We start from the raw sequence: 57,671 nt of genomic DNA, 5'->3' as shown, positions 1-57,671 counted from the left end.
ATCGAAAGCGCCCATCCGGAAGTTTTGTATTCTACGGAGTGAGTGTTTTTTTTGAATTGTGGGTATCCTTTTTTTCCTGGTTTCTTAGCTTTGCAATTAGAAAAGAAACGTTGAATAGCAAAAATGGCACGCTCAGCCGAAGCTTGACGCGCCATTGAGTTAAGTTTTCCGGCCCATTCAAACTCTTTCGCCATGATGGCGCATTGTTTGTATAAATCCGATAGCTTAACTCTGGAATTGTCGATCCAATATCTGAGAGCTTTGTTTCGGACAAACTGAGCTGTGCGGATCATTTCGTCTACGATCCGGTATTGCTGTAGCTTGCCTTTTAACTTGAACTCTAGTACAATCATGGAATTATTCTATGACGCTTATGGGCAATTGTAGCTATAAACTTGATTGGAAAGTAATCTTTAGACTTTGAATTCAAGCCGTCCTATAAGGACGGGGTTGTAGACCCAATCTTTTGGTAAGCTTTATTTCTCAAAAATCTGGAATCAGATATCCATATTTTAAAATACGGAATTTTAAATTATTAAGCCGACTGAGTTTCCAGCCAATCAAAAATCAGGTCTAACTGTTCCAGGGTAACTAACCCGTACTGCCACAGAACCATTGGCAGTTGGCCGGCATCTTGTTCGTCGTGTCTCAGAGCAACGGCGATCGCAGAATTCGATATCGCCAACTCTCCCCGCAAATAATCGATTAGTTGAGCCTTTCCCATGACCTTCACCGCCAGTTTTATGCGCTATTGTAAAGATACGTATCTAATTGGGATGCGTCTGATGTTTAATAGCCCCAATTGTAGGTGGAGAATAAAGACTCTCCTGTGATGGAAGCCGCACAAAACTTGTGATAAATTTCATAGAAACGAGCGATCGCAGTCACAAGAGCTTATAGCCTCAAAAATCGGGCTGTGCGATCGATCGTTTGCTAGACCTCAATTCAATTAAAATTGCTAAAGTCCTAGCAGAAGCTGAACTCCAGCTCCTGTGCCACTGTCGCTGGGTTTGATAGGAACGGGATTTCCTTGGCGCTGGGCGTCGGAAGGAGTAGTGATAAATTCCAATTCTGAACCGATTTTGAGCCGAAATGTATCCCCCAAGCTGCGCTCCCGAATAGCAGCATTAGCCGCCGTTTCTCGTTCACCAATCAAATTTTGGTAGTCCGAGTCTACACTTCTGTCCTCCACACTTCTGAGGGAATCCCCTGATAAAGTCGTTTCTGAATTTTGGGGCGCTGGTTGCAGCCTTTGTTGGGCGATAACCGCCGGGGTCAAACCGATAAAAATTGAGCTGAGTCCGAGAGCAGTGCCAAGAGTAGCAATAACTGCGTTCATAGTTAACCATCCGCTAGTTGCATCCTACTATACTTATTGTACCCAGCCGGAATTAACTTGCACTCTATCAAAAGTAACTGGTTATGAAGATATTAATTAAAGTTACCGCGAAAACTTGTAACTGGCGATCGCGCTCCGACTCTCAGAAACCAGTTTGAGACTTCGCGGCAACTGAGGGCGATCGAAGTTCAACTACCAGATTTGTAAAAAAAATCGGTTTCTGGAGAAGCGAGTGCGATCGCCAACTACCCAATCTCAAATGTAAAATCTCCAATAGTATCACCGCCTACATTCCGTCCAGGAGTGATACTCGATTAATCTCGATCGCCCTGACCAAGCACGCGATCGCGCTAAGATGACGGTGGCAGTCGTTAAAAATTAAGTTAGTAGCGGCAGATTCAGAGTTTTTAACAGCACTTTGCCAGATAAAACGATCTCAACGTTAAAATCTGCGCTCATCAGGTTGTACTTTACCGAAACTTTGTGGGTTCGTAATATTTCTGCTTCATCATGCCAATCAGACATCTGAGCGACCATATTTTAAAAATGTCGCGCCAAGTGCCAATTCGCCTCGTGCTTGTAGTACCTTTTGCCATCCAGACTTTCGCTGCGGTGGGGCTGACTGGGTGGCTGTCCCTGCGCCACGGGCGCATAGCTGTCAACGATGTTGCCGCGCAACTGCGGGCCGAAGTCACATCGCGCATCCAGCAACACATTTATAGTTATATCGAAAGGCCGCACCAAATCAATCAACTCAATCTCGATGCCATCCGTATCGGCATTTTGAACGTTCAGGATGAAGTTAGTTTGCGTAGCTACTTCTCCAAACAACTCCAAACCTTTGATAAAATTAGCTATATTCAATTTGGCTCAGAACAAAAAAGTTTTCTAGGAGTAGAACGCCTCGACGATGGCAAATTACAATTTTTAAAGTCAAACAAATCTACAGGCTATAACTTACAAACCTATGCTGTCTCAGATTTTGGAGAACCAACCAAACTCTTAAAGGTTACTCCCAGCTACGACCCCCGCGTCAGACCTTGGTACACTGCTCCGGCGTCGGCTCGCAAACCGACTTGGAGTAAAATTTATAGTTATTTTGATACTCCTAAACTAGCGATTACGGCCGCGCAACCTGTTTACAACAAGGATAAAAAACTGATTGGCATTTTAGGTTCTGACTTGAAACTTTCCCAGCTCAATCAATTTTTGGAAAGTTTAAAAATTGGTAAATCAGGAGAGACTTTTATTGTAGAAAGTTCGGGAGAATTGGTCGCAAATTCTACTCCCGAACCGCCGTTTGTTGTCAGCAACGGCGTTGCGAAACGGATTGCAGCAGCCAGCAGCAATAATGTTCTGATTCGATCGACTGCCCGCTATTTGACACAACGCTTCGGGAATTTGAGCAAGATTGATGGTATTTACCAGTTAGATTTTGCGATCGACGGGAAACGACAATTTCTACAGGTGACACCGCTCTCAGACAGCAAGGGCCTCGACTGGTTGATTGTGGTGGCGGTTCCCGAAGCCGATTTTATGGAAGCGATTAACGCCAACACTCGCTACACAATTTTGCTGTGTTTCGGTGCTTTGGTGCTGGCGACGGCTCTAGGATGTGTGACTTCGAGGTGGATTGTCATGCCAATTCAGCGTCTGAGCAAGGCTGCGGAGGCTTTGTCGCGGGGAGAATGGGACTCAATGGCGGTAGATCCCCGCTTGATGGCGTCTGTAGAGCGGGAGGATGAGGTGGGTGTTTTGGCTCGCTCTTTTAATACGATGGCAGATCAATTGGAAGAGTCGTTTACTACTCTCGAAGAGCGGGTGGAAGCTGCGATTGCTGATAAAACTCAATTAATTCGCTCTCTGAAACTCTCTCAGGAAAAACTCGCTTTTCACCTCTATCAAACTCCTTTGGGGGCGATCGAATGGAATCTCAATTTTGAAGTTGCCGACTGGAATTTGTCAGCAGAAAGAATTTTTGGATTCAATCGCTTGGAAGCAATCGGACGGCACGGAGTCGATCTCATAGTTCCTGAAAGTGCTAAGGAGTATGTCAGGCAACTATCTATAACTTTGCTCACTAATCAAGGAGGAATTAGTAGCATTAATGAGAACATTAGAAAGGACGGGCAAATTATTCTTTGTGAGTGGTACAATACGACTTTGGTTGATGCTGACGGCTGTATAATTGGGGTTGCATCGCTGGTTCAAGACGTGACGGAGTTTCACCGTGCTGTGGATCAGTTGCGCGCCAGTGAGGAACGGTTTCGCCAGTTGGCAGAAAATATTCATGAGGTATTTTGGATTAGAGAACCGAATCAACAGCAGATAATTTATGTGAGCCCTGCTTGCGAGAAAATATGGAATTTAAGCTATCGGAGTTTGCTGTCACATCCGGACGCTTTTTGGGATGCTATTCACCGAGACGATCGCGATCGCGTTGAGGCTGCCTTTGAAAAACAGGTGCGGGGGGATTATGATGAGGAGTATCGGGTAGTGCGATCCGACGGTTCAGTTTGCTGGGTGCGCGATCGGGCTTTTCCAGTCCGCAACGAAACAGGAGAAATTTACCGTATAGTCGGCATTGCCGAAGACATTACCCAACGCAAACTAGCAGAAGAATTCCAACAAGTCGCTCAAACCGCTCAAGCAGCCAGCCAAGCCAAAAGCTCATTCTTAGCCAATATGAGCCACGAATTGCGAACTCCCCTCAACGCCATTATCGGTTACAGTGAGATGCTCAAAGAAGACGCCGAGGATTTGGGCTGCGAAGATTTTATCCCAGACTTGCACAAAATTCAAACTGCCGGCAAACACTTGCTATCTTTAATTAGCGACATTCTCGATATTTCTAAGATTGAAGCGGGGCGGATGGAACTTTATTTAGAAACTTTCAATCCGGTTAATTTAATTGACGAGGTAGTTTCTACAGCCGAACCATTGGTAGAGAAAAATTTTAATAAATTTGAAGTTAATTGTGCTAAGGACTTGGGAATGATGTATGCTGACATTACCAAAACTCGTCAAATATTGCTCAACCTGCTGAGCAATGCAGCAAAATTTACGGAAGGCGGGACTATTACCTTGTCCGTTGAAAGAGTTAAGCATGACAGCTTAACAACTCAAGAAATAGCAGAACCTTCCGATTTAATAATTTTCCGCGTAGGTGATACGGGGATTGGGATTCCCCCCGAACAAATGCAGCATTTATTTCAAGCTTTTATGCAGGGTGACGCCTCAACTACGCGCAAGTACGGCGGCACGGGTTTGGGATTGACTATTAGCCGTCACTTTTGTTTGATGATGGGCGGTGATATGCAAGTTCAAAGCCAGTTAGGTGTCGGTTCGATTTTTACTGTGTGCTTGCCGACGCAAGTAGAATTATTAAAAGGTACGTAGTTGCGCTTTAGCGCTCTTTATCTATAGAAAATAGCGCTGAAGCGCAACAACATACCTAAAGCAGGATAAGTATTATTTTAGTTGATTTGCCGTTTCTGCCGCCCCAAAAGTTGAGCTGCTAATACGCCGCCGACAAAGCCAAAGAAATGCGCTTGCCAGGAAACTCCAGGCTGCGAGGGCAAAACTCCCCAAATTAAACCGCCGTAGAAGAAACCGACAATTAAAGATACCATAATAGACGTAAAGCTGCGTTCAAAATAGCCCCGCAACAGCAAAAATCCGAAGTAACCAAAGATTAATCCGCTGGCACCAATGTGCACGGAATTGGGCGCGCCTGTCAGCCAAACTCCCAATCCGCTGATGAGTACAGTAACGGCACTTACGATAAAAAAGTCGCTTATTTCTTGCAACATTATCAGCCAACCAAATGTCAGAAACGGGAGGGTATTGGCGGCTAAGTGAGCAAAACTGCCGTGCAGAAAAGGCATGAATAGGATGCCTTGAAGTCCGTCGATGCTGCGGGGGCGGACTCCGTAGGAATTCAGCGCGCCTCCAAATATGAATACATCGAGAATCTCAATAATCCAGATCAGGGAGACGAAGCCGCCGAGAATGGCGGCGTGGCTTTGCAATTCGCGGGTGATAGATTTGGTTTCTGGGTTGCTCATGGGTGGGGAGGGCGGTGATACCGGTTATTTATAATTGTAGGAGTTTCTGGGCGATCGCACGCAGCGACACTGGGCGCTGGGTTTCAGGGTTTTTTGCAGCGCCGTGCTTATTTGAAACTATTATAACTTTGATTGAAAATTCCGCATTTTCACGCATGGAATTATTCACCTCGATGCGTCATTATCGTAGAGGAAGTACAAAAGGAGAGTTAACTGAAGGTTAAACCTTGAAGGTTTAAGGCAGAGTTTTTACCCCATAGATAAATCCTTGGGCTGGCAATGAGGACACTTTTGCGATCGCACACCGTCTCTCAAAAACAATCAGGAACTACTTTTCTCGGATTAAGTCATTAATTCAAGAAGTTTCATCCGGTAAAGCAAAACGAGCTGCTGTAGGTACTTATTGTAGACAAAATCTCGTACAAGCTCTACAAAGAGTTCTTGGCACCTCGTTGTAAAAGAGGAACAGAGAAATATGAACGTATTTGAGAATACACAGTCCGATCGAATTCTGCCAATTTGGGTATGGCATGGCAAAGAAGAAATCCCTGTTAGTGTCGCTACAAATCCTCAACCTTACGGCCAAAAGCCGCGCTTTGACTTGTTGAATCCGCTGAAACAGTGGCTTGACAATAGTGCAATTAAAAGTCAAAAGTTAGCTCGGTTTCTGTGCAAGTTTATTCCCAGCCAGTGCCCGTTTGAGCGGGAAGTCAAAATTTGCGATCGCACTTTATTTCACATTCCGCCGCTGTGCAAGTTAAATCCGCTTTACGAGCAAGTGGTTGGGCTGCGCTTTCGTGCTTTGTGTTATTTGGCTGACGAGTGCGGCGAGGATGTGACTATCTATTGTTAATTCTGCAAAAGCCTGAATTTCTAACTCTCTTGTTCACCCTCCCTTCTCCTTGTTGGGGAGGGTTTTTTGGGTTTTGGGGATTAGTTGAAATATGGGCGATTTGCGATAGACATGGGATGTATACCGCAATACGCCTGGGTTAAAACTGTTTACTCCGAGGAGTTCCCCCTAAATCCCCCTTAAGAATGGGGACTTTGAGAAGATTCCGGTTCCCCCCTTAAGAAGCTCTGCGTTATAAGGATTTTTCTTAACATTTGAGAGCGAGCGCGAGCGAGGCTATCAAACCCTGATTCCTCGATTGCCAATTCTCAATAAACGCAAGCTGCTTTCAATAAATAAAGTTGTTAAATTGTCAAGGCTTGTGTCACAACTTCTCCTGAAATTTTTGCTGTACAAAGCTTTCAAGATTGTCAAGAAAGATGTTTATAAAGCATAGCTTCTTAAGGGGAGCTAGGGGGGGATCTAAGTTTAATACTTAAACAGCAGTCTGTCGATGGGTTTGAACTTAAGTTGCCACCAATGTAACCCACGAGGGAACTCTTTACTTGTCACTTTTGGGATCTTCGGGCCCAGGGGGTACTTCTCCCTTTTGTTGGGCTTCCAATAAAGCCGTTTCCACGAGAAAGGCTATCAGGTTAGCCGTGGATCGGCCTTGTTTGTCAGCCCATCGATCCAAAGCTTCATATACGTAATCAGGAAACGTAACGTGAACGCGCTTGCTCAATGTAAATATTTGTTGGTTTACTAACGCTTTTAATGGTACAAGCTTACGCTCCCGATCGTGTTGTTGCCCTGTTCTTCAAAATGATTGACACATATTTGGGCTTATTATGTTACAATTCCTCTAATCCCATCAATACACAGTCAAAAGCCAGTCCCCCGCCATGGAAAGCAAGGACTGGCTATGGCTCCCATTAACAAGGAGATACAACTATTATGCCGTATGAGAAACGTCTCAGACCGTGGATCGTGGTTCGCTTGCTTCCGAACCTGCAAAGGGTCGTTATCGGTCGCTTTCGCAGTTGGTCTGATGCAGAGGGTCATTTGCGTGTGCTCAAACAACTGCTTCCGGCTGCGAGATTGACTTTAGTTTTCGATCCGATCGACTAATTTCGGTTGCGAGTTATTGAAGTGCGATCGCCAGCTTGTTATTGAAGGGCGATCGCAGATGTTGGAATCTTATCGAGAACAGGCAAGATGCCTCTTCCACAAAAAATGGTTTTTGTTGTGGGGTGGGCATCCTGCCCGCCCGCAATTTAGGGCAATGTTAAACTAGATGCAAGATATCAATTGAGTTGGGGAAAAAACCGTGACGGCTATTCTACAAGTAACAGAACAGCAAACAGCACAAGACTACTTCACTCCCGAAGAATATCTCGCCCTGGAAGAAGCAGCAGAGTACAAAAGTGAGTATCGCGATGGAGTAATTATTCCCATGACAGGCGGAACTACAAATCACAATCAAATCGCTGGCAATATTTATATTGCATTAAGTCTTGGGCTCAAAAAACAGGACTATCGAGTTTTCTTCGGTGACGTGCGTTTGTGGCTGCCGAAAAAGCGATTTTATACTTATCCCGATGTGATGGTAATTCCGGGTAAACCTGAGTATTACAATAATCGCCAGGATACGGTGATGAATCCGCAAGTAATTGTGGAAGTTTTATCGAAATCTACGAAAGCTTACGATCGCAGTGATAAATTTAAGTTTTATCAAACGCTGCCGGCATTTCAAGAGTATATTCTGATTGACCAATCTCAGGTTTATGTAGAACAGTATTGCAAGTTGGCTAACAAGCGGTGGTCGTACCATCAGTACGATGAGGAAGATGCGGCGCTAGTTTTTAATTTCTTTCAAGTTGAAGTGCCACTGGCTGATGTCTATGAGAAGGTGGATTTTGCGGCGGAAGATGAGCCCGAAAATGAGCCAGAAGAAAGTGAGGTGGAATAAGGGCGATCGCTTTCTTATTTATTCAAGCACTTTAGTCAAATTGGCTGAGAGTTAACTCTATTTTTGTTTGGGTGTCGGTTGGTGTTGACATTGTTTTGTTACCAAATAGCGATCGACTAATTTTATTGTAGCAATTTACCCTATCATCTATAGAGCAAAAAATCCATTCCATTATTTATTTGCGATCGTATTTTTGCCGATACATTTCAATCGCTGCTTTCAGCTTAGAGTTAAGTGCTGGTGGATTTTCTATCGCTGATGTAACAATTTCCCAATTTGGTTCTGAAAGAACGATCGGCTCTGGTTTAAGTGGCATTTCTTGGGCTAGATTTAGAGCAACTTCGAGCAGATATTCGCTCAGACTAAGACCCCACAGGGTAGCTACTTTTTCTAACAGTTCTTTTTGTTCCCGATCGATAGTTATCTCAAGGGTGCTTGTTTGGGGAGTTTGTGTAGGGGTTGACATATTTTTTCAATGAGAGCAAGGTTGGCTCATTTGATATTATAGCAATTTTTCAGATGGGCGATCGCACGCTTGCTGGAAAAGGGCGATCGCTCTGACAAGAGTGTTAAACTGAATCTAGCGGTCGTGTTAAGCAAGGAAAAAATAGTCGTGACACCTATCCAAGCAAAAATTGTTGACAAACTGAAAAATTTGTCGGAAATCGAACTGCAAGAAATCCTCAACTTTGCTGATTTCCTGTTATGGCAACGGAGAAAGCAGGAAGTAGCTTCGCCGCCCGATGAAATTGGCAACAGCGAACCAGCAAATATGGATAAAGAGTGCGAGGTTCATTATGTTGGTGGAGTCTTAGTCGTCAAAGCATCATTAATAAAAACTGAAGAGGTAATTAATTGGGATACAATTATTTACGATATGCGCGAAGAAAGAATCGGGAAGTTTATCTAAAATGAACGTTTTATTTGATACATCCGTTGACTTGTAGGGGCGGGTTCACCAACCATCTCTGACAAAAACTAACAATCTCAAAAACCCGCCCCATCCCCATGATAAATACCAAAAAACAATGGGTGCGGCGCGATCGACAATCTCGAAACTAAATCGCAAATCTCACGGCAACGCACCATACCATATCCCCATTTCTGAGGTTTAACCGAGCGCGAAAATATCCGCTTTCGAGCAAGGTTCGTTTCGGCAGATTGTTGAGACGGTTTTAATTTCAGTCTCGACTTACATGAATGCAACGAAGATATCCACCATTCTCAAAACTGTACTCAAATTTATAAAAGCTAGAATTAAGAGCCTTATATTTAACTCCTTCCTTTTGACCATTAGCCCATTCAACGAAGTTATTCTCTACCCCTCGTCCGCCTGAAAAAGAGAATGTGAATGCTATTTTTGCAATAAGCTTATCTCTACTAATTCGATCAGAAGCAAAAGTGTAGAAATTATTGTAAGTCGCACCAGCTCCACCACTTGTCTCTAGGAGAAGTTCATAGCGTCCGGGCTTAAGCCAGATACCTTGAACTGTTGACTCACAATTTACTACTTGTCTCTCAATTGGCCTAGCTACTGCTCCAGTTACAGCATGAATAACCATGCAACTAGCGAGCGTAAAAATTTCTAATCTCTTCATTCTTCAACTTCTATCTATAATCATGATTTTCTACCATTGGCGTGATTGGCTTTGGCAGCAAAGGAACAGCAGGAAGACGCTTCACCGTTCCGTTGCGGGAAAGTTGGGTTGCGTCAACGAACCTTATCTGTTTATTCAATATCTTCTGCAACTTTCCATTTAGAAATAAACTGTTGTCCTTCTTCCGTTAATTCGTACCACATCGTTTCTGTACCTCTTGCTGACTTTCTAATTGGTCTTTTGTCAGGTAGAGGAAGTAGTAGTTTATCTCGAATCAAAAACATCAATAGAATATCTGTATTTTTGTCATAGGGAAGGTCAATTGATTCAGCATCAGAATGATCAACAAAATACTGTAAAATCCTACGCTCGTAATCACCATACCTGCTGTTTACGATAGAAAGATTATGCTTGTACATCTTGATTGATTTTCTGTCAATGTCACGGTCGGCTCTTCTATGACAGTTAGGACACAGGGCTATAAGGTTATCAAATTCGTGTTTTTGGCAAGTTTCCCAAGGAACGATATGGTGTAGATCCACAGGTGTTTGTTTGCATGTAGGAATAGCGCATCTGTGTCCCGATTCCATCTTCACTTTTCTTTCCAAAGCTGCTGGTATTGCGGGTCTATTATTCATAATGCTTAGCCTAATTTATTCTAAAATTTACCAGATATTTTATTTCATGTCAATATCAACTCAAAAAAAGAGGAGATTACAGCTGAAAACTTTATTATTTCGTATAGATTTGCAAGTATGAGATGCGCCCGGTTCTTTCTTTAACAACTGCCATAGAACTGATAACAGGGCTGGCCAGCAATTTAGCTTTAATTTCTGTGATATACTGGGCTGATATCATGCTTGAGAGTTAGAGAGAAGAATCTGCAAACGTTCTCCAACAGAACATGACGTTTGATAGAAAGAACTCCATTCGACAAAATCGATATGATCTCCTAATTCTCCAGCCCGAAATTTTTGGTAAAACTCAGGGGATGCCATTTGATACTGAGTTTCAAATTGCTGTAAATCAGTTTCTAGTTCTGCGGCTTGTTGTTTAGCAATGGCAATTTCGTGAGCGATGATTTTGGAAAGTGAAAGTTCTAGGACTTCACTTACTTCGCCTCGGTTATAGAGTGCTTCTAAAATCTTGAGTTGCTCGATAATTTGATTTTGGGTTGCCATAATCGATGTGTTGATATTTTGGCTTGAATTAAGTTTAACCTCATTTGATTTGAATGTCGGCAAAAAGGGCGATCGGCTTTGAGTGGATGGGATAAGTAAAGTGCGATCGCAATTACCAAGTATATTTATTTTTCTGCCATGCGATCGAGCTTTTCCTTAACCAACAAATCTAACAGCGATCGCAACACAAACAAGCCGCCGAATCCTGACAGCGCAAAAGCTCCCATCGCCTCCCTGCGATATCCGCCTACCAGTCAGATACCGTAGGGTGCGTCGCTATTGAAAATCTCCGAACTAAATCGAAAATCTCATAGCGACGCACCCTACAATTAATTAAGCGCCTACAGCTTCCTTGGCCGCGTACAACACCTCAGCATTAATTAGAGCAATACCGCGCTCGCGCGCGAACTTCTCAGTATTCCGCTTGACTTTCCCGCGCACAAAACCAGGAATTTTATTCAACTCAGCTTGTCCGTCCTTCGTCCAATTCATATCAGAATCAGCCGAAATTCCCTTGGTAATCACTTCCTTAGTATCGTGGCCGCCGAAGATTTCCAGCAAGTGGTCTTCCATGCCCAAAGTAAAGGAATTGTAGACCAAATCTACACACTGATTCGTGCCTTCATAACCCAAAAATGGCTTGTAGCCGATCGGGAAATTTTGCACGTGAATCGGCGCAGCAATTACCCCGCACGGAATATCAAGCCTTTTACCCACGTGGCGTTCCATCTGCGTGCCGAAAATTGCCGAAGGTTCTGCTTTGGCGATCGCATCTCCGATCGCCCCATGATCCTCTGTCACCAGCACTTCATCACAATACCCTTTTACCTCTTCCCGGAACCAATCAGCATCGTGTTTGCAGTACGTACCAGCCCACACAACGTGGATTCCCATCTCGCGAGCCAAAATCTTCGTCATCGCCGCAGCGTGCGTATTATCCCCAAATACGACGGCTTTTTTACCCGTTAAGTTTTGGCAGTCGATCGACCTTGAGAACCAAGCAGCCTGAGACACAAACCGCGTTTGTTGATCGATGAAATCTTCGTAATCAACATCCGCACCTTGAGCATTCAGAACTTCCTGAATCTTCCGAATACAACGCGCCGTTTCCACCACACCCATCGGCGTAATATCCACCATCGGCGTGCCGAATTCTTTTTGCAAATACTCCCCGGCTGCCATCCCCAACTCCCGATAAGGAACGAGGTTAAACCAAGCCCGCGGCAATCTTTTTAAGTTGTGAACCGAAGCACCTTCGGGAATAACTTCATTGACTTCGATTCCCAAATCTGCCATCAAACGCTTTAACTCAGTACAGTCGTGCTGGTTGTGGAAACCCAGCGTAGACATACCGATAATATTCACCGATGGTTTTTCGCTTTTACCTTCCAAATCGCCTTTTTTGCGAGCTTTGTTAATGTAAAGTTGGACGATTTGATCCAAAGTGCGATCGGCAGCTTGGAGTTCGTTAAACCGATAATGATTAACATCCGCCAGCATCACATCGCCTTTGGCATCCAATTGAGCTCGGTTGACAAAGTTTTCCAAGTCTTCTTGCAGAATGCTAGAGGTGCAAGTCGGGGTAAGTACAATTAAATCGGGGTGCTCTTCTCTGTCTTTGCGGGTGATATTGTCCACCACCCGTTCCTGCGAGCCCCGTGCCAGTACGTGTCTGTCAACCACGCTGGTAGTTACCGGAGTGAAGTCCCGTTCCCTCTCCAGCATCGATCGCATGACGTTAAAATAGTCGTCTCCAATCGGTGCGTGCATGATCGCGTGGACGTTTTTGAAGGAAGTCGCAACGCGCAGAGTGCCGATGTGGGCTGGGCCTGCGTACATCCAATAAGCCAATTTCATAGGTATTTTTCCTTGGGGTGGTTGAGAATTGTGCGATCGGGCGATTACTGCTAAATTTTAAGGTTGTTTGAGATTTTCTCACCAGATGAATCCTTTAGAAATAGTAACTTTCTGAAGATTTACAGATGGGAAAAATTCTCAAACGCTTTTGCTGGTTGGGCTTTGACTCGCCATAGCCACAACTTTACCTTTGTTTTATGGCAATAATTCTTAATTTATTGTCAAGTTTCGTTAAGAAGCTGACACATCTTATCAAAGTAGGTGCTTATGGCGAACCCTAACTCAATACAGCTTTTGCATAAGTCTGCGATCGACACACAAACCGCAGATTTCAGGCAGATAAATACAGATAAACGCAGATAATTTTAGGGTAGGAAAGCTTAGGAGTGGAAGAGGTCTAATTTCCTTAAGCAACAGACAAATCATACCAAATTAGGATGCTAAATTCACACTTTACACATAAAAGATACGCTAGTTGACTTTTTAACCAATGCAGTATACACTATTAATTAATCCACTATTTCCTCGACACCGAAACTTGCAAAGATCGGGAAATATTGACGTAAAACAAATCCTTGTTGACAAAACCCATGAAACTATCCAAAATAGACTTGAGCAATGTCTTAGCAGTCGGTCACTCTAACGGCCAGCTAGGACTGTTGATCGATCGCGGGGAATGCCTCGAATTTATCGAAATTGCCGCACCCGAAGCTGCAATGCACGGCCTGCAAATGGTTGATTTCATCGCCAATACAGATTCTACCGAACTCAGTGGCAGTATTGAATCAACAGAAATCGCTCCTGGCGGCGAACCCATTGCTATGATGCCGGTTGATTCGGCAATGGCTAGCGCGATCGGATACAATGAAGAGGCTCAAGTTTTGCAAATAGAATTTAGCAGCGGGTCAGTCTATCAATACAGCGACGTAGAACCAGAAATTTGGGAATCTCTGCAAGAAGCTGATTCTACAGGCCGATTTTTTAACTCCGAGATTAAAGGTTATTATTCCAGCCGGCGCGTAGATGACTCGCTCTAAAACGGATACAAGCCCTCGACTCCTATCCTGGAGAGATTAACATTTTACACTTAAGTTCGCGATCGGTGATTCACAGCGCTGCAAGTAAATCTCAAATTGAAAAAGGGAAAATCGACTTACGGGCCTGTAGTTAGCAGTCGCGTCGCACAGTGAAGTGGTTTGATTGAAGTGTGAATACTTCCGTAATTTGACCGAAAACATAGATGTGAGGCTAAATTCAAGCAATCTGACTCTCAGCAATCAACTGTAGATAAGTTTAGCAAACTATTTGCCACTTAAGTCTTGCTCCTAAAAGCTGAGATTGTTTTTTTTGTCAGCCGTGCGATCGATCGCCACACCAAATCATTGCACAAATCCTGTATTTGTGCTTTTGTTTACCTAACTGCTGAGGTGACAAAGCCCCAAGCCCCTGCAAGTCAGCAGCAGCTCTTTGCTGGATACGGCGTGTCTTCCCACACATCCCAAAACATAGCTCTTGAGTGATAATGAAGAATAACATAGGATTTACGGAAAAACCCCGGTTCATAGGAAAAAATCTTGAGTTTGTCAGCAACTACCAACAAAGAAACCGGGTTTCTAGCCCGCCGCGCGTAAGTCCTGTAATATTGACCAACAAGAACACCTAATTTGAGAGAACCAACTATGATGGCAATTCCCGGCGTTGCAGTTCTCGCTCTCATTTATGAAAGCAGCACTTCCCTGGTTTACCGCGGCCGCAACGAGCAAGACAACCAACCTGTTATTATCAAAATTCTCAAAGAAGACTATCCGACTCCCGAAGAACTGAATAGATACAAACGGGAATATGACATCACTGCCAACTTAAACCAGCTCGACGGAGTTGTTAAAATGCACAGGTTGCAGCAGGTTAGAAATAGTCTGGCAATGATTTTAGAAGATTTTGGTGGCGAATCTTTAAAAATATTTATGGCTACCCAAAAATTTACATCTTTGGGATTTTTGACCACAGCCATCAAAGTTGCTGAAACTTTGGGAGAGATTCACGCAAAAAATGTAATTCATAAAGATATAAACCCCTCTAATATAGTTTTTAATCCCGCAACTGGACAAGTTAAAATCATAGATTTTAGCATCTCAAGTGACTCAAATCAGGAAAACGTTGCCAATAAAAATCCCAACTTTTTAGAAGGGACTTTAGCCTATATGTCGCCGGAACAAACTGGCAGAATGAACCGGGTAATCGATTACCGCACGGACTTTTATTCTCTTGGCGTCACCTTCTATGAAGTCCTGGCAGGACAGCTCCCTTTTACCACTACCGATCCCATGGAGTTAGTTCACTGTCACATCGCCAAACAGCCAGTACCTCTCGCTGAACTTTCACCAGAAATTCCTCAAGCTATTTCAGACATTGTGATGAAATTGCTAGCAAAAGCGGCTGAGGATCGCTATCAAAGTGCTTGGGGACTGAAAGCGGATTTGGAATCCTGTCTGTTTCAGTTGCAAACATCTGGGGTTATTTCCGAGTTTGCTCTCGGCAGCCAAGATATTTCGGACAAATTTCAAATTCCTCAAAAACTTTACGGCAGACAGCGAGAAGTTGAAACTCTTTTAGCGGCATTTGAACGGGTAGCAGCAACAAATAATCGAGCCTACCGCATCGAACAGTCCCAAATTTCTGTCATCAAGAAAGAGAGCAAATCGCGCAAAGAAAGTTCCCTGTCAGTGCTCGCGAGAGGACAGCATAAATCCCGCAGCGAGATGATGCTGATTGCTGGTTATTCTGGCATTGGCAAATCTGCAATGGTGAAGATTTTAGACAAACCTATTACCCGCAGGCGCGGCTATTTTATTTGGGGAAAATTTGACCAGTACAAGCGGACTATTCCTTACTCAGCAGTTGTTAGCGCCTTTTCGGAATTGGTGCGGCAACTGTTAACTGAAAGCGAAGCTCAATTGGCAGTTTGGCGCGAAAAACTCCGTACTGCTTTCGGGCAAAACGGGCAAATTATTATTGATGTAATTCCCGAAGTTGAACTCATTGTCGGAGCTCAGTCTCCTGTAGCTGAATTGGGGCCGACGGAATCTCTCAACCGCTTTAATTTACTCTTTCAAAATTTCATTCGCGTATTTTGCCAGCCCGAACATCCGCTGGTGATTTTTCTCGACGATTTGCAGTGGGCAGATTCTGCCACACTCAAATTGATCGAATTGATGATGACAGATGAAGCTACTCAATATCTGTTTTTAATTGGCGCTTATCGGGATAATGAAGTCAGTCCCACTCATCCTTTAATGATGACTGTCGAGACGCTGCGAAATCAGGAAGCCATCATTAATGAAATTGCTCTGTCGCCGCTGGGGGTGGACAACATCACTCATTTGATTGCCGAGACTTTGCACAGCGATCGCGAATCTGTCAAACCCTTAGCCCAATTGGTTGTCAGTAAAACAGACGGCAATCCTTTTTTTGTTAATCAATTCCTACAAACATTGTATCAAGAAAATCTGCTAGTTTTTCATCCGCCACAGTTGGGGAGCAAGGGCGGCTGGCATTGGGATATGACTAAAATTGAGCAGTGCGCTATCACTGACAATGTAGTAGATTTGATGGTGCAGAAGTTGAGAAAACTGCCAAGTTCAACGCAGCAGGTTTTGCGTTTAGTGGCTTGTTTGGGCAACGAATTTGACTTGAATACTCTTTCTTTAATCAATGAGAAAGAAGCGTCGGAAACTTTTTCTCACCTGTTGCCGGCGATTAAGTCGGGGCTGATTCTGCCGACTTCGGAATTGGAAAGCAAGTCATTAGATTACGTGCTGTTTCCGCTGTTAATTCTCAATTATAAATTTTTGCACGATCGCGTCCAACAAGCAGCTTACGCTTTAATTGACGATTCGCAAAAAAAAGACGTTCACCTGAAAATCGGCAGGCAGATCCTCGAAAATACTCCTGCTGAATATCGCGCTGACAGAATCTTTGAGTTAGTCGATCACTTGAATGTAGCGCGATCGCTAATTCGAGACGAGCGAGAACTAATTGAACTGGCAACCCTGAATTTAGACGCCGCCCGCAGAGCCAAAGATGCCACAGCTTACGTTGCTGCGTTGCAGTATTTAACCGCAGGTATGGACGGTTTAACCGCCGATATCTGGGATTCCCACTACGATTTAGCCTTTGCTCTGCACATGGAGCGGGCAAATGTTGAGTATCTGAACGGCTATTTCGAGCATTCAGAAGAATTTATCAACATAACTTTGCAAAAAGCGCGATCGCCTTTAGAAAAAGTAGAAATTTACAACCTCCTGATCGTGCAGTACACCCTGCGAGCCAAATACGAGGAAGCAGTTAAAGCTGGAATCAAAGCCTTGAACTTGCTGGGCATTGACTTGCCACTAGACGGGCTGCAAAAAGTCATAGCCGAAGAATTTGCAGCAGCCACAAACTTTTTAGCAGGTAGAGAAATAGCTTCCCTGATTGACGCTCCCGAAATGACAGTACCCGACAAAAAAGTCGCAGTCAAATTAATCACCAACTTCTTAACATCAGCTTACCTCAGCAATCCCGACTTATGGAAAGTCAGCGTTTTAAAAGGAGTCAATCTTTCTCTCACCTACGGTTTAGTACCCGAAGCATCTCTCTGCTACGCAGGCTACGGTATGTTCTTAAACGCTGTTTCGGGAGATTACAAAGCCGCGTATCAATTTGCCATGCTATCGCTAAATTTGAGCGAAAAATCTGGCAATATCGGCTTGAAGTGCAGAGCTTGTTCTTCGCTGGTTAGTATTTTTCATTACTGGTTCAACCATATTAAAGAGGCACACGCAATCAGTAATGAAGGATATCAAGCAGCTTTAGAATCAGGAGATTTAGAATATGCCGGTTATATCCTATCCAACCGCATAGCCAATTACTTTTTTCAAGGCAAAGAAATATCGCAAATTCTGGCAGACACGAGCAGGTATTTGCAGTTCAGCCAAAAAACCAAAAATCAGCTTGTTACCGATACATTATTAGGAGTGGATCTGATACTGCGTAACTTGAGCCAACTCACTGTTGACAAGTTTGTCTTTGAAAGCGACGATATGAGCGAAGCTGAATACGTACAAAACTGTCAAGCTCATCAAAATTTGTACTCGCTTTGCCTTTACCAGATTCGCAAATGCCAGGTAATGTACTGGTATGGCAACTTCAATGAAGCACTACAACTAGCATTGGAAGTAGAAAAGCAACTATCTTTTATTACCGGAGCGATACCCGCTACCGAGTGGAATTTTTTCTTTTCTCTAGTTTTAGCTGCCGTTTTTCCCAATGTTTCAAAAAGCAAGCAAAAACAATATCTGGAAAAGTTAGAAGCCAATCAAAAACAGATGAAAATCTGGGCTGATAACTGTCGTGAAAACTTTCTGCACAAGTATCTTTTAGTACAAGCAGAAATAGCGAGAATTACCAAGAAAGATTCAGAAGCTGTAGAGCTTTACGATTTCTCGATCAATTTAGCTCAAGACAATGAGTTTGTCCAAAATGAAGCCCTCGCTAACGAACTAGCCGCCAAGTTTTGGTTGAGTAAAGGCAAATATCAATATGCCAAAATCCACTTGCGCGAAGCTCACTCGTGCTACTTGCGCTGGGGTGCAGTCCGCAAAGTTGAAGATTTAGAACAGAAGTATCCCCAGTTGCGGGAAATGACGCCGCTCAACGGCAGTTTTCACAACAATCAAACTACCACAACTATTCATACTTCTACTGGAAGCGATGCGAGAGTGCTGGATTTAGCAACTGTAATGAAAGCATCTCTGGCAATTTCCAGCGAAATTGTCCTAGACAAGTTGCTGGCTTCTTTGATGAGGATCTCGCTCGAAAATGCAGGCGCACAATCCGGTTTTTTAATCTTGGTGAGAAATGAAAAACTGTTAATTTCTGCCAAAGCGTCAGTAATTGCTGAAGATGTAGCAGTGATGCAATTTACGCCTGTTGAAGAATGTCAGGATTTGCCTGTTACGGTGATTAATTATGTGGAAAGGACTCGATCGGACTTGGTGTTGAGCAATGCTGTGGCTGAGGGGCGATTTACTGCCGATCCTTACATTGCCAAACACCAACTCAAATCTCTTTTGTGTACGCCGATTGTCAATCAAGGCAAACTAATTGGGATTCTTTATTTAGAAAATAATTTAACACTGGGGGCTTTTACAGCGCATAGATTGGAAGTTTTAAGGCTGCTTTCTTCGCAAGTTGCTATTTCTTTGGAAAATGCTCTGCTTTACAATTCGGTGGAGCAGAAAGTGCAAGAGCGGACGTATGAGTTAAATGACAAGAATGAGCGTTTAGAAAAAACTTTGCTGGAGCTGAAACTAACTCAAGCTCAATTAATTCAAACTGAAAAAATGTCGAGTTTGGGGCAAATGGTGGCTGGTGTTGCTCACGAAATTAATAACCCTGTAAGTTTTATCTACGGCAATCTAAATCCAGCTAGCGACTACGTGAAAGACTTGCTGAAGTTGATTGAGCTTTACCAGCAGCACTATCCCGAACCTGCTGATGAAATCATCGAGGAAATAGAAACAATTGAACTGGAATTTTTGAGCGAAGATTTGCAAAAGCTGCTGGATTCTATGAAAGTCGGAGCGGAAAGAATCCGGGATATTGTGTTGAGTTTGCGGAATTTCTCGCGCCTGGATGAAGCGCAAATGAAGTCGGTTAATATCGATGAAGGCCTAGACAGTACAGTGATGTTGCTGCAACCCCGCCTGAGAAAAGAAGGTGGCCGTTTGGGAATTGAGGTGATTAAAAATTACAGCAAGCTACCGTTAATTACTTGTTATGCGTCGCAGTTGAATCAGGTATTTATGAATATTTTGACAAATGCGATCGATGCGCTGCTGTTGGCAAGAGATTGCCCGAACAAATCTCAAAATACTCCTACAATTACAATTTCTACGGAGGTGACCGATCGCAATTCTGCTATTATTAGAATTGCTGATAGTGGGCCTGGGATGAGCGCTGAGGTACTGCACAAGATATTCGATCCGTTTTTTACAACTAAGCCGGTGGGTTCGGGAACTGGTTTGGGATTATCGATTTCGCACTCGATTGTTGTGAGTTCTCATGGCGGAAAGTTGAGTTGTGTTTCTGCACCTGGAGAGGGGACTGAGTTTGTTATTGAAATTCCGATCGCCCCACGGCAAGTTGTGTAAGGAAGAAAGGGGGAATATTAGGTGAATATTGGGTGAATTTCCGTTGGATATTGGGTGAATATTGGGTGAATTTCCGTCGGATATTGGGTGAATATTGGGTGAATTTACGTCGGATATTGGGTGAATATTGGGTGAATATTGGGTGAATATTGGGTGAATATTGGGTGAATTTCCGTTGGATACCGGGCGAAGGTCATTCGCGGCTACACAAGCAATGTCCGCCTCCGCGGACTAAGAAAGAAAGAAAGAAAGAAAGGGCGAAGGTCATTCGTGGCTACACAAACAATGTCCGCCTTCGCGGACTAAGAAAATTGTATTTGGCGGTATAAATCGCCGATCGCAATTTTCACACCAACCGATTCAAGTGTCAAAGAATCGCCCAAATTATATTCTGAGAGCACCCATTGTCCCTGTTGATTGCGCCGAAACATTTCTAGTCCCGGCTGTTCTACTTGCACCAAGACATACTCTTGCAGCGTTGAGAATTGGCGATATTTAGCAAATTTTGTGCCGCGATCGACTGCTTCTGTGGAAGGTGATAAAACTTCGACAATCAAGGAAGGAAATTGCACCAATTGCGGATCGTTATCGCGATCGTCACAAGTTACTACAACATCAGGATAAAAATACTTTCGCCCTGGTTCGACTTGGACTTTTACGTCCGCCATGTAAATCTCCCAAGGGCGATCGACAAGGGCATCATCCAGGAGTTTCGAGAAGTTGAAGGTAATCCGATTGTGATTGCGGGTGCCGCCACTCATGGCGACGACTTCGCCATCCCAATACTCGTAGCGTTCTTCTTGGGTGGGTTCCCAAGTCAGGTATTCTGATGCGCTCATCGATAGGCGATCGGGTAAAGCAACCATAATGCGATGGAAACTAGATACCAGTTGTTTCCTTATGCCATTGTATCACCTCAGCGCACAATTAATTGACCGAATAAACCGCTTTCGATCATTCTTTTTCCAGCAGACAGACTTCTAATTCAAACAAGCGGCGGTAGTTGAAGGAATAATTTGTAACTGGTTTGCGGGATTCGTACAAACCGATCGATTTGCGACAGTCGGGGGAGATCGATCGAATTCGATCGCCCGGAATGTCGAAATCTGCTTGCACTTTGCGCTGCTTGGGGTTGATTCCGGGCGATCGCACTTCAAAAAATCATTATTTAGCCACCATTAAAGGTAATCGTGGTAATCTCACTCTGCGGTAACGGCCAAACCAGAAACCACAGGCGCGATCGCATTTAACATCAAAACAGGATGCTCGCCTTCCACCTGACGGCAATTCCAGTCATTCCTAAATAACAAAACCGGCCTTCCCCAACAATCCTTCACCGTCACAGTATTAAACAGCCGTCCCACCTTTGCCAGCGCATCCCAACCGCCATCTACCCAGCGAGCTACACTGTAAGGCAACATATCGATCGTAGTTTCGACATTATATTCCGACTGCATTCGGAACTGCACCACCTCAAATTGCAACTGTCCCACAGCCGCCAAAATCGGTTCGCGTTTCGACTCATCAACCGAATACATAATTTGCACGGCGCCCTCTTCCTGCAACTCCGAAACGCCTTTGCGGAACTGCTTAAACTTAGAAGGATTCGGATTTCTTAAAAACGCAAAAAGTTCCGGCGAAAAACAGGGAATCCCTTCATATTCGACTTTTTGACCGGTGAAAATAGTATCCCCGATCGCAAAAACCCCCGGATTGTTCAAACCAATCACATCGCCCGGATATGCAACCTCGATCGACTCCCGATCCTGAGCAAATAACTTTTGAGGTCTTGACAAACGCACCGTTTTACCAGTCCGAGCGTGAGTGACGTTCATGTCCTTTTCAAACTTGCCGGTACAAACCCGAATAAACGCCACGCGATCGCGATGTCTCGGATCCATATTGGCTTGCAACTTAAACACAAACCCGGTAAAATCTTCATAAGTTGGGGGCAGTTCGCCGGCGCTGCTGTTGCGGGCGATCGGCTTCATCGCGTAATCTAAAAACGCATCCAAAAACAGCTCGACCCCAAAATTGCTCATCGCGCTACCAAAGAAAACCGGAGTCATTTTCCCAGCCCGAACCAAGTCTAAATCGAGTTCAGTTCCCAACTCATCCAGCAGTTCCAACTCTTCTTTGAGCTGATAGTAAAGGTCTTGTTCCAACAAATCCTCAATGCGCGGATCGCCTAATTCAATTACAGTATCAACCGCCGCCCGAGAACCGTGTTTTGCCCGCTCGAACAAGTGAATTTTGCGCCCTCTGCGATCGAAAACACCTTTAAAGCGATCGCCCGTACCAATAGGCCAATTCACCGGATAAGTCTGCAACCCCAATTCCTTCTCAATTTCGTCCAACAAATCCAAAGGATCTCTGCTAGGGCGATCGAGCTTATTAAAGAAAGTAAAAATAGGCAAACGTCGCAACTTACAAACTTCAAATAACTTCCGAGTTTGCGGTTCCAAACCCTTAGCAGCATCCTCAAGCATTACAGCATTATCAGCAGCAGCCAAAGTGCGATAAGTATCTTCACTAAAATCTTGGTGTCCGGGAGTATCTAGCAGATTAATGTGATATTTTTTATACTCAAACTGCAAAACAGTAGAAGTAATCGAAATTCCCCGCTGCTGTTCCATCGCCATCCAGTCAGAAGTAGCGTGTCGCTGAGCTCGCCGTGCTTTCACAGAACCTGCTTCGTGAATTGCACCCCCGTAAAGCAGCAGCTTTTCTGTCAAAGTAGTTTTACCCGCGTCAGGGTGCGAGATAATAGCAAAGTTGCGCCGGCGCTCAACAGCAGTTAGCAGTTCAGTTTCGAGTTCTGTTGTCATCACAATTAGGTAGGGGAATCATCACCGCTTCTAAAAACCTATGTAAATCTTGTCTTGAGGAACAAGATGTCATAGAAGTTCAAGTCCACGGTATAACTTCCTCAAGGTAAAAAGTAGTGCATTACTGCTTGCTTATTGCTGTGCGGTTGCTCAACGTTAAGCATGGCCACGATTCCTTAGTTAAAGCTTGCGACCTTGAGAGGGTAAATTATTTAGTTGTAATGCGATGATTAATTTGTGTTAGGTGTTTTACGGCTTTCACCCCGTCTAAGCCTGAACAACCCGCATTAATCAAGCGTTATCCGATCGTACATTAATTTGGCCAGAGCGACCGCCCGAGAGGCGAAATGCAGAGAATTAGCTCTTCTAATCCTTGGTAAACCCAGATATTCCGGCTACTGCTTTCAACCCGATCGCCATTATAGCGTGTGCTACAGTGACTATTAAAGGTAAACTTATTGCTAAGGTCAAGGGAATAAAAGCCATATGTACGACTCCGACAAGCGGAAGCTGCTATCACTGGTGTGTCACGGGGCAATTTTTTTCAGTACGTTACTGTTCTCGATCGGAGCGCCGATCGCAGTATTGTTAGTATCTGATGACCCAGTTGTCAAAGAAAACGCCACGGAAGCCATCAATTTTCACTTAAATGTATGGCTGTACAGCGTTGTGATTGTAGGCATAACAGTAGTTACTTTTGGGCTGGCCGGGCCCATCCTAGTGCCGCTAGGTTATCTCCTACATTGGGGACTGACAATCATGGCTATTATCCACGTGTTGCAAACTCCTAACGAAGCTTATCGCTACCCTTTTATTTTCCGAATCGTTTAGACATAAAATCGCGCTTCACCATCTATTTTAAAACCCGATTTCTTTCAGAAACCGGGTTTTAAATTGTTTTATAATTCAATACGGTTTACTTAAGACAGATCCCCCCTAACCCCCCGAACCAAGGGGGGGAAAAGAAGCTGTTAAAGTCCCCCTACAACCAGGGGGATTTAGGGGGATATCCGGGCATAAATAGTGTTAAGTAAACCGTATTGAATTATAATTCACGTAAACATTATGCAGGTTCGTAGTGAGGAATTTAGTCCTAAAAATTTTATGAGCAAGGACTAAAGTCCTCACTACAAACGAATTCTCCTGGTTCGTAGTGAGGACTTTAGTCCTAAAAATTTTATGATTAAGGACTAAAGTCCTCACTACAAACGAATTCTTTTGGTTCGATCAAAACACAATTCCCAATTCCCAATCTTCATCGCATTTCAGGAACTCTCACAGCATCAGGAGGCGGCATAACCGCTTCCTTAGCATTCAACTTTAGATTCAACTCACGAATCCGGCGCGACAGCAGGCGAATAATATTCACCGCAATTCCCGGCGTTTCATCGATCGCATCATAAAGCTGCATTTGAGTCAGCATCAAACACTCCGATTGTTCCAGAGTAGAAATAGAAGCCGATCGAGGTTCCGCATCAAATAGCGACATTTCCCCGAAACAAGCCCCCGCCTTCAACTGTGCCAAATCCCGATCGCCTATATGCACCCGCACCGTACCCGATACCAAGATATAGAGCGATCTGCCTTCTTGTCCTTCCGTAAAAATCCTGTGCTTGGAAGGAAACGAAAGTTCGTCCATTACCGATGCTAGACGCACAAGAAAATCATCCCGCAGTTCCTTAAAAATCGGAACTTCCCTGACAAACAATAGGCGTTCGACGCTAGTTAACATAATGCGATGCAGTGATTAATTTAAACTTTAACAGGGCAAGGGGAATAAAAACTGTTGACAGTTAGCAGTTAAATGTTGACTGTTGACTGAAAACTAACAACTGTCAACTGTCAACTGTCAACTGTCAACTGACTAATATTACCTTTTCCCCCCAGTACCCAACTCTGCCATCATCTCTTCAACTTGAGCTGATACCAAATTATCGGGGTCATTTTGCAGCCTCGGCAACAATTCGAGCAAAGCCCGCGGTGAAGCTATTTTCAAATAGGCTAACACTGCTTCGCGGACAAAACCCGTCGGGTGTTGCAGACAGACAAGAGTTTGTTGGGCGGTAAGGCTCCAACGCGCTTCCCTCGCCAAGTGAAAACAGCAAGCTAAAGTCCAATCAGAAAGGAAATGGCGCAATTCCAGCAAGCGGCGCAAACGATCGCTCGGGGATAGAGGTTTGTACACCATTAATTCCGAGAGATTGCTCAATTTCTCTCTTTCCGAGTGCTGATCCAACAAATTGATCAGCGATCGCTTCTTAGCTATATCCACAGTATTGTCGAGAATTTCCAATCCCCGAGCCACCAAAGAAGGTTGGCCAGAAGCGATGTTGAAAGCAGCGGCTTGTACCGTATCCAGTGGATAAAGAAACTTCATCAGCAAAAAACATCGATCCTTAGCATCAGCTTCCAACCCCGCCAGAGCGCGCTGCAACAATTGAGCCGTATCGTTCTCGGGTGCACCCCTGCTGGCATCTCGATCGGCAAAATTGCCATAGGTTGTTACACCAGACAAATCCACCATAGCTGCATAAATTTGACCGATAAACATTAACTCCTGTTCGATAAGAGTTTCCAATCCGCTGCGGCCGATGCGGTCTAGAATCCCTTCTATACCCGCTTCCGATGGCATTTTCAACAGGATGCGGAGGATGTTGCGCCTGGTAGTTCCCCAAGCCGTCATCAAATTGCTGACCAAAATGTCGATCGCCTCTACAGTCCCTATTTGACCGAGAGCCGTCCAAGCTTGCAATCTGACCAAATCGGACTTATGGATGTCCTCAGCCAAATAGACGAGCAAAGGAATCGCATCATTGTGAAGTTTGACGATCGCCTGCAAAGCCGCTTCCCTAGTCGATTTGTAACCGAGTCCGCGCAGCAGGGAAGGATAATATTCTTCAGAATGAGTAGACGAAATCACGTCTAACAGAGCGCAGCGCACTCGCAGAGATTCATCTTGCAACAGATTGGGGATATAAAGCCGCAGTCCTTGCAAATAATCAGCCTCTCCCAGAGCCCGCGTTCCCATCACCCGTTCTCGTTCCATCTTGTGGGTAAGCATTTGGCGCAGCGTATTAGTAGCCTCTGCCTTTTGCTGGCGATCGCCCCTTCTCATAATTAAAGCAGCAGCCGTACCCCGCACCACCGGATCGACAGTCGCCTGCAAGTAAGGCCGCAAGCTGTCAATATTCGGTTCAGCCTCCGTCAGCCAAATGTAACGCAAAGCCAAGGCCAGCACCTCCGGCGGCAAGGATTGCTGCGATAGAGCGCGGACAGCTTCTAAATATTCCGGGTTCGGGTGTTGCAGCATTGTTTCCAAGCTCTGGCGCTGCAACGATGCCGACAGCGAATCGAGGAGCGGAGCAAGAACTTCTCCGACATTTTTGGGGTCAATTTGCGTCAGGAGTTCTATGCAAGAGCGCTTTTCATCTTCGCCTCCGGGCTTTTCCAGAGTTTCCACCACCGCGCGCTTGAGAGCTTTGAGGTCAACGTCAGTGACGCCCAAGCGCCCCCGTTCAGCACTTTTGACCAACAAACCCACGTATTGAGAGCGGATCAGCCACACTACAAACAGCCACACTAGGGCCAAAAGTACGATCGCGCCAATAAATATCAAGCTTTGGTTATCGTGAAATACCGTGTCTTTTTCGTCTTGGTGGGGCAGTACCTTGTCTGTCACCCACAGCATAATCAGGATGCCAACTCCTGTCACTCCGCACGACATAGGTTCGCCCACACCGTTGACTAGAGTTTGAATTCCCGATCGAATATTGTCAGGAATCGGCTGGAATAAAACCGGGCTCACAGTTTCTAACAGCGTGTAGTGCAGCAGTTCGTCCAGAAATCTCAGCAATATCAGTCCGATGAACACAGATACTAGCTGGCCCAGGGATGCTCCTATCGTCAGTACGCCCAGAATCGCGATTCCCGCAGGCAAAATCATCGCCGTTACGAATACACCGATTCGTTCTACCAACCGGCTGGAGGCGAACCACTGAGTCGCCACTTGAAACAAGCCTTGTATGCCTTCGTAAATCCCCAGGAAGCTAGCAATCCAACTAGCTCCACTAGCGCCGTCCGAAGGATTTTGGTATTCTAGCTGGCTGTAGAATTGAAAATCTACCAACACATAGAGGACTTCTGCAAGGACGAAAAAACTAACTAGAGGTATGGCGTATTTTTGGAGAGGGCCTGTTACTTTGCGGGCGGCAAATTCTTGTTGGTCGTCGTCTTCATCGTCATCTGTCCAGTGAGCCGTTTCCGGGAAAGCTTGGCGGTATTTTTCTGTGAGGTAGTACAGCAACAGCGAGCCTGTCGCCACCATTAACCCCGATACTAGAGTAACGTTTTTGAGTCCGACTACATAGAGCAAAACCGGCAGAGAAAACCCGCTAACTACTCCAGCCACTAGATAACCACTACTGACTAGCGGATAGGTGCGCTTGATTTCTCTAATATTAAACAGTTGGTTGGAAGTAATGGAAGTATTGAGGTCGTTGAGGACATAGCAAGCTTCCACCCACAGCCACATCAAAAAAATAGTAATAAAAGCGATGCTGATGCCAGCTATCTTAGTATTTTCGTAGCCTATGCCGAATCTAAACAAAAATAGCGGTACCGACATCATTCCCAGAACCACTACAACCGTGCGTCTCAGGGGCAGGATTTTTTGCAGCCACGAGTAGACAAATCCCAAACCAGAACCGATAAAGGCGCTGGCTATATAGATAAAGGGCATTTTGTCCGCACCGAATTCGTCTAAAAACAGACCTACCGTGCTGAGTTCCAGCCAGATCAGCCCGACGGATGTTAGAGTGTAGACGAGGAACATCAGTATGGTTCGCTCTACTTCTTCCGATCGCAGGTTGAGCGATCGCAGCACTCCTTTTCCTGCTCCCGCCCAAGCGCTGATTTGAAAATTTTCCATGCTTAAGAGTGCGTAGATATCCCGATTTTAGATTTTAGATTTTAGATTTCGCCTAGCGCGAGCGCCCTTACGATTTTAGATTTGCTCCACAGATGGAATCTAGGAGCTGGAACTAGAGTCTAAAATTTTTGTTTTGACCCTCGACGACTAGAGTCGGAAACCTATATCCATTTTTGGGCATAGCAATTAGTCTACCGTCACCAGTCTATTACTATTGACTGATGACTGATGACTGATGACTAATTGCTCATAACTATTTTTTCGGCGACAGCAGCATCATCATACTGCGGCCTTCTTTTTTCGGCGCTTGCTGCACCTCTGCGATTTCCTGCAAATCTGTGGCCATGCGCTTGAGCAAGTCCTCTGCTAGGTTACTGTGTTGGATTTCCCGACCTCTGAACATGATCGTGGCTTTTACTTTGTCCCCAGATTTGATAAAGCGGTCTGCTAGTTTGAGGCGCACTTGGTAGTCGTGTTCTTCAATTTTGTAGCGCATCTTGACTTCCTTCACGTCAGCAGTGTGTTGCTTCCGTTTGGCTTCTCGCGCTTTCTTTTCTTGCTCAAATTTGTACTTCCCGTAGTCCATAACGCGACATACAGGCGGGTCAGCTTTGTCGCTGACAAGTACGAGGTCGAGTTCTTTTTCTTCTGCCAGACGCAGCGCTTCTGCGGGTGTCAATATCCCTAGTTGCGCGCCGTCGGTATCGATAACCCGGATTTTGGGGTATCGAATATTTTCGTTGATCTGGGGTAGGTTGCGATTTTGTCTTCTTTCAATCACAGGCATGAATGGTTTTACAATCAGTAGTTTAATATTGAAGCTTCTTGATAGTTACAGGTTCGATCGACCAATCTTTTATTTTGTTCGATCGAGCTATTGTGTAAGGTGTTACCCTTACCGGACGTACTATCGCGCCCTCTCTCCCCTCAGCTCAAGCCTTAGAGAATATTTGGACGATCGTAAATGAATTCTTACAATACCTGTTATTCTACTCAGTCTGGCTAAGTTTCTGCTTAGTTTTATTTTAACTTCACACACGATCGCCCGCCCCCGTGCCAGATTTGTGGTAAAACGGTCGCAAATTCCCGGTAAATCGTTAAAAATCAGGTAAAACGCCTTTTATTAGCTAATCTCGCCCAGTCCCATCCGTTCCCCAAGTCCTCTGATTTGCCTTGTAGAATTAAGTATAACCAAATGTAAATTTATGTTGCGAACAGAGGCAAAATTGACAAATTCTCTGCACTGGCACCAACGGGTGGGAACTCAACGAGACTGGGTGTGGCGGGGTTGGCAAACTCGCTACAGCTATTTGCGGCCGGCTTTAGAACGCGATAGAGGCGCGATCGAATTTCAAGATTCCCAGGCCGAACCAATCCCCTCAAAGCCATCCACCACACCGATTATTTTACTGCACGGGTTTGGAGCTTCGATCGGTCATTGGCGTCAAAATCTCGGCCCCCTCGCGGAAAAACATACAGTTTACGCCTTGGATTTGTTGGGTTTTGGCGCTTCCCAAAAAGCTCCCGTTAACTACGACGTGTCTCTGTGGGTCGATCAAGTGTATGATTTTTGGCTGACTTTTATCAGAGAGCCAGTAGTATTGGCAGGAAATTCGATCGGTTCCCTGATTTGTCTGGCCGCCGCCGCCGCTCACCCGGAGATGGTAGCCGGCACGGTGATGATTAGCCTCCCAGACCCCTCTGTGCGAGCCGAGGCGGTACCTGGATGGCTGTTACCGGCGATCGAAGCTGTGGAAAGCTGGTTTGTTTCTCCGCTCATCCTCAGGCCTCTGTTTGCTTTCGTCCGCAAACCTTCAGTTGTCCGCCGCTGGGTCGGCTTTGCCTACGCCAACCCGGAATCTGTTACCGACGAATTAGTGGACATTCTATCAGGGCCTGCGGGCGATCGGGGAGCCGCCCGTGCCTTCTGCGCTGTATTTAAAGCTGTAGGCAGTTCACAATTCAGCCCCGGTGTCAAGACTGTACTGCGAAATTCCAAAATCCCGATGCTGTTAATTTGGGGCAAACAAGATCGGATGATTCCCCCTCGGTTCGCCCGGCCCCACCAATTTGTCGAATGGAATCCGCAGTATGTAGAGCTAGTTGAATTAGACAATGCCGGTCACTGTCCTCAGGATGAATGCCCGGAACAAGTAAATGAAGCAATTTTGAACTGGATCGATCGAAATTTTGCAGCTACGGGCGAGATTCAACTTAATCAGCAGGAGTCCCGCGCTCTACCTGTACGAGCGGTGAGCGTCGGGAGGAATGCGCGCGAGTGAACAGAGCCGCCCCGAACCAAATCGATAACTTTAGATGCCGGAAGGTTTGGGGCGGTCGATGAATGAGCAAATTGTCTTGGTGCACGACTTGAATTAAACTGGCTCACGAGATAGGATTATCTTGGAGTTCGTGAAAGATAATGACACAAGTAATCACTGCCAAACTAAAGTTAAATCTAGATGCCGAGCAAAAAGCTTTGGTAACTCAGACTACTTTAGCCTACAGTGATGCTTTGAATTATACTTCGCAAGTCGCTTTTGATGCGGGCAAAACCAGCAACGGCTTAAAGTTGCAAAAAATTGTCTACAACGAGTTACGAGTGCGTTTTGGACTCGGCGCTCAGATGGCTTGCAACGTACCCAGGCAAGTGTCGGCAACCTATAAAACACTTTGGACTAAAGTTAAACAATCTAACGATGCTATTGCCAAAGGGTACACCAAGAAACGATATAAGGGACTAGATAAAGCTCCTAAGTATGTTTCTCGGACTTGTACCTTGAATTATCAGCGGGACTACTCTTTTAAGACCGAGCAGCGGGTGAGTATTATCACTCTCACCGGGAGAATAGTAGTGACCTACGATGGTTACAATAAGCATTTGGCATTGATTGCTAGTGGCTCTAAGATTGGAGCAGCAAAGATTGTTTACCAGCGCTCTTCCAAAACTTACTATTTAATGGTGAGTATTGAAGTAGAGACTCCTGATGTTGACCCGTTGAAAATCACCAGAGTTTCTGGTGTTGACGTAGGGATGCGATACTTGGCTGTAGAAACAGACTTGCAAAATAAGTCGAAGTTCTACTCAGGGAAAAATGCTAGACATAAAGCTAACCGCTATCACAAAGCGCGACAAACTCTTCAGCGTAAAGACACTCGTTCAGCCAAACGCAGATTAATTGCTTTGTCGGGTCGAGAAAGACGGTTTATCGCTGATGTCAACCACCAGCTCAGCAAGGAAATTGCTAAGCCCAACAGTTTGATTGGACTGGAGAACTTGACCGGAATCCGGGATAGAACCAAGTCCAAGTCTGGCAATTCGGCTAGCAACAAGCAACGCAAAGCCAATCGGAATAAAGCTAAATGGTCGTTTGCCGAATTACACGGCTATATCGACTACAAGGCAAATTTGAACGGTTCCTTGGCGACTAAAGTTCCAGCGCATTACACTTCGCAAAGTTGCCCGAAATGCGGGCATACTTCTATGGGCAACAGGCCGAAAAAAGGTTTATTATTCCGATGTGAATGTTGCGAACACGAACTTCATGCTGATTTGGTGGGAAGCAGAAATATTGCCATGAGAACGTTGCTTGTCCGGCAAGACTGGACGAGTACGGGGAGCTTGTCAGCATCCCCTGATGTGTCGGGCCGTGAAACTAAAACTGAAATCCTGCAAAGGTTCTCAGAATTGCGGTGGAGCTCAGATACAAGCCCTCATAGCGGTACTCCGCTTGGTGATGGGTAGTTGACTTACAGGTACATTTCACCCAGTAATTCCTGGCAAGCCAAGGTGACTGACTATGGTAAAACTTGGAAATCATCAATAATTCCACCTCAATCCCCACATCTCAAATCTCAAATCTCAAAGATTGATTTACTTCGATCGCCAAACTGAGATGCTCCCTGAGAGTAAGTCGATTGGAGATTTTCTCTTTGCCATTTGAGATTGACAAGGGCACCGCTCATGGGGTTTTAACTAACCTAAACCACTTTTGGGTTCTGGGCGAGTTTTGTGTTCCAGCCAGTCTCCCTCTTTTGGTGAGATAATTTATCTCATTTCACGATCGCTTTTTTCAGTAATTTAGAGATTGACACAATCGCCAAGATACTGTATCTTCTCTAACTGGTAGTATAGGTGCGAGTTATGCAGTTAGTCGAAAGGCAGGCCATCAACCCAAATCGCAGGTTTTTGCCAGAAGCCGATCGATTGTTTTTGGTGTCGAGAAAACTTTACAACTGTGATAACAATATCTCCGGTCAAAACTTTTCCTGGGTCAACTAACCAACCATCTGGCGGTCGATCCCGCGCGTTCAAAGAGTTTTGGTGACAAAGCATTGCCCACCAAGTTGAGACAAAACACTCTCCGGTTACAGTTAATAGCATTGACTAGCGATCGTGGTTTAAGATTAGCGATCGCCCGAACCCAGCTAACAACTAAGTTTCCAGTAGTACTGGAAATGCCTGACTGTCCCAATTGCGATCGAAAAAGACGGAAGACGCGCTATGTAGTTATATGTCAGGGTCAAGCTGTCAGAGAAAATGATTTTCTAAAAGGATATGCTAGTCGGTCGGGAACTAATATTTAGGTGAATTCAAAAGTGATTTCAATCTTGGAAATCCTGATTGCGATCGAGATAGGTTGTTAAGTTATCGAGGTAGCCTATGAAAAGTTAGAATACAATGCAAATGTCAAACGGATTATTACCTTAATGTAACTATCTCCATCCATTAAAGACCTGTAGAACAGATTCCTTGAATAGCGTTCAACAGTTAACAGTTGACAGTTAACAGTTGATAGTAGACAGTTGATAGTAGACAGTTGACAATTTGAGAGCGAAATCTACCCTTAACGAAGAGGATTGGAATAATGAATAGTCGGATTTTAATTTCTCCCGATCGGCGTTGGAGCTTTCAACCAATTCTTTGTGGTAAAATTCAAATTTCTAACTTCAAGAAATTAGGTGTTAATTGCTCTTATAAATAGCAGCAGCACCAGACGGGCCGGATGTTCGGAATTGCTGAAACCCGTGATTTTATTACTTTTGAGTTCTTTCGCGACTATAACTAAAGTTTTATAACCGATCGCATCCTTGAAATCGCGATCGCGCGATCGTCGCCCAACTTCCTTCTTCCTTCTGCTATAAATACCTCCTCTTGTGCCAACAATTTCTCAGTCAGCTTATAATCGATCGCCCCCAAGTATGCGGGCTAGAAACTGTAACTAGATTGTTAGACAAAGCTGCCCATATGCGCCCGATCGTGGGTAGCTTTTGTCTTCTGTTAGGTTTTCCATACTTGCTGCGATGTCTGATATTGGTCACAATAAGACAGTGCAAGCAAGAAATATATGCCGTGCTCCAAATAAAGGAATGCCATGCTAGTCGGATTTAAAACCGAATTAAAACTCAATGCTCGACAGCGAATACTGCTAGCTAAACATTGCGGGGTAGCGCGTCACGCTTGGAATTGGGGACTGTGGTTAACTAAAAACATTCTCGATCACAATCAAGCAAACCCCAAGGAAAAACTCAAATTTCCCACAGCTATTGATCTGCACAAACTGTTGGTAGCTTTGGTGAAATCAGAAAATGCTTGGTATTACGAGTGCAGCAAATCTACACCGCAGAGCGCATTAATAGCATTGCGAGAAGCATGGAAACGGTGTTTTAAAAAGACTGCTGGCGTACCAAAGTTTAAGAAAAAAGGAAGGCGAGATTCTTTCACATTAGAAGGGACAGTCAAAATCAGCGGGAGTAACAAAATCCAAGTTCCTGTAATTGGCGTCCTCAAAACTTATGAAAGGCTACCGCAAGTATTGACTAAATCTTGCGCGATATCCCGTATTGCCGACAGGTGGTTTATCAGTTTCAGGTTTGATGTAGAACAACAAGAATCATGCCAAACAAATATTGTAGGAGTTGACCTCGGTATTAAAGCATTGGCTACTCTATCGACAGGTGAAGTAGTTATCGGTGCTAAATCCTACAAAAAATATGCAGCAAAGCTCTCAAGAATGCAATGGTTGAATCGGCATAAAGTCATCGGTTCGAGTAATTGGCAAAAAGCACAAGTCAAGATAGCTAGACTGCATAGAAAGATAGCTAACATCCGTAAAGATACGTTGCACAAACTAACGACATTACTTGCCAAAAACCACGGTGTAATAGTCATAGAGGATTTGAATGTATCCGGGATGATGGCTAATCATAAACTAGCTGCATCAGTTGCTGATATGGGTTTCTTTGAGTTACGACGCCAGCTCACCTACAAATGCAAGTTGTACGGTTCAAAGTTGGTAATAGTTGACCGTTGGTTCCCAAGTTCAAAAACCTGTTCTAATTGTGGAACAAAAAAAGAAACACTCTCTATGAGTGAGCGAATGTTTGAATGCAGCCATTGTGGTTTTAAGATTGACCGCGACTTAAATGCAGCAATCAATTTGTCAAAAACCGTCAGTTAGACGGGGATAGCCTGCGGACTGGTCTAGTGCCGACACTACCAGGTTGAAACAGGAAGTAAGATTCCCCAGGACAGCTTTGTATAAAGTTGGGTAGCTTTGGGTAAGTCTTATGTAACGGCAAGCAGCACCCTTCCAGCTTTTAGCAGTAACGCAAACGAGGAAAAAACTGTCGTGAAATTCCACTGGCTACTACCAAGTTTCTTAAGTGTATTTTTGCTCACCGGAGCCGCCGAAGCAGCTAGACTGCAATCTTGGCGGTTTGATGCTTCAGAGAACCGGCTCTACATTAGAACAGAGGGGGGAGTCCAACCCAAGGCTCAACTGATTTTCAACCCCACGCGATTGGTAATCGACTTACCGGGGACGAGTCTGGGCAGTCCCTCGGTCAATAAACCGCTCTCAGGGGCGATCGAATCTGTGCGAGTAGGACAGTTTGACAGCGATACCACCAGAATAGTCGTCGAACTCAAAGACGGGTTTACTCTAGACCCCCAGCAAGTAAAATTTCGGGGCATTTCTGCCAGCGAGTGGACAGTAGATTTACCCGCACCGGTACGGGGAGGAACTCAAAATTCGATTTCAGAACCCGGGGGAGAAAGATTATCGGTTGAACCTTCAGCAAGGGAAACCCAATCTGCTGAAGCGACTGTAGTTCAGAACGTTCAGGTGACGGGGGACGGTTTTTTGATCCGTACTGCCGGCGGCAACCCCCAAATTAATTTTCAACAAAGTCGGGCCGGGGACATTGCTACCCTCGATATTGAAGGAGCTACTTTAGCTCCGGGTGCGGGCGGCCAACAGCCTCAAACCAATGGCAAGCACGGAGTTGACAAGATTGAAGTCCGGCAACTGCCAACAGATCCGCCCGTTACCCGCGTAACTTTGCGGATGAAGAGTTCTAATACTCAGTGGCGCGCTTCTGTAGCCAATTCTGGCTCGGTTGTGCTATCGCCAGGAGGCACGAGTCCGCCAATGCTCGCGCGATCGCAACCTTTAACTGTTGGGAGACCAGCTCAAGGAAGTTTAGCTAGAGTTCAGTCGATCGATTTAGCGAATAACGGCACGCAATTTGTGGTCAGAACTGACCGCCAAGTCTCCTATACCAGCGGGTGGGATCAATCGTCGAGAGCTTACTGGATTCGGCTTGCTTCTAGTTCCCTGTCGGGGCAAATTCCTCAGCTCGATGGCAACAGTCCTGTATCGTTTACCGCTAGCCAGGAAGACGCGGAGACTGTGGTGATTTGGGTGCAGCCGCGATCGGGGGTACAGGTAGGCAGGGTGACGAGACCTAACCCGCAGGTGCTGTCTTTGCAATTGCGATCGAGTAGTAGCGCGCAGTCACCTGTGATTCGCGATCCAAATCCGCAGCCGTTACCGCCGAGAAGCAGTATAGGAGCGGGTGATTTGCCCCAAGGTTCTAACCGCCGCGTCGTAGTGGCGATCGATCCTGGTCACGGCGGCCGCGATCCGGGTGCCGTGGGGATTGGGGGCATTCAGGAGAAGGAGATTGTTTTAGATATCTCATATCAGGTGGCAAGGCTGCTAGAACAGCAGGGCGTGCAAGTGGTAATGACTAGGACTGACGACAGCGAAATTGACCTAGAACCAAGAGTTTCTTTGGCATCACGGGTCAATGCTAGTTTGTTTGTCAGCATTCACGCCAACGCGATTAACATGAGTCGCCCGGATATTAGTGGGATTGAGACTTATTATTTCGATACAGGGGAAGATTTAGCTCGGGTGATTCACGCCAGTATTTTGGATGGGACGGGGGCGAAAGACCGCCGGGTGCGCCAGGGGAGATTTTATGTTTTGAGGAAGAGTGCTATGCCTTCTGTGTTGCTGGAAGTCGGTTTTGTCACAGGTGCTGAGGATGCTGCTAGACTTTCCGATCCAGCTTATCGGAGTCAAATGGCGGCGTCGATCGCTCGTGGCATTTTATATTATCTTCAACAAAGATGATGGGCGGTTGACAGTTGACAGTTGACAGTTGACAGTTGACAGTTGACAGTTGACAGTTGACAGTTGACAGTTGACAGTTGACAGTTGACAGTTGATTAATGTTATTGGTTATTTGTTATTAGCCACAGAAAACGATTAACAAATGACAACAGAAAACTGCTTTACTGCCAACAGTTAACAGCCAACTGCTTTCGGAGTTAACTGCTTTCCTGCCAACAGACAACAGACAACAGACAACTAACTATTAACAAATGACAACAGACTCCAGACAACAAAGAATCGGTATATTTGACAGTGGCGTGGGCGGTTTGACTGTTTTGACGCAGTTATACAAACAATTGCCCAACGAATCAATACTTTATTTTGGAGATACCGCAAGGCTGCCTTACGGCACTCGGGCTGCGTCGGAAATTGTGCATTTTGTCCGCGAAATTATGGCTTGGTTCGTGGAACAAGATGTAAAAATGGTGATTATGGCCTGCAACACCAGTTCTGCTTTGGCGATGGAGATGGTGCAGGCTGAGTTTGATATTCCGGTGCTGGGAGTAATTCTGCCGGGGGCCCAGGCTGCGGTGCAGCAAGGCAAGCGGATCGGGGTAATCGCAACTCCGGCTACGGCTGCTAGCAATGCCTATCGAAATGCGATTTTGGAAATGGACGATTCTTGTCGGGTATGGCAGGTTAGCTGTCCGGCTTTTGTGCCTTTGGTGGAGCAAAATCGGATTCACGATCCTTATACTTCTGAGGTGGCTCGGGAATATTTGGCTCCTTTGATTCAGCAGCGAATTGATACGCTGATTTACGGTTGTACTCATTATCCGCTGTTGGCTCCCGTGTTGCGATCGCTCTTGCCTGCTGGGGTGAATTTAATCGATCCTGCGGTGCGCGTGGTGGCTGCTGCTGCACGAGAATTGGAAGTTTTAGGGCTGCGAAATTCGGGTGCTGCGCTGCCGACTCGTTTTTGCGTGAGTGGTGTCCCGCAACAGTTTGCGGACTTGTCGGTGCAGTGGCTGGGCTGTACTCCTGCGGTGGAGAAAATATCTCTACCGGCGGTTGTCCGTAGCGAAGCGGGGCGTCAGCCATCGCCCGTATCCGTCGAATCTCTCGAATAAGCGGGAAAATTTATCGATCGTTCGCAAGCGTTGCTTACAGAGGACGATCGCACAAATCCCAAACCAATTTCCCATAGGAATGCAACTTTAAGCAAACTCCAAACCCATATGTGACAAGTCATTCCCCATTCTTTAATCAAAAATCGAAAATCGAAAACCGACAATCGTATTGCCCTCCAGATCCCAGACGCCTAGGGATTTGGGGGGTTTAATTATTGCGATCGGAGGTAGCAATCAATCATCAATCTGTAATAAGATTTAACAAAAGCTTTGATGAACAATGCAAATAACGTCCTCTATCTGCTGGAGCTCTTCAGCCTTGAACCATGTCACCCTATATATCGCAAGCAGTTTTACTTGTAGACGGCTATAACATGATTGGACTTTGGCCTCGACTCCGAGAGAAGCGCGATCGCGACGAACTCGAAACAGCCCGCCGCGAGTTGATTGAGGCTTTAGTTAACTACAGTGCTCTTCAAGATTTTGAAGCCCGACTGGTGTTTGACGCTCACTATCGAGACACTCCCAGTGTCAAAGAAATTATTACTAAAAATTTATCAGTGCACTACACTGACTTCGGTCAGACGGCAGATACTTATATTGAAAAATCTTGTGCTAGTTTGCGCTACGAGTTGCGATCGGTCAAAGGCAAAGGGCGGATGATTGTCGCCACATCAGATCGAGCGCAGCAATTGACAGTAGTCGGCTACGGCGCCGAATGGATGTCCGCCGAACAACTAGAGGCTGACGTAGAATCCACCGCCCGCCGCAGCGAGCGCCAGCACAAATCCCGCAAACAGAACCCCAGTCGCTTTCTGTCCAATTCCCTCGATCCAGAATCGCAGCAGCGCCTCGCCAGAATGAGAATGGGGCTGCATTAGCTGCTCAAACCCGCTTTCTGTATGACAAAAAAAAAGTTTGTCAAAGGCCTTGCCAAATCAAATCAGTTCAGCTACTATTAGTAAATGTGGGTGACAAAAACCACGCAATCCTCGGTAGCTCAGTGGCAGAGCGATCGGCTGTAATGAACCCAAGCCTTTGGAATTAACCAAAAGCCCTAGTGACATAGCAGCTTTATCCGGTAACGGGTACTGAAAAATCGGGTGAATTCAAGGAAACCGCAGCACTTTGGGTGGCGGCAATCTTGAGCCAAGTCCAGCGAAAGGCAGTGGTTTCGACCGCAAGTAGCCGGAAAGGTGCAGAGACTAGAGATGAGGAGCCTAACCAATAAATCTCACAGCGCCCGACATCCCGCGATAGATGATAAGTCTTCGTTTTAGGGATGATGATATAGTCCGCGCCCTTCGGAAACGTTGGGATAAGTGTAACCGATTGGTCGTAGGTTCAAATCCTACCCGGGGAGTTAGTAAAAGTCTGAAGTTGGAAATTTCCAGCTTCAGATTTTTTTGTATTTATTTTCCGATATGTTTTTCTATAATGTAGGTGCAAACACTTTACCTGCATCATGAGCTATCGCGACATCATCACCATAGAGCCGGATAAGCGAGGTGGTAAGCCCTGCATCCGTCGGATGCGAATTACGGTTTACGATGTTCTTGGCTGGTTGGCTTCTGGAATGTCTATTACTGAGATTATTGACGACTTCCCAGAACTAACAGAAGCAGATATTAGAGCCTGTTTAGAGTTTGTTGCCGATCGCGATCGTCGTTTAGTTGCTTCGGTGAGTGTCGCTTGAAACTACTATTCGATCAAAATCTGAGCCGAAAATTAAAAATTAGTTACTCGCTTGGCTGATATTTTCCCTAACGCTAGCCATGTTCAGTTTCACGGGCTAGCAGAGAAAACAGATACAGAAGTCTGGGATTTCGCTAAGTTGAACGATTTTTGTATTGTGACAAGTATGATTGCAACGAAGCAAAAAGACTTTGTGCATCCGCTGCAATGATTTTTTACTGCCACCATCGCTACTCCTCAAATGAAATTAAAAGCTTCCGCAGCAGTTGAGCTAGAACTTTACGTTCGGCTTCGTCTAAAGCGCTAAGGAGTCGATGCTCATTGGCAACATGAGCCTCAACAGCTTTCTCGATCGCGTTGAAACCTTTATCTGTCAACTGAATTAGCGTCCCTCGGCGATCGCTCGGATCGTCCATGCGCTTCACAAGATCGGCCCGTTCTAAGCGATCTATACGATGCGTCATCGTACCGGATGAAACCATCAATGTATTGAATAGCTCGGTCGGCGTAAGCTGGTACGGTTGGCCAGAACGGCGCAATGTCGCCAACACATCAAATTCTCCAACGTTCAAGCCAAAGTCGGAAAATGTCTGTTGAAGCGATCGTTCTAAGTATTTGGTCAGTCGCCCCATCCTACCAATAATGCCCATTGGCGACACATCTAAGTCAGGGCGCTCTCTTTGCCATTGAGCCAAAATCGCATCGACTGGATCGGCATTCATTGAAATGCTACTCACCTAAAAATTTTGATGCCAACCATCTTAACATCAAGATAAATGCTAGTATCTTGATATCAAGTATCTTGATATTAAGATAAAACTGTGAAGACAGCTACTGTTCGCCTCTCTGATATTCTGCTGACTGCTCTGGCGCCGATGATCTGGGGAACAACTTATGTTGTAGCGACTGAACTCCTGCCCCCTAACCATCCGCTATTAGTGGCTGCTTTGCGATCGCTCCCGATCGGTATTCTGCTAGCAGCCTGGTTTAGACAACTGCCCAAAGGTATTTGGTGGTGGCGTATTCTGCTCTTGGGTAGCCTCAATATCGGAATTTTTCAAGCACTATTATTTGTCGCTGCTTATCGTCTTCCGGGTGGCGTTGCTGCAACGGCAGGCGCAATCCAACCTTTATTAGTCGTATTATTTTCTTCGCTAATATTGAATGAAAAACCGTCTAAGCTCTCTATTGTGGTGGCGATCGCAGGCTTTATTGGTGTCGGGTTGCTGGTTCTGGGCCCTAATGCACGTCTTGATAGCATTGGCATTGTTGCTGCGATCGCTGGAGCCGCAACAATGGGTCTGGGAACGGTGCTAGTCAAACGGTGGAAACGGCCAGTTTCTCTACTTGTTTTTACAGCATGGCAGTTAACAGTTGGTGGAATCGTTCTGCTGCCGATCGCCCTAGCGATTGAAGGGCCAATAACTCATATCTCAACAACTAACCTATTGGGCTTCGTTTACCTGGGCTTAGTCGGCACTGGAATTGCTTATGCACTTTGGTTTCGGGGGATTGATAAACTAAAAGCATCGGCTGTGGCATCTCTAGGGTTGATGAGTCCTGTAGTAGCAACACTACTGGGATTCGTCTTACTACACCAAACACTTACGCCAATTCAACTGATTGGGATGGGAATTGTTTTGATGAGTGTTTTGATTGGGCAACAAACGGATCGGCTACGTCAACGCTTATCTAATACTTTCAAATCTCGTATCAAAAAATAACTTACAGTCATCGTAAGGTGCGTCAGAAACAAGAATTTCGAGTAGTATCAACTATCTGGCTGACGCACCCTACCGAATATTACCTCATACTAAACATCCCGTTCTGTTCGCACCCATTTAGTTTGACGTTTCAGGATAAAACCCAGATATAAAGGGATTTTCCACAGGATGTAAAAAGGAACAGATAATAGAGTTGCGCCGGAAATGTCGGCACGTCCGAATTTTGCCCAAGCGCTGACTATTGAAACTAAAATTAGCAATCCTTGTACTCCTAATAATATGGCAGGAATCGTAGATGCTCCGATCGCTGCTGCTAGTATTGAGGCGGCAAAAGCGGCTAGCCAAATAGCAACTAAAAGCGATAGGGGAGGGACGGCTAAGTCGAGGGCGATCGCCATTAAGTCAAAACGCTGTTGCTCGATCGAAGCTGTCGCCAGCCTGGGAGTTTGAGTTAGCAAGGTTTGTAAGTGTCCGTGTTCCCATCTGGTTCTTTGAGTTTTAGCTACTTGTTGCTGCTGCGGTAAACATCCGGTGACTCGGGCTTCGGGGCAGAATACGGTTGGATGTCCGGCGATCGCCAAATCCAAGCTCATTTGCATATCTTCGACGATATTGCTGCTGGCTAAGGGAACATCTCGAATGATTAACCAGGGAAAAGCCATGCCCGTACCTGTTAGCAATGACGGGAATCCTAGCTGTTTTAATCCGCTCGGCCGGACTAAATTTTTCACTAAAAATGCTAAGGCAGAAATTGAATCTTTTGGGGTAGGATTGGGCGGTTGTTCCATTAAATATGTTGCTTGCACCGGTCTTTGTTCTGCCATTGCCACCCGGGCTAATTTATCGATCGCATCTGGCTGACAAATACAGTCGGCGTCAACCATGATGATTACTTCTGGGGGGTCTGAGGCGATCGACTGCAAGCCGAAATCTAGGGCGTATCCCTTCCCTTTGCGTTCTGTGTCGTGGCGCTCGATCGCGCTTGCACCGCTATTGCGGGCGATTTCTGCTGTGGCGTCGGTGCAGTTGTCAGCAATCACTAACAGTCGGTCTTGAGGCGTTAGCTGCGGCAATATAGTGGAGATGGTGGCGGCGATTCCTGCTGCTTCGTTGTAGGCGGGAATTAAAACTGCTACTTTGGGGCGGGGTTCTTGAGTTTCCGCTGTTGTAGTGCCAAAGCTGGAAAGGAAAGCTGCACAGCATTCTAGGAATAGAACTGCAACGGGAATTAGAACGATCAGGGCGATCGCCAAGAGTACAACATCAACAAATAGGAACCCTAGCTGATTTATTTGCACAATTCTAGTACCTTAATTTAATTTAATTTACTGCGGTCATGGAGTTGATTTAATCAATTTGCACCTGGGTCAACGAGAGCGAACAACGCTATCTCAGCTATCATATCATGTCCGAAAAAATCAGCATTATTCGGTGCGATCGTTCGGACTAAAGTCCAATGGGACTGTTCGGTTCATTCAGTTGACAGTTGACAGTAGTAGGGGCGGTGCCCCCGTGCCCGCCCTCTCTCTTTAGTTGACAGTTGAGGGCAATCTATACCTGGAAGTCCGAAGATTGGAGCAATCAAAATGTAAGATATTACAACGATTCCTCTGCGTTCATCTGCGGTGAAAATCCTAGAATTAATTCAAATGTCGATCGATCGTCACAATCGAAATGGGATTCAACGCATCAAAACGAGTCAAACTGCCCCCAGACACAGAACGCGATAACTGCACCTGCACGATGCGGTAACTCCAGTGCGGTTCCCGGCGCACCCGATCGCCAATCCAGCTTAAAACAGTAGCAATATCCTCAAAAACATCCAAAGCTAGGACGATCGACCCTCCAGCGAGCAGCCGCAGGGCGCAAACGCCCAAAATTTTAGTCAACCCTCCACCGCTACCACCGATAAAAATCCGGTGCGGCGGACGCAAGCGGTGCAAGATTTCCGGGGCGGTTCCGTGAATCGAAAACAGATTTTGCAACTCAAAACGGCGACAATTGAGTTCGATCGCAGAAGTTCCAGAAACCGTTTGTTCGATCGCGTATACTTCGGACTGCGGGAATAAACGAGCAATCTCGATCGACACAGAACCGTTACCAGCTCCCACATCCCAGACAACTTGTTCGGGTTGCAAAGCCAATTGTGCCAGTACCAACACCCGCACTTCCCGTTCCACCGTCAAACCAGGTTTGTCGCCACAACCGATAAAAGCTGCATCGGGAATACCCAACAAAGGCAACTTTCCCAAATCCAAAGCTTCTGTCGGCGGGGACTGCCGCAGCATCACCACCACGCTCAGAAGTGCAAAATCCTCTCCCAGCAAAGCTTCCAGAGACCTGTAACCCACGCGCTCTTCGGCGGAACCCAAATTTTCGCCAACCCAAAACTGGTAGCGTGTGGGCAAATCCAGAGCTTTCACCAAACTTGCTACGGCCGCCGGAGTGTGAGTTTCGTCTGCGAGTACCGCAATTTTCTCAACACCCAGCTTGAGTTTTGCCGTCAGTTCCTCAAAAAAACGTCCTTGGGAACCCACAAAATGAGCATCCTGCCAAGGGATGTGCAAGCGGTTAAAGGCCAACTGCACGCAGCTTACATGGGGGTGAAAAGTCAATTTATCCGGAGGGAGTTGGGAAATGAGCAACTTTCCCCAACCGTGGAACAGCGGGTCTCCAGCTACTAAAATTACAATCAGTTGATGGGAGGGGGTGGAGGGGGGCGAAAAAGTTCCTGCATCTGGCTCTAAATTCGCATCTGCGGCCAACCAACGCCTAATTTCCAGAATTGCTTCGGTTAAATCTTCCAACGCCCAGCGCTCGCAGGATTGCTGGGGAAAATAGCTCAAATGGCGATCGCTCCCGACGAGCAGAGCGGCCATTTCTACAACCTGCCGCGCCGATTCGCTCAGCCCAGCAGATCCATCTAAACCAATACCAACAACGTGTACAGTCACTTTTGCCTTAAAAAGTAAAAAACCAGAATTACTGATTTTTTGTCAATAATCATAATTATGGATTGAAAGCAACTGCCCAGCGATATTCTGCGTTTGGACGGTACGATCGCCCTTTATGGGATGCGATCGCAAATCTGCCGATCGCCCCGGTCTACTCTAACATTGTGATGAAGGTAATCCTCCATCCAGTCGCAACCTTCTGGAATTAGCTGCTTTAATAGCAAGGTTTCGGCATTCCAAAGCTCTACTTTGGCATCATCGCTAACAGTAACAAGAGTTTTACCATCCGAACTGAATTGAATATTCCAGAAAGGATAGCCGCGTCCTTGGATTGTTTGAATCTCTTGCCCTGTCTCGATATTCCAAAGCCGAATTCTGCCCTCAGCACTGCTAGAAGCAAGGGTTTTACCGTCAGGACTGAAGCTGAGTCCTGTTATACCAGCAGAATGTCCGCTCAATGTTTTCAATGCACGACCCTCTAGCGTCCAAAGTTTAATGGTTCTGTCATGACTTGCCGAAGCAATGGTTTTGCCATCGGGGCTAAACCGCACGCGCACAACATAATTGCCGTGTCCGTGAAATGTTTTCAAGAGTTGTCCCTGAAGGTTCCAAAGTTTGAGGGTGCCATCGTGATGACCGGAGGCAAGAAACTTACCATCACGGCTGAAACTCACACTCCAAACTTTACCTGCATTTGCCCTCAGAGTTTTTACTTCTCCATTGCCAATTTGCCACAGTTTGATGGTGCGATCGTAACTGGCAGTTGCCAGGATTTGACCATCGGGACTAAAACTCACATCAGTAACTTCTTTGCTGTGTCCGTTGAATGTTTTCAGTAGTTGACCGTTGATATTCCAAAGTTTGATAGTTTTGTCGTAACCAGCAGCCGCGATCGTCCTACCATCTGGACTAAAACTCAGACTCCCGATGCGGTTCCATTCTTGATTGCTCTTAGCATTAATCGTGGCTAGTGCTTTCCCCTGCCAATTCCACAGTCGAATTGTCTGGGCCTCTCCAACCCCATCTCCGGCAGTAGCAAAGATCTTACCATTCGGACTAACGCTCACACTATATAGAGAATCGGTATGTCCGTGTAAGATCTGATGGTTTTGGTTGCTCAAATTCCACAACCTTACCGTGTCATCCCCGCTGGCTGTAGCAATAGATTGACCATCGGGGCTAAAACTAACTGCAAAAACTTCTGTGTGGTGTCCTTTGAAAGTTTTAAGTTCTCCTCCCTCTAAATTCCATAATTTGATAGTCTTATCGGCACTTGTCGAAGCAATAGTTTGACCATCGGGACTGAAACGCACCCCAGTAGCATAATTATTATGTTTGCCGATCGTCCTAATTTCTTTTCCTTCTAAATTCCACAATTTGATCTGTGTATCTCCACCTGCGGTGGCAATGAACTGACTATCAGGACTAAAACTGACCCCATAAATCGATTGTGGACTTGCTCGGAAACTTTTGAGTTCTCGCCCATCCATACTCCAAAGCTTCACCGTTCCCCCCCGATCTGCGGAGACAATCTTTTGACCGTCCGGACTGCAATTGAGGTTCCAAACATCATACTTGTGTCCTGTGAGAGTTTTGACTTTTTGTCCGTCGATTTGCCAAAATTTGACCGTATGATTCGCACCAGATGCAACAATTACTTGACCGTTAGGACTGAAACAAAGGTCAGCCATAAAACTCTCTTCATCGCCACCAGGAAAGGTCATCAATTCTTTGCCATCCACCGTCCATAGCTTGACCTTTTTGTCAGCACTGATGGCTGCAATCTGTTTACCATCCGGGCTAAACTTTACATTTCTAAAAAGTTGATTTTGTCCCGACAACCGTTGGAGTTCTCGTCCATCCACACTCCATAACCTAACGGTATTATCATCACTGGCAGTCGCCAGGGTTTTACCATCTGGGCTAAAGTCTATGCTTCTGACTTTATCGTTGTGTCCTTCTAAACGATTGCGTTCGCTAATTTGGAACATGACTCGCTGCAATGCCAATTGGACGGACGATCGCGTCTCCGTATCTGCCCGAGGTGCTGCGTTCAATTGAGTAGCGGCTTTCAGGGCGGCGAGTAAAGCATCCAGTTCTTGATTAGCATTCAGTGAAGCTGAGGAAGCCAGACTGAAAGATTTTATTCTCTCCTGTTGTGCCGTTTGGAGCATTTCTCTAGCTAATAATCCTGCTGCGATCGCACTCAACAAAGCCACAATTAGGATGACACTCCCTAATCGGATGCGTCGATTTGCTTTGCGGTTTGCTTGTTGCAGGACTTGATTCGCATCCGACAAGACTTCATTCGCCTCTGCCAGGATTTTAGAAGCTTCGGCTTCTGTCTCAAGTTTTTGTTGCAAATCGCGTTGTTCTAAAGCTCGACTTGCTGACAAAAAGTGATAATCTTCATCGCTGAGGCTTTTATCCTCTGCCCACTCTAGGGATTGCCGCAATACCTGTCCCCGCAACAGCCATGATTCTTCTTGTCCGTTAGCTGCCAACCAACCCGATAAAGCAGTGGCATAAAAATCAGGACGGAGGCTAGTGGATTCTTGTTGAACCCAAGCCAAGTTAAACACCGTCGCATAAATGCGGTTATAAACGCAGAGTTTGTCTCGTTGCTTGACCACCAATCCTGATAATTGCAGCTCCAGGCGATCGGGACTGTCTTCTACAGGAATTGCGTTGAATTGTAAAATTTGCTGGTATAGCCCGAGTAATCTACCTCTACGCTGTCCGCTGCCACGAATGCGATCGCGGATTGTCCTCAGATGCGGTGGGTTATCCTGAGATTCCCAATTTTGAACGATATAATGTTGCACCAATTGCTCGATATTGGGCTGGCAACTTTCGGCTTTTTCTGCTACCAATTTACACAACTTTTGAGTGAGAAACGGTTGTCCGCCCGTCCACTCTAAAATTTCTTGTAAAACGGCTGTTGGATTCTCTACTTTTCCAATTAATCCTTGAGTTAATGGTGATTTAGCTTCTGCCAGCTTAAATCCGGTCAAATCGATCGATCGACCAATATTAAAGGGAGTTCTTTGCTTATCAACCATCAGGTCGGATGGTGTGGCAACTCCCAACAGACAAAAGGTCAAGCGATTGTAGATGCGATTGTGCGATCGTTGCTCGTAGCAAGCGCGAATTACAGCAAATAGATCGTCGGTTGAAAAATTTAAACTCTTGACGTTATCAATTTCTTCTAAAAAAATACAGACTCTCGGACTAGCAACTTTGACCAATAGAACATCTTCAATAAACAGGCTGAGTTGTTGGATTGCAGAAAGTTCCGCTTGTTCTTTTCTCCAAGTCTTTAGGTCGAACGTTCCTGAAAGCTTGAAAACTCTGACCAATTCCACGACTAAACCTTTATACCATTGGTCAGCCGTTACCTGCTTGGACCCCAATTTGGTCACATCCACTGCCGCACAAGCAATTTTTTTCACTTCTAGCAGTTGCATAGTTCTTGCTTTTAAGCTCGACTTCCCCATCTGCCGAGAGTTAAACACGTAACAGAATTCACCCGCTTCTAACGCAGCCAATAATTCTCGATCGGCCTGCCGCGTTACATAACAGAGTGCATTTGGCGGTAAGCTTCCTCCCACTTTGTATTCATAATTTTCGTTGTAGATGGTATTCATAAAAGTTCTTGCGGTACACTTAGATCAAATACGGATTTACTACCCCCTTTATTGTCATTGCGTTTCATGTCGCGTAGCGAAACGAAGTGAAGCAATCGCATAGACTCTGCCTCCAAACGGAGGATTTATAAAGGGGATTCCTAACCCAGATTTAGTATTAGACCTTTCAGTAGGTTGGGTTGAGGAACGAAACCGAACTTTATTTGGGGTTTGTTGAGCGGAGCGTTTAGCGGAGGGTTTACTTCATTGGACCTGACATTTTGCAGCAATGTCAATTGGGGATTTTTCGTGGGGTGGGGGCGGGTTTATTTAACTTGTCTGCTTCGTTTTTGTCCGTTGGCGAACCCGCCCCTACAGGATTGTTGAGAATGGTGCAAGATCTCAGTTCAACCCAACCAACCTACTTGATTTGCTACAGATATTGCTGTTTCCTATTTCCTCCCTTTTCAAGCAAGATTGGTGCTGAAATACTGACGATATAGCTCGCAACTTGGTGTTACTTGGTTGCCATTAAGATGAACGAGTCCCATACTATCCAACTGATAGACAGTTACAGATTCTAACTGAATAGGATTTTGTGCAGTCACGACCTGTTTCAAGGCGAATGCTAATTCTGGTTGCTGTTTTAAATTTCCTAAGCAACACCGCAAATGGTCGCTATAAACTCCAGCATGGGTTGGAGCATCTTGCAGCAATTGCTGAAGCGTCATATCCTGGCGAGCAAGGTGATACAGGGCGAGTCGAATCAGATAAGGATGCCCTCCAATCATCGCCGTTAACGATTGGGTCGTTTCCACAGTCCAAATTAAGCCATGTAACTGAGCTAGCATCTGGACTTGCTGTTGATTAAATGGCGGCAATCTCAGGGGTAGCCCAACATTAAATGGAGATTGATGGATATTTAAGGAGATATATACTTCTGTTGAGTGGGCGATGACTAATCGAAGTTTCCGCCAACTTTCTTGGAGTGTGGCTTCTTCATGCCATTCTCGCAGCAAAGCTAAAAAATCTTCAGCAATATCGGGATAGTTAAAAACCGTATCAATTTCGTCTAAGCTGAGGACTAAATCCGTCTCTAACTGTTCTAATAAATGGGTTTCAAAGTATCCAGTACAGCTTACCTTACTACCAATTTCTTCATCCCAGTAGTCATCAAGCTTTGGTTCTAGCTTGAGTTCTCGGCTCACATTCAAACAGAACCATCGTAAAAATTTATTTAAGCTTGTAAAGACTGTTTTTTCAGCATTTCGCAGGTTAATGCGAACAACTTGATAATTTTGTTGAGTCGCATAAGCCAACACTTGATTCAGTAAAGAGGTTTTCCCCATTTTTCTAGGCCCTCTGATCCGAATCAGAGAACCGGGCTTCACAATCTCCTTGTAACAGTCAGATTCGATCTGGGGACGTTGCACGTAGAAGGGCGAATCTGGTTCTACAGGTCCTTCTGGAAACTTTAGGGCGATCGCACAATTTGATGTTGGTGTTGATGAAGTTTTTTGCCATTCTCGCTTGAGTGCTTGCCGGAAGCTTTTCTTTGTTACTTCTTCGCCTAATGCTGCTGACAGTTTTTTCCACAAGCGATATCCCACGTCTCCACTGATGTAGTTCTCAGTCAGAAATAACTGTTCGGCAATCTTTCCATAACTTTTACCTTCCCACGCGCCTCGAAGCACCTCTATCTCAACATCACTGAGGTGTTTTTCAGTATGTTTTAATACCAGTGTATTAACCAGATTTTGGGTTTGTTCCCAAGACAGTTCTGTTTCAGCATTCATGGCTTAGAGTAGCAAGATGAATACCTTTGATTATATCACGAATTAACGGGTGAATCAATGGGGTTGCTGCACCTGACTTTTCCAGACTTTTTGCTTTAAATGTAATTTGCAATCCTGAACTTTTCCTGTTTACTATCTCCCCTTTTCCTGATTTTTTTGATAGTAAACTCCAGAAGTTTACCAGGGATCATATCGAGTTGCGATCTGTAAATATATAAACATGAAGCACAAATGAGTGCCAATAACAGACTACACAACAAACCTAAAAATTATGCACAGTTGCGAACAAAAATGCGAACAAGTCGATACTTACAGCGACAGCCGATCGATTTTGCAAGAACAAGTACCAGAGTTGTTACCACTTGCTCAAGAAATTGTAAATGCAATCGATTTAACCTTTCTCAAAGTTACAGCAAATTTTGCAGATCCTGGAACATTTCCATTAGGAGAATTTCATGAAGGTAGTCTTGAGATGCTACTGTCAAAGCGATTATCAGCACTAAGCGATCTCAAGAAAAAAATTGCGATTAACAATGTTAAGTCGGCAATAGAAAATTTGGATCTTCTTCGAGAAGGAAAGTATTCAAATCTTTCTGCAGCGGGTGTTATTGACAAACTCAAGCAACCAGAACCAATTTTTGAAAGTGCATCGGATTTATTTCTGAAGCATGGGAAGATCTTTCGGAAAAAAATCAAATTTTTTGGTGAAGTCAATGAGGATATATTCATACGTATGCGTCCGGAGTTTGATAAGATTGCTCTCCGCATTCACCGTGTCAAATGTCTGGTAGAAACTTCTGGAGGTGGTGATGATGAAATCGAGCTTGCAGCAGTAATCACACAACCCAGTGGTGCAACGAGTAAATTAGGGCCTCAAGTAATCTCTAATGATTTTGATGATGGAGAAGAAGTCTACTTCGGAAATTGGTATTACGCCTTCTACGATCTCTGGAATCCAAACCACTTTCTGGGGTTCCCGAAGCTTTGTCAATGCACATTTATCTTATCTGAGGTTGATAATGGTGGTTTGCCAGACATGGTTCAAACTATTTACGACAAAATTAAAGAGAAAGTTGCTTCTGCCATAGGTATAGCTGTCGGCACTCTTGTTGGATCGCTTGCTGGACCCGTCGGTGCTGCTGTTGGTGCAGCAGTAGGATTTGTTATGGGAGCACTGTTCAGGTTTTTTCAGATTTGGTGGGAAGATGATTTGTTTCCACCTGCTACGGTTGGTGCGATGATTCCATCGTTTGACGCACGTTGGAATGGCAGCACGATTAGCCCGCAGTATTCATGTTACTTTAAGGATTATGGAGGGTTATATCGTATCGATTATTCTTGGCAATTTGTGAAGTAGTTTACAACTGTCACAGCAGATGTATGTTGGGTTGACGCAAGGAAACCCAACATCAAAAATCGATGGTTTTGTTGGATTTCGCTATTGAGCTTAAGAGTAAAGAGGAAAATTCTCAATTGAACAAGGCGGACTGTATAGATAATGAAAAACCCCGCCCCTTTCAGACTGATGTAAATCAGAGAATTCAACGGGTTAAATAGAATTATTTTCGATAGCGCCAAACTTTCTTGTAAAGGGAAGCAAATCAATCAGAGTTCCAAAATTTAAGGTGCATATCAAAAATCAATTCATTAACTGTCCGGTTAACTTAAGCGTTGAGTTGAAGAATCTCATGGAACACAGATTGCCGATCCATAATTGCCTGAGTTCTCATACCGTATAAAAATCTACCCGACACTTTATGGAGCGATTGACATGGCAGCATATAACTTTGCTTCTTTGCCTGTTTACCCACAATCAAGTTTATAAAAAATCTGGTGCAGACTGCTGAGTAATAAATAAAGAGTCAAAAGAGAGGTTCCCAACATGAGGAATAATTCTATGACGACTATAATGCAACGTTCACTAATTACGATATCCTGCGGCATTGCTTTATCCCTTGCCGTTTCCAGTTCGACTATCGCTAGCCAAGCCGTCGGCTGGTGGGGCGGCGATTGGAATTGCAATATCGACGGGCGATCGGCCCGGATGAGATGGAATGTGGTTGATGATAGCCAAACCACCTGTAACGGTAACATCTGTAGCAGCACTTCTGGCGTGCGTTGGAATGGCAGTTTTTCTGACAATGGAGCTCGCTGGGTGCCGCTGACAAATCCGCGTCAGGCCGATCGAGGCGGATTGTACTTCCGCCATGCTGATGGCAATCAATGGTATTTGCCTAAACCCACAGGCAATAGAACCACGGGTTGGACGACGTGGAACGGTAAGCGATATCCGCTTTCATGCTGGAAATAAGTAGAAGGAAGAAGTCCGAGGGAAGTCGGAAGAAGGAAGAAAAGCCAGCCAGTAAGCTTTTGAGAGAAGGAGATCTTGGTTTTAATTAAGTGGACTTACTTAGTACAGTCTCGTTTCTTTTCTTCGCTTTCTATAAAAAAGCAAGAAATGAGGTTAGGTCAGACCTTCAAACTTTTAGGGCGATCGCCGATTTTAATTAGGTTAGTTTTCCCGATCGATCTCACAAGCCCAATTGTTTTTGTCGATCGGGCGATCGCCAGCTACATCTCAAATTACTCGAAGTTCTATTTATGGAGAAAACATGATGTCTGATGAGCTTTGCCGCCGTCAATTTTTGAAGGCAGGTGTCGGTTTAATTGCTGGAATAGGAAGTGCAGTTATGTTTGGCGATCGCCCCGTCGTTTTAGCCCAACCCGCTAGGCAGCCTTCGCAAACTAAGAATACACTTTATACAAAGGGACGCTATCTTTTTGATTCAAGGGGGCAGAAGATAGTCCTGCGAGGAATTAACCTACCCCTCCTGGATGACTGGAATTTTCCTCAAAGCGATCGACTGGCAGAATTGGAAAAAACAGGAGCCAATGCTGTCAGAATCCAATGGTACAAGGATTACGGTCAACTGACTCGCCCTGCCTATTCGCTGCAAAACTTGGATAATTTTCTCGCCAAATGCAAGGCGAACAAAATTATTCCGATCCTGGGGTTGTTTGACTTAACCTGTCAGCCCGATACCACCCTCCTCAACACCCAGTTGATTCCTTGGTGGACTTCCGAACCTGTTTTGGCTGTATTGAAAAAACATCAGCGGTATCTGATTGTTAATCCTGCTAACGAATTGGGTGTCTATCGTTGGGCGAGCAATTCTGTGGCAGCATTGGAGGCGTATAAAACCTCATATAAAAATGCAATTGCTAGGATTCGACAACACTTGCAAGTTCCGATCGCAATTGATGCACCTGATTGCGGTAGTTCGATCGAAGTGTTCGCCAAGATAGGTCGGGAATTAATCGATAGCGATCCAAATCGCAATCTTTTGTTTAGCGGACACGCTTATTGGGCTGGTTATGATGGAATGTCGCATCTTAATGCAGTCATCAAAGCTAATTTACCGATCGTCTTTGGTGAAATCGCCAACAAACAAGATGAATCGATCGCGGGAAAAACCGCATACTGCTACTACGATATCGATGGCCGTAAGGAAAATCATTCACCCCAGAATAATTTTACCTATCAAGCGCTTTTGAAGGTGCTAAAAGAGCAGGAAATTGGTTGGCTGGCTTGGTGTTGGTGGAAGGATGGTTGCGATCGCAGGGAAATGACTCGGGACGGGAATTTCTCAGGTCTTACGCCCTACGGCAAAGATCTGGTAAACAATCCTATCTACGGCTTGAAGGCGACTGCTCGGCGATCGACTGCTTTTGAATAGTTAATAGTTGATCGACAAGTATTAGACAATTGACAGCATATTTGATTTTTATGCTGCCAAATGCCCAACACTAAATATTTGACGATCGGCTCAAAACTCAAAAACAGGCCAGTCTGGTTGTCGCACGTAGCTAGTCATGTCGTCAAACTTCCGCAGTTCTGCTTTGTGCACCCACAAATCCTGGGGCGTGTCGAGCCATTGGTCGTTTAACTCAGCCATCAGGGCAGAAAAATGAGCGCGGTTTAGGTTCGGCCCGGTGTCCCCAAAATAAGCCAGAGTAATGTGTGCCGTAAAATGATATTGCTGTTCAATTCCCAAAGCAATTAAATCGGGATTTTGATAGATCGATCGACGAAACTCCAGAATTTGCTTGTAAGAGTTTTCGTCCGTCGGTGCCAAACACACACCTACAGCTCTAGTCATCACCATCAACCCCAGCACCGTCCAGCGTATGGGAGGGCCGCCCGCCAAGGGTTTGCAGGCCGCAAAACCATCTTTTATGCGATCGCGCAGTTGCCCCTCAAATTCTGGATTTTTCTCGGAGGCATCTCGAAAAGCGCTACTCCAAATGAGATCGGCCACGGTTAAATGGAAGCTATCAGGAGGCAGTGCTACGATCGCACCGTCCGCGATTTCCTGCAATAGCCGTTGTTGGACTGAGTGTAAATTAGTATAAAGTGCAGTATTGTCTGCATCTTCCCCCGCAGGTGGCGTAATCACCGAATAACCCGGAAAAGGTACAGGCGTTCTGTGACCGACTTCATCAGGCTTAAATTTTGGAGATTCCTGAATGTGTTCTACCTGGGACTTGTAGGAGTCCAGCAGCGTCATTCGCGCTACCCGATTTACGTAAGCTTGATAAGTATCATCCAATCTTGATTTCCTCGCGGTGAAATACTCCCACACCAAATTTTATATTATGGTGCGGGCTTCCAACATTCTGATTCAGGATATGTTGGACTTGGGGATCGTGCAAATCTGATTTTTTTGGCTGCTGAGCTTGAAATATGCCAATTTACCTGTTTTGGGGAGAAGACGACTTTGCGATCGCGCAAGCAGTCACAAGTTTGCGCTCCTCAGTCCTCGACTCCAATTGGGCTAGTTTTAACTATGACAAGATTGTGGCCGATCGACCCGACGCTGTGGTTGAAGGACTCGATCGAGCTTTAACGCCACCCTTCGGCACCGGCAGCCGTTTTGTCTGGCTGGCAAATACGACTGTAACGCAGCAGTGCTCTGCGGAACTTTTAGCCCAATTGGAACGCACTCTGCCAGTCATACCCCCCAGTACCGTATTGCTGCTGACATCCGTCAAAAAACCCGACAGCCGGCTCAAATCTACCAAGTTAATCGCCAAGTCCGTCGAATTTCGAGAATTTTCACCTATTCCGCCTTGGAATGAAAAAGAGTTAGTCCAGCGAGTGCGCCAAGTTGCCGGGGAAATGAATGTTAAATTAACCGCCACGGCGATCGAACTTTTGGCCGAATCCATCGGTAGCGATACGCGCCAGCTATACAGCGAACTTGAAAAATTGTTACTGTTTGCCGGCAATCGCAGTCAACCTCTCAACCCCGAGGAAGTCGCCGCACTGGTGCACTGTCACGCCCAGAATACCTTTCAGCTAGCCGATGCGATACGCGCCGGCAATACCTCCGGTGCTTTAGAGTTATTGGCGGGCTTAACGGCTCAGAGCGAGCCTGGTTTGAGGATTGTGGCGGGCTTGACTGGTAAATTTCGGATTTGGCTGTGGGTGAAGGCGATGATCCAAGCGGGCGATCGAGATGATAAAATTGCTCAAGCTCTAGACCTCGGCAATCCGAAACGAGTATACTACTTTCGCCAAGAAGTCAAGAACGCCAGCTTAGAAAAACTGCAAAAAAGTTTGCCTTTGCTGCTAGAGTTAGAAGCTTCCTTAAAGCGGGGCCGGGAAGAAATATCAACCCTGCAAACCAAAGTTATAGAACTTTCTAGCTTGTTTCGCTGACGAGAGACCCCGCAGCAAAATTGGCGAATTATATCATGTCCGCTCGATTACCATAACAACAACGGTTTAACGGTTTGTAGTGCGGGCTTAAGCCCGCAGCCAGAGTGCGGACTCGCCGGTTTGTAGTGCGGGCTTAAGCCCGCAGCCAGAGTGCGGACTCGTATTCCACACGCACGAACGAATTTTACTGCCGTTAATCGATCGGACAATATCTTACTGTAAATTTTTACAACAAAGTCCGCGATCGGATATATCTTTAGATGTGCGATCGCGCACAAAAAGCTCAATAACTACGAGAAATACTCTCAGAATGCCACAGTAGAAGTTAATGTGTTGACATACTCCCCACCATAAAGGCATGGGATTCTGGATTCAAACAGCTTTCTTCAAGCACAGCTTGTCTGATGTTGCCTGGCCCATAGGTTGATGCCCCAACCTATAAGATTTTTTTGGACTATAGAGTTGAGACCGGATTTTTACATCTCGCGAATCAACAATCTATGATTCTATCGTCAGTAACTCAGGGAGTCAACGCCACTGAGCTTGTAAGAGTAATTGAGCAAGCTATACTGACGGGCCAAGCGTCTTAACTGACTACGTTATTTGAGTCACGACACCAAGCGAATGCTCTCGCTAGTTCCTTGCTCTGTCATCTGCAATTAAACAGTTTGAAAGTCACGCTCAACAGTGTTGCAGGTCTCTCAAGCTCTCATAACCTTGGGCGTTGCCTAACATTACCCGTAAGGGCTTGGAGACAACCATATCTCCGCAGAGGGGCAACCATACCCCTCTACCCCGCAAGGGGATTCAAGGCGGTTGAAACCGCCGAGTCGTTTTCCTCTCAGATCTAAAGACTCGCTCGTTTCCCACTTACCGAGTATTTTTATGAAAGCCGTCTGATCGGGACGGGGTTCCTACCCCAATTTTTCGGTAAATAAATATTGTCCGCCGCCTAACGCCGATCGATTAATATTATTTGTCGGCTCTCCACTCCCCCCAAAAAAAACAAGAGCGCTACCATGACACAACAGAACCTGCGGGAACTTCTGAAGCAGGGCGATCCAAAAGCGATCGCATCTAGCATCAACCGTACACTCAAACCCAAAGGCATCAACGCCGATGTGACGCGGGACAACGGCTGCCTCCACATAACTCTGGAGTCAGGCAAAGTACCGAGTCAAATGGCATTGGTGGATTTCATCCGCAGCGGGATGACGAATTTGGGAGTCGAATCAATTCACACTGTCAAAGTTTACGGGCGTCGCACAGGTGACGGCTCCCCTGCGTGGGAAGATGAAATAGATCTGATGCCCGCAGATCCAATGCTTTATGCCTCGGATACTGGAATGCCTGACGACTCTGTAGGTTTAGATGATGTCGAACCGGATGGCGAAGACTATTATCAAGAGGGACAATTCGATCCAGATGACAACGAGGAAGACGACGAGGAAGACGACGAGGAAGACGAAGACGAAGATGTAGCCCCCCCTCCGAAAAAACAATTCCCAAAATGGGCAATACCTGTGGGTATCTTAGTGCCTCTGGGGGCGATCGCAGCGTTTTACTTGACTGGAAATTTCCCCTTCGGTGGCGGCTCGAACCCTGAACCGAGCGCCCCCGAAGCAGCTTCGCCCTCCCCCAAAAAAGCCACATCTCCTGCGTCTAAAGCCACATCTCCATCTCCCAGCGCATCTGGGGAGACCCCACAGGCAGCATCTCCTCCTGCACCAAAAGCCGCTCCCACTACTGCTGCTGCGCCCGCGAGCCCTGTTCCCAAACCTCCAGCGCCCAAGGCAGCATCTCCAGCGCCAAAAGCAGCATCTCCTGCACCAAAAGCCGCCGCACCTAAGCCTGACTCTTGGAGGGAAGGCGTTAACAACGCTCAGAAGGCGGCAGTTTTGGCACAGACGGCTCAATCTCAAGCAGAGTGGATTGCGGTAGCAAGCGAATGGCAGAAAGCGGTTCAGCTTATGAGAGCCGTGCCGTCAACTAGCCCCAACCATTCAAAGGCTCAGCAAAAAGCGGCAGAGTATCAGGCAAATCTGATTGTTGCCAACCGCAGGGCGGCGGCAGCGCCTTAAGAGTTTTGAGTTTTGAGTTTGATACTCGATGTGCTAAAAAGTCAAAAGTCAAAAGTAAAAAGTAAAAATCTTGTTTTTACTCAAAGCTTTATTACTTTTGACTTTTTTGAATTTTACTGATATCAAGTCCGGTAGCACCGTCCTGGCTATAATGGCGGTGTGGTGAATATAGCGTGCGATCGTACAATTATGGTCAAGCGTCTGGTTGTTGAATCACATCTTTCAGTAGAAGAAGTTGAAGGCAACTACGGTTAGGCATCCGACCCGATCGATCTCACTTGATACCATACGATCTGGCTGGAACGCTAGAAGATGGGTAGCCGAAGAGGTAATATTTCATCGCTGTCAGGGCTTAATTCAAGAACAAGACTTAATTACTGATTTAACTTTCTTTCATTGGTGGCATTGTTCTATTGCTAATTGCGATCGAAGCCCACCATACAACCCACATTCCGCAGATATTTAAGTAGATTGAATTTCAAAAGAATTCAGAATTGTCAAAACCTCAAATTATTGCTAAGCAATAATTTGAGGTTTTTTTAAGGTATAATAATTAGTAGCAGTATAGCAACCTTCAAAACAATGAAAAAGCCCTCTGAAGCTATAAATATCGTAAACTTAGACCCTGCAAGGAATAGTAGCAGGGATAATAGATGAAATGGAATTGGTAGAATTCGTCAACAAAATAGTGGGAATAAGAAGTAAAGAAACCCTAAGCCCAGGACAAGTAATGAAAGCAATGAT

The 57,671-nt window shown here is 45.5% G+C and carries 48 protein-coding genes and 1 pseudogene (1 of these 49 running past the window's edge); 26 read left to right on the top strand and 23 right to left on the bottom strand.

Going from position 1 to position 57,671, the window contains the following annotated elements:
- The 4 genes from QZ918_RS16540 to QZ918_RS16525 all read right to left on the bottom strand — a co-directional run.
- Positions 1 to 353, bottom strand: partial view of an RNA-guided endonuclease InsQ/TnpB family protein gene (locus QZ918_RS16540; RefSeq protein WP_293156855.1) — the 5' end (the start) only. It extends 844 nt beyond the left edge of the window; the window shows 353 of its 1,197 coding nt (coding positions 1–353); its start codon is at positions 351 to 353; its stop codon lies off the left edge, out of view.
- A 182-nt stretch (positions 354 to 535) separates the two neighbouring features.
- Positions 536 to 724 (bottom strand): DUF2949 domain-containing protein, encoded by a 189-nt coding sequence (locus QZ918_RS16535; protein ID WP_293183271.1) that lies wholly within the window; start codon positions 722 to 724, stop codon positions 536 to 538.
- Between the two features lie 234 nt (positions 725 to 958).
- Complete coding sequence (locus QZ918_RS16530; RefSeq protein WP_293156863.1) at positions 959 to 1,339, bottom strand: hypothetical protein; 381 nt, start codon at positions 1,337 to 1,339, stop codon at positions 959 to 961.
- Between the two features lie 378 nt (positions 1,340 to 1,717).
- Positions 1,718 to 1,864, bottom strand: coding sequence for a hypothetical protein (locus tag QZ918_RS16525; RefSeq protein WP_293336824.1), 147 nt, complete (start codon positions 1,862 to 1,864; stop codon positions 1,718 to 1,720).
- Here QZ918_RS16525 and QZ918_RS16520 point away from each other — a divergent pair.
- Positions 1,850 to 4,738 carry a PAS domain S-box protein gene (locus tag QZ918_RS16520; protein ID WP_293336822.1) on the top strand — a complete coding sequence of 963 codons (2,889 nt, stop codon included), beginning with the start codon at positions 1,850 to 1,852 and terminating at the stop codon, positions 4,736 to 4,738. The genes QZ918_RS16525 and QZ918_RS16520 overlap by 15 nt on opposite strands.
- Positions 4,739 to 4,815: 77 nt before the next feature.
- On the opposite strand, the gene QZ918_RS16515 is transcribed toward QZ918_RS16520, so the two are convergent.
- Positions 4,816 to 5,406, bottom strand: a complete 591-nt coding sequence (locus QZ918_RS16515) for a rhomboid family intramembrane serine protease (protein WP_293336820.1) — start codon at positions 5,404 to 5,406, stop codon at positions 4,816 to 4,818.
- A 475-nt stretch (positions 5,407 to 5,881) separates the two neighbouring features.
- Here QZ918_RS16515 and QZ918_RS16510 point away from each other — a divergent pair, with 475 nt between their 5' ends.
- Positions 5,882 to 6,259, top strand: coding sequence for a Mo-dependent nitrogenase C-terminal domain-containing protein (locus QZ918_RS16510; RefSeq protein ID WP_293336818.1), 378 nt, complete (start codon positions 5,882 to 5,884; stop codon positions 6,257 to 6,259).
- Between the two features lie 541 nt (positions 6,260 to 6,800).
- Here the strand turns inward: QZ918_RS16510 and QZ918_RS16505 are convergent.
- Positions 6,801 to 6,983, bottom strand: coding sequence for a ribbon-helix-helix domain-containing protein (locus QZ918_RS16505; RefSeq protein WP_293156875.1), 183 nt, complete (start codon positions 6,981 to 6,983; stop codon positions 6,801 to 6,803).
- A 212-nt stretch (positions 6,984 to 7,195) separates the two neighbouring features.
- On the opposite strand from QZ918_RS16505, the gene QZ918_RS16500 reads away from it, so the two are divergent.
- A complete protein-coding gene (locus tag QZ918_RS16500) occupies positions 7,196 to 7,369 on the top strand; it encodes a hypothetical protein (protein WP_293336816.1) in 174 nt (57 codons plus the stop codon).
- Positions 7,370 to 7,568: 199 nt separating this feature from the next.
- Complete coding sequence (locus tag QZ918_RS16495) at positions 7,569 to 8,210, top strand: Uma2 family endonuclease (RefSeq protein WP_293156878.1); 642 nt, start codon at positions 7,569 to 7,571, stop codon at positions 8,208 to 8,210.
- Between the two features lie 175 nt (positions 8,211 to 8,385).
- On the opposite strand, the gene QZ918_RS16490 is transcribed toward QZ918_RS16495, so the two are convergent.
- Positions 8,386 to 8,676: a type II toxin-antitoxin system TacA family antitoxin gene (locus QZ918_RS16490; RefSeq protein WP_293336814.1), complete on the bottom strand. Its 291-nt coding sequence runs from the start codon at positions 8,674 to 8,676 to the stop codon at positions 8,386 to 8,388.
- A 147-nt stretch (positions 8,677 to 8,823) separates the two neighbouring features.
- Between QZ918_RS16490 and QZ918_RS16485 the strand changes: the two genes are divergently transcribed.
- Positions 8,824 to 9,120 (top strand): hypothetical protein, encoded by a 297-nt coding sequence (locus QZ918_RS16485; RefSeq protein ID WP_293336812.1) that lies wholly within the window; start codon positions 8,824 to 8,826, stop codon positions 9,118 to 9,120.
- 271 nt (positions 9,121 to 9,391) lie between these two features.
- On the opposite strand, the gene QZ918_RS16480 is transcribed toward QZ918_RS16485, so the two are convergent.
- The 4 genes from QZ918_RS16480 to bchB form a co-directional block, all read right to left on the bottom strand.
- On the bottom strand, positions 9,392 to 9,808 hold the full coding sequence (locus QZ918_RS16480; protein WP_293336810.1) for a hypothetical protein: 417 nt from the start codon (positions 9,806 to 9,808) through the stop codon (positions 9,392 to 9,394).
- Between the two features lie 131 nt (positions 9,809 to 9,939).
- Positions 9,940 to 10,446 carry an HNH endonuclease signature motif containing protein gene (locus QZ918_RS16475; RefSeq protein ID WP_293336808.1) on the bottom strand — a complete coding sequence of 169 codons (507 nt, stop codon included), beginning with the start codon at positions 10,444 to 10,446 and terminating at the stop codon, positions 9,940 to 9,942.
- Positions 10,447 to 10,662: 216 nt separating this feature from the next.
- Complete coding sequence (locus QZ918_RS16470) at positions 10,663 to 10,989, bottom strand: hypothetical protein (protein ID WP_293336806.1); 327 nt, start codon at positions 10,987 to 10,989, stop codon at positions 10,663 to 10,665.
- Positions 10,990 to 11,322: 333 nt separating this feature from the next.
- Positions 11,323 to 12,846, bottom strand: a complete 1,524-nt coding sequence (bchB, locus tag QZ918_RS16465; RefSeq protein ID WP_293336804.1) for a ferredoxin:protochlorophyllide reductase (ATP-dependent) subunit B — start codon at positions 12,844 to 12,846, stop codon at positions 11,323 to 11,325.
- Between the two features lie 590 nt (positions 12,847 to 13,436).
- Here bchB and QZ918_RS16460 point away from each other — a divergent pair.
- From QZ918_RS16460 to QZ918_RS16450, 3 genes are all read left to right on the top strand, one after another.
- On the top strand, positions 13,437 to 13,883 hold the full coding sequence (locus QZ918_RS16460) for a KTSC domain-containing protein (RefSeq protein WP_293336802.1): 447 nt from the start codon (positions 13,437 to 13,439) through the stop codon (positions 13,881 to 13,883).
- Positions 13,884 to 14,165: 282 nt separating this feature from the next.
- Positions 14,166 to 14,366: a hypothetical protein gene (locus tag QZ918_RS16455; RefSeq protein ID WP_293336800.1), complete on the top strand. Its 201-nt coding sequence runs from the start codon at positions 14,166 to 14,168 to the stop codon at positions 14,364 to 14,366.
- A 159-nt stretch (positions 14,367 to 14,525) separates the two neighbouring features.
- Positions 14,526 to 20,039 (top strand): trifunctional serine/threonine-protein kinase/ATP-binding protein/sensor histidine kinase, encoded by a 5,514-nt coding sequence (locus QZ918_RS16450; RefSeq protein ID WP_293336798.1) that lies wholly within the window; start codon positions 14,526 to 14,528, stop codon positions 20,037 to 20,039.
- A 302-nt stretch (positions 20,040 to 20,341) separates the two neighbouring features.
- Here QZ918_RS16450 and QZ918_RS16445 read toward each other — a convergent pair whose 3' ends face one another.
- From QZ918_RS16445 to prfC, 3 genes are all read right to left on the bottom strand, one after another.
- Positions 20,342 to 20,905: a Uma2 family endonuclease gene (locus tag QZ918_RS16445; protein WP_293156097.1), complete on the bottom strand. Its 564-nt coding sequence runs from the start codon at positions 20,903 to 20,905 to the stop codon at positions 20,342 to 20,344.
- Positions 20,906 to 20,993: 88 nt separating this feature from the next.
- Entirely contained in the window at positions 20,994 to 21,191 is a 198-nt protein-coding gene (locus tag QZ918_RS16440; protein WP_293156100.1) for a hypothetical protein, read from the bottom strand.
- Between the two features lie 47 nt (positions 21,192 to 21,238).
- Entirely contained in the window at positions 21,239 to 22,867 is a 1,629-nt protein-coding gene (gene prfC, locus QZ918_RS16435) for a peptide chain release factor 3 (protein ID WP_293156103.1), read from the bottom strand.
- 486 nt (positions 22,868 to 23,353) lie between these two features.
- Between prfC and QZ918_RS16430 the strand changes: the two genes are divergently transcribed.
- Positions 23,354 to 23,698: a DUF4870 domain-containing protein gene (locus QZ918_RS16430; RefSeq protein ID WP_293156109.1), complete on the top strand. Its 345-nt coding sequence runs from the start codon at positions 23,354 to 23,356 to the stop codon at positions 23,696 to 23,698.
- Positions 23,699 to 24,122: 424 nt separating this feature from the next.
- Here the strand turns inward: QZ918_RS16430 and QZ918_RS16425 are convergent, their stop codons facing one another.
- The 3 genes from QZ918_RS16425 to infC form a co-directional block, all read right to left on the bottom strand.
- Entirely contained in the window at positions 24,123 to 24,599 is a 477-nt protein-coding gene (locus QZ918_RS16425; RefSeq protein ID WP_293336795.1) for a Crp/Fnr family transcriptional regulator, read from the bottom strand.
- A gap of 138 nt (positions 24,600 to 24,737) precedes the next feature.
- On the bottom strand, positions 24,738 to 27,794 hold the full coding sequence (locus QZ918_RS16420) for a HEAT repeat domain-containing protein (RefSeq protein WP_293336793.1): 3,057 nt from the start codon (positions 27,792 to 27,794) through the stop codon (positions 24,738 to 24,740).
- 253 nt (positions 27,795 to 28,047) lie between these two features.
- Complete coding sequence (infC, locus tag QZ918_RS16415) at positions 28,048 to 28,581, bottom strand: translation initiation factor IF-3 (protein ID WP_265239585.1); 534 nt, start codon at positions 28,579 to 28,581, stop codon at positions 28,048 to 28,050.
- 418 nt (positions 28,582 to 28,999) lie between these two features.
- Here infC and QZ918_RS16410 point away from each other — a divergent pair, with 418 nt between their 5' ends.
- The 9 genes from QZ918_RS16410 (at position 29,000) to QZ918_RS16370 (ending at position 39,235) form a co-directional block, all read left to right on the top strand.
- On the top strand, positions 29,000 to 30,076 hold the full coding sequence (locus QZ918_RS16410) for an alpha/beta fold hydrolase (protein ID WP_293336791.1): 1,077 nt from the start codon (positions 29,000 to 29,002) through the stop codon (positions 30,074 to 30,076).
- Between the two features lie 140 nt (positions 30,077 to 30,216).
- On the top strand, positions 30,217 to 31,539 hold the full coding sequence (locus tag QZ918_RS16405; protein ID WP_293336789.1) for an RNA-guided endonuclease InsQ/TnpB family protein: 1,323 nt from the start codon (positions 30,217 to 30,219) through the stop codon (positions 31,537 to 31,539).
- A gap of 399 nt (positions 31,540 to 31,938) precedes the next feature.
- The gene (locus QZ918_RS16400) at positions 31,939 to 32,076 is read left to right on the top strand and encodes a hypothetical protein (RefSeq protein WP_293336787.1); all 138 of its coding nucleotides are present in this window, start codon (positions 31,939 to 31,941) and stop codon (positions 32,074 to 32,076) included.
- 1,093 nt (positions 32,077 to 33,169) lie between these two features.
- Positions 33,170 to 34,255, top strand: coding sequence for an RNA-guided endonuclease InsQ/TnpB family protein (locus QZ918_RS16395; protein WP_293336785.1), 1,086 nt, complete (start codon positions 33,170 to 33,172; stop codon positions 34,253 to 34,255).
- Positions 34,256 to 34,426: 171 nt separating this feature from the next.
- A complete protein-coding gene (locus QZ918_RS16390) occupies positions 34,427 to 36,217 on the top strand; it encodes an N-acetylmuramoyl-L-alanine amidase (protein WP_293336783.1) in 1,791 nt (596 codons plus the stop codon).
- Positions 36,218 to 36,468: 251 nt separating this feature from the next.
- Positions 36,469 to 37,329: a glutamate racemase gene (gene murI / locus QZ918_RS16385; protein WP_293156133.1), complete on the top strand. Its 861-nt coding sequence runs from the start codon at positions 36,469 to 36,471 to the stop codon at positions 37,327 to 37,329.
- A 326-nt stretch (positions 37,330 to 37,655) separates the two neighbouring features.
- Entirely contained in the window at positions 37,656 to 38,210 is a 555-nt protein-coding gene (locus QZ918_RS16380) for an NYN domain-containing protein (RefSeq protein WP_293336781.1), read from the top strand.
- 584 nt (positions 38,211 to 38,794) lie between these two features.
- Positions 38,795 to 39,025 carry a DUF433 domain-containing protein gene (locus QZ918_RS16375; protein ID WP_293336779.1) on the top strand — a complete coding sequence of 77 codons (231 nt, stop codon included), beginning with the start codon at positions 38,795 to 38,797 and terminating at the stop codon, positions 39,023 to 39,025.
- Between the two features lie 51 nt (positions 39,026 to 39,076).
- Complete coding sequence (locus QZ918_RS16370; RefSeq protein ID WP_293336777.1) at positions 39,077 to 39,235, top strand: DUF5615 family PIN-like protein; 159 nt, start codon at positions 39,077 to 39,079, stop codon at positions 39,233 to 39,235.
- 19 nt (positions 39,236 to 39,254) lie between these two features.
- On the opposite strand, the gene QZ918_RS16365 is transcribed toward QZ918_RS16370, so the two are convergent.
- A complete protein-coding gene (locus QZ918_RS16365) occupies positions 39,255 to 39,761 on the bottom strand; it encodes a MarR family winged helix-turn-helix transcriptional regulator (protein ID WP_293336775.1) in 507 nt (168 codons plus the stop codon).
- An 84-nt stretch (positions 39,762 to 39,845) separates the two neighbouring features.
- Between QZ918_RS16365 and QZ918_RS16360 the strand changes: the two genes are divergently transcribed.
- A complete protein-coding gene (locus tag QZ918_RS16360; protein WP_293336773.1) occupies positions 39,846 to 40,748 on the top strand; it encodes an EamA family transporter in 903 nt (300 codons plus the stop codon).
- A gap of 89 nt (positions 40,749 to 40,837) precedes the next feature.
- On the opposite strand, the gene QZ918_RS16355 is transcribed toward QZ918_RS16360, so the two are convergent.
- From QZ918_RS16355 to QZ918_RS16340, 4 genes are all read right to left on the bottom strand, one after another.
- Positions 40,838 to 42,046, bottom strand: coding sequence for a glycosyltransferase family 2 protein (locus QZ918_RS16355; protein WP_293336771.1), 1,209 nt, complete (start codon positions 42,044 to 42,046; stop codon positions 40,838 to 40,840).
- A gap of 342 nt (positions 42,047 to 42,388) precedes the next feature.
- Entirely contained in the window at positions 42,389 to 43,702 is a 1,314-nt protein-coding gene (cbiE, locus tag QZ918_RS16350) for a precorrin-6y C5,15-methyltransferase (decarboxylating) subunit CbiE (protein ID WP_293336769.1), read from the bottom strand.
- 113 nt (positions 43,703 to 43,815) lie between these two features.
- Positions 43,816 to 47,349 (bottom strand): WD40 repeat domain-containing protein, encoded by a 3,534-nt coding sequence (locus QZ918_RS16345; protein ID WP_293336767.1) that lies wholly within the window; start codon positions 47,347 to 47,349, stop codon positions 43,816 to 43,818.
- Between the two features lie 446 nt (positions 47,350 to 47,795).
- On the bottom strand, positions 47,796 to 49,124 hold the full coding sequence (locus tag QZ918_RS16340) for an AAA-like domain-containing protein (RefSeq protein ID WP_293336765.1): 1,329 nt from the start codon (positions 49,122 to 49,124) through the stop codon (positions 47,796 to 47,798).
- 271 nt (positions 49,125 to 49,395) lie between these two features.
- Here QZ918_RS16340 and QZ918_RS16335 point away from each other — a divergent pair, with 271 nt between their 5' ends.
- From QZ918_RS16335 to QZ918_RS16320, 4 genes are all read left to right on the top strand, one after another.
- On the top strand, positions 49,396 to 50,481 hold the full coding sequence (locus QZ918_RS16335; protein WP_293336763.1) for a hypothetical protein: 1,086 nt from the start codon (positions 49,396 to 49,398) through the stop codon (positions 50,479 to 50,481).
- Positions 50,482 to 51,021: 540 nt separating this feature from the next.
- A complete protein-coding gene (locus QZ918_RS16330; protein WP_293336761.1) occupies positions 51,022 to 51,435 on the top strand; it encodes a DUF6006 family protein in 414 nt (137 codons plus the stop codon).
- A 147-nt stretch (positions 51,436 to 51,582) separates the two neighbouring features.
- Positions 51,583 to 51,747: a hypothetical protein gene (locus QZ918_RS16325; protein WP_293336759.1), complete on the top strand. Its 165-nt coding sequence runs from the start codon at positions 51,583 to 51,585 to the stop codon at positions 51,745 to 51,747.
- The gene (locus QZ918_RS16320; RefSeq protein ID WP_293336757.1) at positions 51,737 to 52,861 is read left to right on the top strand and encodes a cellulase family glycosylhydrolase; all 1,125 of its coding nucleotides are present in this window, start codon (positions 51,737 to 51,739) and stop codon (positions 52,859 to 52,861) included. Before QZ918_RS16325 ends, QZ918_RS16320 begins: the two co-directional genes overlap by 11 nt.
- A 90-nt stretch (positions 52,862 to 52,951) precedes the next feature.
- Here the strand turns inward: QZ918_RS16320 and QZ918_RS16315 are convergent, their stop codons facing one another.
- On the bottom strand, positions 52,952 to 53,692 hold the full coding sequence (locus tag QZ918_RS16315; RefSeq protein ID WP_293336850.1) for a DUF1868 domain-containing protein: 741 nt from the start codon (positions 53,690 to 53,692) through the stop codon (positions 52,952 to 52,954).
- A 176-nt stretch (positions 53,693 to 53,868) separates the two neighbouring features.
- On the opposite strand from QZ918_RS16315, the gene holA reads away from it, so the two are divergent.
- The 3 genes and pseudogenes from holA to QZ918_RS33280 all read left to right on the top strand — a co-directional run.
- A complete protein-coding gene (gene holA / locus QZ918_RS16310) occupies positions 53,869 to 54,846 on the top strand; it encodes a DNA polymerase III subunit delta (protein ID WP_293336755.1) in 978 nt (325 codons plus the stop codon).
- A 1,019-nt stretch (positions 54,847 to 55,865) separates the two neighbouring features.
- The gene (locus QZ918_RS16305) at positions 55,866 to 56,927 is read left to right on the top strand and encodes a hypothetical protein (RefSeq protein WP_293336753.1); all 1,062 of its coding nucleotides are present in this window, start codon (positions 55,866 to 55,868) and stop codon (positions 56,925 to 56,927) included.
- A 582-nt stretch (positions 56,928 to 57,509) separates the two neighbouring features.
- Positions 57,510 to 57,671, top strand: a pseudogene (locus tag QZ918_RS33280) (DUF4277 domain-containing protein); the annotation flags it as partial.

The organism is Microcoleus sp. CAWBG58, assembly GCF_020883045.1.
GTDB lineage: Bacteria > Cyanobacteriota > Cyanobacteriia > Cyanobacteriales > Microcoleaceae > Microcoleus.
Note: the sequence above shows the minus strand (reverse complement) of the source record. Positions and strands in the feature narration are given on the sequence as shown.

What these genes read in the sequence shown, in the direction of transcription:
- QZ918_RS16535 (WP_293183271.1), bottom strand. Translation starts at nt 724, where the DNA reads ATGGGAAAGGCTCAACTAATCGATTATTTGCGGGGAGAGTTGGCGATA.
- QZ918_RS16530 (WP_293156863.1), bottom strand. Translation starts at nt 1,339, where the DNA reads ATGAACGCAGTTATTGCTACTCTTGGCACTGCTCTCGGACTCAGCTCA.
- QZ918_RS16520 (WP_293336822.1), top strand. Translation starts at nt 1,850, where the DNA reads ATGCCAATCAGACATCTGAGCGACCATATTTTAAAAATGTCGCGCCAA.
- QZ918_RS16525 (WP_293336824.1), bottom strand. Translation starts at nt 1,864, where the DNA reads ATGTCTGATTGGCATGATGAAGCAGAAATATTACGAACCCACAAAGTT.
- QZ918_RS16515 (WP_293336820.1), bottom strand. Translation starts at nt 5,406, where the DNA reads ATGAGCAACCCAGAAACCAAATCTATCACCCGCGAATTGCAAAGCCAC.
- QZ918_RS16510 (WP_293336818.1), top strand. Translation starts at nt 5,882, where the DNA reads ATGAACGTATTTGAGAATACACAGTCCGATCGAATTCTGCCAATTTGG.
- QZ918_RS16500 (WP_293336816.1), top strand. Translation starts at nt 7,196, where the DNA reads ATGCCGTATGAGAAACGTCTCAGACCGTGGATCGTGGTTCGCTTGCTT.
- QZ918_RS16490 (WP_293336814.1), bottom strand. Translation starts at nt 8,676, where the DNA reads ATGTCAACCCCTACACAAACTCCCCAAACAAGCACCCTTGAGATAACT.
- QZ918_RS16480 (WP_293336810.1), bottom strand. Translation starts at nt 9,808, where the DNA reads ATGAAGAGATTAGAAATTTTTACGCTCGCTAGTTGCATGGTTATTCAT.
- QZ918_RS16475 (WP_293336808.1), bottom strand. Translation starts at nt 10,446, where the DNA reads ATGAATAATAGACCCGCAATACCAGCAGCTTTGGAAAGAAAAGTGAAG.
- QZ918_RS16470 (WP_293336806.1), bottom strand. Translation starts at nt 10,989, where the DNA reads ATGGCAACCCAAAATCAAATTATCGAGCAACTCAAGATTTTAGAAGCA.
- bchB (WP_293336804.1), bottom strand. Translation starts at nt 12,846, where the DNA reads ATGAAATTGGCTTATTGGATGTACGCAGGCCCAGCCCACATCGGCACT.
- QZ918_RS16460 (WP_293336802.1), top strand. Translation starts at nt 13,437, where the DNA reads ATGAAACTATCCAAAATAGACTTGAGCAATGTCTTAGCAGTCGGTCAC.
- QZ918_RS16450 (WP_293336798.1), top strand. Translation starts at nt 14,526, where the DNA reads ATGATGGCAATTCCCGGCGTTGCAGTTCTCGCTCTCATTTATGAAAGC.
- QZ918_RS16445 (WP_293156097.1), bottom strand. Translation starts at nt 20,905, where the DNA reads ATGGTTGCTTTACCCGATCGCCTATCGATGAGCGCATCAGAATACCTG.
- prfC (WP_293156103.1), bottom strand. Translation starts at nt 22,867, where the DNA reads ATGACAACAGAACTCGAAACTGAACTGCTAACTGCTGTTGAGCGCCGG.
- QZ918_RS16430 (WP_293156109.1), top strand. Translation starts at nt 23,354, where the DNA reads ATGTACGACTCCGACAAGCGGAAGCTGCTATCACTGGTGTGTCACGGG.
- QZ918_RS16425 (WP_293336795.1), bottom strand. Translation starts at nt 24,599, where the DNA reads ATGTTAACTAGCGTCGAACGCCTATTGTTTGTCAGGGAAGTTCCGATT.
- QZ918_RS16420 (WP_293336793.1), bottom strand. Translation starts at nt 27,794, where the DNA reads ATGGAAAATTTTCAAATCAGCGCTTGGGCGGGAGCAGGAAAAGGAGTG.
- infC (WP_265239585.1), bottom strand. Translation starts at nt 28,581, where the DNA reads ATGCCTGTGATTGAAAGAAGACAAAATCGCAACCTACCCCAGATCAAC.
- QZ918_RS16410 (WP_293336791.1), top strand. Translation starts at nt 29,000, where the DNA reads ATGTTGCGAACAGAGGCAAAATTGACAAATTCTCTGCACTGGCACCAA.
- QZ918_RS16405 (WP_293336789.1), top strand. Translation starts at nt 30,217, where the DNA reads ATGACACAAGTAATCACTGCCAAACTAAAGTTAAATCTAGATGCCGAG.
- QZ918_RS16400 (WP_293336787.1), top strand. Translation starts at nt 31,939, where the DNA reads ATGCAGTTAGTCGAAAGGCAGGCCATCAACCCAAATCGCAGGTTTTTG.
- QZ918_RS16395 (WP_293336785.1), top strand. Translation starts at nt 33,170, where the DNA reads ATGCTAGTCGGATTTAAAACCGAATTAAAACTCAATGCTCGACAGCGA.
- murI (WP_293156133.1), top strand. Translation starts at nt 36,469, where the DNA reads ATGACAACAGACTCCAGACAACAAAGAATCGGTATATTTGACAGTGGC.
- QZ918_RS16380 (WP_293336781.1), top strand. Translation starts at nt 37,656, where the DNA reads ATGTCACCCTATATATCGCAAGCAGTTTTACTTGTAGACGGCTATAAC.
- QZ918_RS16375 (WP_293336779.1), top strand. Translation starts at nt 38,795, where the DNA reads ATGAGCTATCGCGACATCATCACCATAGAGCCGGATAAGCGAGGTGGT.
- QZ918_RS16345 (WP_293336767.1), bottom strand. Translation starts at nt 47,349, where the DNA reads ATGAATACCATCTACAACGAAAATTATGAATACAAAGTGGGAGGAAGC.
- QZ918_RS16340 (WP_293336765.1), bottom strand. Translation starts at nt 49,124, where the DNA reads ATGAATGCTGAAACAGAACTGTCTTGGGAACAAACCCAAAATCTGGTT.
- QZ918_RS16335 (WP_293336763.1), top strand. Translation starts at nt 49,396, where the DNA reads ATGCACAGTTGCGAACAAAAATGCGAACAAGTCGATACTTACAGCGAC.
- QZ918_RS16330 (WP_293336761.1), top strand. Translation starts at nt 51,022, where the DNA reads ATGACGACTATAATGCAACGTTCACTAATTACGATATCCTGCGGCATT.
- QZ918_RS16325 (WP_293336759.1), top strand. Translation starts at nt 51,583, where the DNA reads ATGAGGTTAGGTCAGACCTTCAAACTTTTAGGGCGATCGCCGATTTTA.
- QZ918_RS16320 (WP_293336757.1), top strand. Translation starts at nt 51,737, where the DNA reads ATGATGTCTGATGAGCTTTGCCGCCGTCAATTTTTGAAGGCAGGTGTC.
- QZ918_RS16315 (WP_293336850.1), bottom strand. Translation starts at nt 53,692, where the DNA reads ATGACGCTGCTGGACTCCTACAAGTCCCAGGTAGAACACATTCAGGAA.
- holA (WP_293336755.1), top strand. Translation starts at nt 53,869, where the DNA reads ATGCCAATTTACCTGTTTTGGGGAGAAGACGACTTTGCGATCGCGCAA.
- QZ918_RS16305 (WP_293336753.1), top strand. Translation starts at nt 55,866, where the DNA reads ATGACACAACAGAACCTGCGGGAACTTCTGAAGCAGGGCGATCCAAAA.